This window comes from Arthrobacter sp. MW3 TE3886, from assembly GCF_041262145.1.
In the GTDB taxonomy this organism is placed as follows: domain Bacteria; phylum Actinomycetota; class Actinomycetes; order Actinomycetales; family Micrococcaceae; genus Arthrobacter.
Genome location: NZ_JBGCAN010000001.1, coordinates 2,175,406 through 2,233,076, shown reverse-complemented (window position 1 = coordinate 2,233,076; position 57,671 = coordinate 2,175,406). Strand labels below are relative to the sequence as shown.

The 57,671-nt window shown below is 62.8% G+C and carries 48 protein-coding genes and 8 pseudogenes (1 of these 56 running past the window's edge); 31 read left to right on the top strand and 25 right to left on the bottom strand.

Annotation, left to right across the window (positions count from 1 at the left end; translation table 11 throughout):
- Positions 1–326 precede the first annotated feature (326 nt).
- The 7 genes and pseudogenes from ABH915_RS10130 to ABH915_RS10100 form a co-directional block, all read right to left on the bottom strand.
- Positions 327–986, bottom strand: a pseudogene (locus ABH915_RS10130) (transposase).
- 287 nt (positions 987–1,273) lie between these two features.
- Positions 1,274–1,720, bottom strand: a pseudogene (locus tag ABH915_RS10125) (DDE-type integrase/transposase/recombinase); the annotation flags it as partial.
- 174 nt (positions 1,721–1,894) lie between these two features.
- A complete protein-coding gene (locus tag ABH915_RS10120; RefSeq protein ID WP_370124982.1) occupies positions 1,895–2,992 on the bottom strand; it encodes a glycoside hydrolase family 15 protein in 1,098 nt (365 codons plus the stop codon).
- Complete coding sequence (locus tag ABH915_RS10115; protein ID WP_370120588.1) at positions 2,886–3,707, bottom strand: trehalase-like domain-containing protein; 822 nt, start codon at positions 3,705–3,707, stop codon at positions 2,886–2,888. The genes ABH915_RS10120 and ABH915_RS10115 overlap by 107 nt, the downstream gene beginning before the upstream one ends.
- 1,278 nt (positions 3,708–4,985) lie before the next feature.
- Positions 4,986–5,786 (bottom strand): hypothetical protein, encoded by an 801-nt coding sequence (locus tag ABH915_RS10110; protein WP_370120585.1) that lies wholly within the window; start codon positions 5,784–5,786, stop codon positions 4,986–4,988.
- A gap of 186 nt (positions 5,787–5,972) precedes the next feature.
- Entirely contained in the window at positions 5,973–8,297 is a 2,325-nt protein-coding gene (locus tag ABH915_RS10105; RefSeq protein ID WP_370120582.1) for a LuxR C-terminal-related transcriptional regulator, read from the bottom strand.
- A 187-nt stretch (positions 8,298–8,484) separates the two neighbouring features.
- On the bottom strand, positions 8,485–9,159 hold the full coding sequence (locus ABH915_RS10100) for a GntR family transcriptional regulator (protein ID WP_370120579.1): 675 nt from the start codon (positions 9,157–9,159) through the stop codon (positions 8,485–8,487).
- 424 nt (positions 9,160–9,583) lie between these two features.
- Between ABH915_RS10100 and ABH915_RS10095 the strand changes: the two genes are divergently transcribed.
- The 16 genes and pseudogenes from ABH915_RS10095 to ABH915_RS10020 form a co-directional block, all read left to right on the top strand.
- Positions 9,584–9,835, top strand: coding sequence for a hypothetical protein (locus tag ABH915_RS10095; protein WP_370120576.1), 252 nt, complete (start codon positions 9,584–9,586; stop codon positions 9,833–9,835).
- Positions 9,835–10,680: a hypothetical protein gene (locus ABH915_RS10090; RefSeq protein WP_370120573.1), complete on the top strand. Its 846-nt coding sequence runs from the start codon at positions 9,835–9,837 to the stop codon at positions 10,678–10,680. The genes ABH915_RS10095 and ABH915_RS10090 overlap by 1 nt, the downstream gene beginning before the upstream one ends.
- Positions 10,681–10,743: 63 nt before the next feature.
- On the top strand, positions 10,744–11,769 hold the full coding sequence (locus tag ABH915_RS10085; RefSeq protein WP_370120570.1) for a dihydrodipicolinate synthase family protein: 1,026 nt from the start codon (positions 10,744–10,746) through the stop codon (positions 11,767–11,769).
- 40 nt (positions 11,770–11,809) lie between these two features.
- Positions 11,810–13,126 (top strand): aromatic ring-hydroxylating dioxygenase subunit alpha, encoded by a 1,317-nt coding sequence (locus ABH915_RS10080; protein WP_370120567.1) that lies wholly within the window; start codon positions 11,810–11,812, stop codon positions 13,124–13,126.
- A 2-nt stretch (positions 13,127–13,128) separates the two neighbouring features.
- Positions 13,129–13,647 (top strand): 3-phenylpropionate/cinnamic acid dioxygenase subunit beta, encoded by a 519-nt coding sequence (locus ABH915_RS10075; RefSeq protein ID WP_370120564.1) that lies wholly within the window; start codon positions 13,129–13,131, stop codon positions 13,645–13,647.
- A gap of 12 nt (positions 13,648–13,659) precedes the next feature.
- Positions 13,660–13,938, top strand: a complete 279-nt coding sequence (locus ABH915_RS10070; RefSeq protein WP_370120562.1) for a hypothetical protein — start codon at positions 13,660–13,662, stop codon at positions 13,936–13,938.
- Positions 13,935–14,717, top strand: coding sequence for an SDR family NAD(P)-dependent oxidoreductase (locus tag ABH915_RS10065; protein ID WP_370120559.1), 783 nt, complete (start codon positions 13,935–13,937; stop codon positions 14,715–14,717). The genes ABH915_RS10070 and ABH915_RS10065 overlap by 4 nt, the downstream gene beginning before the upstream one ends.
- 71 nt (positions 14,718–14,788) lie before the next feature.
- Positions 14,789–15,373 (top strand): amino acid synthesis family protein, encoded by a 585-nt coding sequence (locus ABH915_RS10060; protein ID WP_370120556.1) that lies wholly within the window; start codon positions 14,789–14,791, stop codon positions 15,371–15,373.
- Positions 15,370–16,572, top strand: coding sequence for an amidohydrolase family protein (locus ABH915_RS10055; RefSeq protein WP_370120553.1), 1,203 nt, complete (start codon positions 15,370–15,372; stop codon positions 16,570–16,572). The genes ABH915_RS10060 and ABH915_RS10055 overlap by 4 nt, the downstream gene beginning before the upstream one ends.
- A gap of 27 nt (positions 16,573–16,599) precedes the next feature.
- Complete coding sequence (locus tag ABH915_RS10050) at positions 16,600–16,806, top strand: ferredoxin (RefSeq protein ID WP_268002285.1); 207 nt, start codon at positions 16,600–16,602, stop codon at positions 16,804–16,806.
- On the top strand, positions 16,806–17,999 hold the full coding sequence (locus ABH915_RS10045) for an NAD(P)/FAD-dependent oxidoreductase (protein ID WP_370120550.1): 1,194 nt from the start codon (positions 16,806–16,808) through the stop codon (positions 17,997–17,999). The genes ABH915_RS10050 and ABH915_RS10045 overlap by 1 nt, the downstream gene beginning before the upstream one ends.
- Positions 18,000–18,037: 38 nt before the next feature.
- Positions 18,038–19,174: an alpha/beta hydrolase family protein gene (locus tag ABH915_RS10040; RefSeq protein WP_370120547.1), complete on the top strand. Its 1,137-nt coding sequence runs from the start codon at positions 18,038–18,040 to the stop codon at positions 19,172–19,174.
- A gap of 196 nt (positions 19,175–19,370) precedes the next feature.
- Positions 19,371–19,685 carry a hypothetical protein gene (locus ABH915_RS10035; protein WP_370120544.1) on the top strand — a complete coding sequence of 105 codons (315 nt, stop codon included), beginning with the start codon at positions 19,371–19,373 and terminating at the stop codon, positions 19,683–19,685.
- Positions 19,686–19,739: 54 nt separating this feature from the next.
- Positions 19,740–20,027, top strand: coding sequence for a hypothetical protein (locus ABH915_RS10030; RefSeq protein WP_370120541.1), 288 nt, complete (start codon positions 19,740–19,742; stop codon positions 20,025–20,027).
- A 507-nt stretch (positions 20,028–20,534) separates the two neighbouring features.
- Positions 20,535–22,040: an NAD-dependent succinate-semialdehyde dehydrogenase gene (locus tag ABH915_RS10025; RefSeq protein ID WP_370120538.1), complete on the top strand. Its 1,506-nt coding sequence runs from the start codon at positions 20,535–20,537 to the stop codon at positions 22,038–22,040.
- Between the two features lie 154 nt (positions 22,041–22,194).
- Positions 22,195–24,523 (top strand): annotated as a pseudogene (locus ABH915_RS10020) (FdhF/YdeP family oxidoreductase); the annotation flags it as partial.
- A gap of 574 nt (positions 24,524–25,097) precedes the next feature.
- Here the strand turns inward: ABH915_RS10020 and ABH915_RS10015 are convergent.
- The 4 genes and pseudogenes from ABH915_RS10015 to ABH915_RS10000 all read right to left on the bottom strand — a co-directional run bounded on the left by ABH915_RS10015 (position 25,098) and on the right by ABH915_RS10000 (position 29,400).
- Positions 25,098–26,444, bottom strand: coding sequence for an aspartate aminotransferase family protein (locus ABH915_RS10015; protein ID WP_370120536.1), 1,347 nt, complete (start codon positions 26,442–26,444; stop codon positions 25,098–25,100).
- A 209-nt stretch (positions 26,445–26,653) separates the two neighbouring features.
- The gene (locus ABH915_RS10010) at positions 26,654–27,700 is read right to left on the bottom strand and encodes a response regulator transcription factor (protein ID WP_370124981.1); all 1,047 of its coding nucleotides are present in this window, start codon (positions 27,698–27,700) and stop codon (positions 26,654–26,656) included.
- A gap of 748 nt (positions 27,701–28,448) precedes the next feature.
- Positions 28,449–29,078, bottom strand: a pseudogene (locus ABH915_RS10005) (plasmid pRiA4b ORF-3 family protein).
- Positions 29,023–29,400, bottom strand: a complete 378-nt coding sequence (locus ABH915_RS10000) for a PDDEXK nuclease domain-containing protein (RefSeq protein ID WP_370120533.1) — start codon at positions 29,398–29,400, stop codon at positions 29,023–29,025. The pseudogene ABH915_RS10005 and the gene ABH915_RS10000 overlap by 56 nt, the downstream one beginning before the upstream one ends.
- A gap of 228 nt (positions 29,401–29,628) precedes the next feature.
- On the opposite strand from ABH915_RS10000, the gene ABH915_RS09995 reads away from it, so the two are divergent.
- Together ABH915_RS09995 and ABH915_RS09990 are read left to right on the top strand one after the other, a co-directional pair.
- A complete protein-coding gene (locus ABH915_RS09995) occupies positions 29,629–30,009 on the top strand; it encodes a TetR/AcrR family transcriptional regulator (protein ID WP_370120530.1) in 381 nt (126 codons plus the stop codon).
- 162 nt (positions 30,010–30,171) lie between these two features.
- A pseudogene (locus tag ABH915_RS09990) lies at positions 30,172–30,350 on the top strand (aldehyde dehydrogenase family protein); the annotation flags it as partial.
- A 342-nt stretch (positions 30,351–30,692) separates the two neighbouring features.
- Here the strand turns inward: ABH915_RS09990 and ABH915_RS09985 are convergent.
- From ABH915_RS09985 to glnT, 7 genes are read right to left on the bottom strand one after another with little or no spacing between them, the layout of a single operon-like run.
- Entirely contained in the window at positions 30,693–31,313 is a 621-nt protein-coding gene (locus tag ABH915_RS09985; protein ID WP_370120527.1) for a helix-turn-helix domain-containing protein, read from the bottom strand.
- A 29-nt stretch (positions 31,314–31,342) separates the two neighbouring features.
- Complete coding sequence (locus tag ABH915_RS09980) at positions 31,343–32,599, bottom strand: allantoate amidohydrolase (protein WP_370120524.1); 1,257 nt, start codon at positions 32,597–32,599, stop codon at positions 31,343–31,345.
- Between the two features lie 51 nt (positions 32,600–32,650).
- Complete coding sequence (locus ABH915_RS09975) at positions 32,651–33,811, bottom strand: FAD-dependent oxidoreductase (RefSeq protein WP_370120521.1); 1,161 nt, start codon at positions 33,809–33,811, stop codon at positions 32,651–32,653.
- Positions 33,811–35,169, bottom strand: a complete 1,359-nt coding sequence (locus tag ABH915_RS09970) for an FMN-binding glutamate synthase family protein (protein ID WP_370120518.1) — start codon at positions 35,167–35,169, stop codon at positions 33,811–33,813. Before ABH915_RS09970 ends, ABH915_RS09975 begins: the two co-directional genes overlap by 1 nt.
- Before the next feature lie 12 nt (positions 35,170–35,181).
- Entirely contained in the window at positions 35,182–35,910 is a 729-nt protein-coding gene (locus ABH915_RS09965; protein WP_370120515.1) for a protein glxC, read from the bottom strand.
- A complete protein-coding gene (locus ABH915_RS09960; protein WP_370120513.1) occupies positions 35,898–36,806 on the bottom strand; it encodes a glutamine amidotransferase in 909 nt (302 codons plus the stop codon). The genes ABH915_RS09965 and ABH915_RS09960 overlap by 13 nt, the downstream gene beginning before the upstream one ends.
- Positions 36,807–36,833: 27 nt before the next feature.
- Entirely contained in the window at positions 36,834–38,222 is a 1,389-nt protein-coding gene (glnT, locus tag ABH915_RS09955; RefSeq protein ID WP_370120510.1) for a type III glutamate--ammonia ligase, read from the bottom strand.
- Positions 38,223–38,429: 207 nt separating this feature from the next.
- On the opposite strand from glnT, the gene ABH915_RS09950 reads away from it, so the two are divergent.
- The 6 genes from ABH915_RS09950 to ABH915_RS09925 all read left to right on the top strand — a co-directional run bounded on the left by ABH915_RS09950 (position 38,430) and on the right by ABH915_RS09925 (position 43,184).
- Complete coding sequence (locus tag ABH915_RS09950; RefSeq protein WP_370120508.1) at positions 38,430–38,807, top strand: cupin domain-containing protein; 378 nt, start codon at positions 38,430–38,432, stop codon at positions 38,805–38,807.
- A complete protein-coding gene (locus tag ABH915_RS09945) occupies positions 38,698–39,300 on the top strand; it encodes a dimethylamine monooxygenase subunit DmmA family protein (RefSeq protein WP_370120506.1) in 603 nt (200 codons plus the stop codon). Before ABH915_RS09950 ends, ABH915_RS09945 begins: the two co-directional genes overlap by 110 nt.
- On the top strand, positions 39,297–40,274 hold the full coding sequence (locus ABH915_RS09940) for a 2Fe-2S iron-sulfur cluster-binding protein (protein WP_370120505.1): 978 nt from the start codon (positions 39,297–39,299) through the stop codon (positions 40,272–40,274). Before ABH915_RS09945 ends, ABH915_RS09940 begins: the two co-directional genes overlap by 4 nt.
- Positions 40,271–41,272 (top strand): DUF3445 domain-containing protein, encoded by a 1,002-nt coding sequence (locus ABH915_RS09935; RefSeq protein WP_370120502.1) that lies wholly within the window; start codon positions 40,271–40,273, stop codon positions 41,270–41,272. The genes ABH915_RS09940 and ABH915_RS09935 overlap by 4 nt, the downstream gene beginning before the upstream one ends.
- Positions 41,273–41,347: 75 nt before the next feature.
- On the top strand, positions 41,348–42,637 hold the full coding sequence (locus ABH915_RS09930; RefSeq protein WP_370120499.1) for an ammonium transporter: 1,290 nt from the start codon (positions 41,348–41,350) through the stop codon (positions 42,635–42,637).
- Positions 42,630–43,184, top strand: coding sequence for a HutD family protein (locus ABH915_RS09925; RefSeq protein WP_370120497.1), 555 nt, complete (start codon positions 42,630–42,632; stop codon positions 43,182–43,184). Before ABH915_RS09930 ends, ABH915_RS09925 begins: the two co-directional genes overlap by 8 nt.
- A 422-nt stretch (positions 43,185–43,606) precedes the next feature.
- On the opposite strand, the gene ABH915_RS09920 is transcribed toward ABH915_RS09925, so the two are convergent.
- Both ABH915_RS09920 and ABH915_RS09915 read right to left on the bottom strand, forming a co-directional pair.
- On the bottom strand, positions 43,607–44,443 hold the full coding sequence (locus ABH915_RS09920) for an IS110 family transposase (protein ID WP_370120494.1): 837 nt from the start codon (positions 44,441–44,443) through the stop codon (positions 43,607–43,609).
- Positions 44,440–44,664, bottom strand: coding sequence for a hypothetical protein (locus ABH915_RS09915; protein ID WP_370120491.1), 225 nt, complete (start codon positions 44,662–44,664; stop codon positions 44,440–44,442). The genes ABH915_RS09920 and ABH915_RS09915 overlap by 4 nt, the downstream gene beginning before the upstream one ends.
- Positions 44,665–45,073: 409 nt before the next feature.
- Between ABH915_RS09915 and ABH915_RS09910 the strand changes: the two are divergent.
- Positions 45,074–46,089 (top strand): annotated as a pseudogene (locus tag ABH915_RS09910) (transposase).
- Positions 46,090–46,594: 505 nt separating this feature from the next.
- Here ABH915_RS09910 and ABH915_RS09905 read toward each other — a convergent pair.
- The 3 genes and pseudogenes from ABH915_RS09905 to hxlB form a co-directional block, all read right to left on the bottom strand.
- A pseudogene (locus ABH915_RS09905) lies at positions 46,595–47,098 on the bottom strand (glucose-6-phosphate dehydrogenase); the annotation flags it as partial.
- Between the two features lie 496 nt (positions 47,099–47,594).
- On the bottom strand, positions 47,595–48,218 hold the full coding sequence (gene hxlA, locus ABH915_RS09900) for a 3-hexulose-6-phosphate synthase (protein ID WP_370120488.1): 624 nt from the start codon (positions 48,216–48,218) through the stop codon (positions 47,595–47,597).
- A 55-nt stretch (positions 48,219–48,273) separates the two neighbouring features.
- Entirely contained in the window at positions 48,274–48,870 is a 597-nt protein-coding gene (hxlB, locus tag ABH915_RS09895) for a 6-phospho-3-hexuloisomerase (RefSeq protein WP_370120486.1), read from the bottom strand.
- Positions 48,871–49,036: 166 nt separating this feature from the next.
- Between hxlB and ABH915_RS09890 the strand changes: the two genes are divergently transcribed.
- Positions 49,037–50,350: a LuxR C-terminal-related transcriptional regulator gene (locus ABH915_RS09890; protein ID WP_370120483.1), complete on the top strand. Its 1,314-nt coding sequence runs from the start codon at positions 49,037–49,039 to the stop codon at positions 50,348–50,350.
- A gap of 544 nt (positions 50,351–50,894) precedes the next feature.
- Here ABH915_RS09890 and ABH915_RS09885 read toward each other — a convergent pair.
- Both ABH915_RS09885 and ABH915_RS09880 read right to left on the bottom strand, forming a co-directional pair.
- A pseudogene (locus ABH915_RS09885) lies at positions 50,895–51,450 on the bottom strand (transposase); the annotation flags it as partial.
- Between the two features lie 1,178 nt (positions 51,451–52,628).
- Positions 52,629–53,570 carry a 2-hydroxyacid dehydrogenase gene (locus ABH915_RS09880; protein WP_370120480.1) on the bottom strand — a complete coding sequence of 314 codons (942 nt, stop codon included), beginning with the start codon at positions 53,568–53,570 and terminating at the stop codon, positions 52,629–52,631.
- Positions 53,571–53,779: 209 nt separating this feature from the next.
- On the opposite strand from ABH915_RS09880, the gene ABH915_RS09875 reads away from it, so the two are divergent.
- From ABH915_RS09875 to ABH915_RS09855, 5 genes are all read left to right on the top strand, one after another.
- Positions 53,780–54,319 (top strand): gluconokinase, encoded by a 540-nt coding sequence (locus tag ABH915_RS09875; RefSeq protein ID WP_370120477.1) that lies wholly within the window; start codon positions 53,780–53,782, stop codon positions 54,317–54,319.
- Positions 54,320–54,611: 292 nt separating this feature from the next.
- Positions 54,612–55,136 carry an RraA family protein gene (locus ABH915_RS09870; protein WP_370120474.1) on the top strand — a complete coding sequence of 175 codons (525 nt, stop codon included), beginning with the start codon at positions 54,612–54,614 and terminating at the stop codon, positions 55,134–55,136.
- Between the two features lie 51 nt (positions 55,137–55,187).
- Positions 55,188–56,537, top strand: a complete 1,350-nt coding sequence (locus tag ABH915_RS09865; protein ID WP_370120471.1) for an MFS transporter — start codon at positions 55,188–55,190, stop codon at positions 56,535–56,537.
- Between the two features lie 77 nt (positions 56,538–56,614).
- Positions 56,615–57,418 carry a LamB/YcsF family protein gene (locus ABH915_RS09860; RefSeq protein ID WP_370120468.1) on the top strand — a complete coding sequence of 268 codons (804 nt, stop codon included), beginning with the start codon at positions 56,615–56,617 and terminating at the stop codon, positions 57,416–57,418.
- 55 nt (positions 57,419–57,473) lie between these two features.
- On the top strand, positions 57,474–57,671 hold the 5' end (the start) of the coding sequence (locus tag ABH915_RS09855; protein WP_370120465.1) for a carboxyltransferase domain-containing protein. It continues 588 nt past the right edge of the window; 198 of the gene's 786 nt are visible here — the first part of the coding sequence; the start codon lies at positions 57,474–57,476; the stop codon falls past the right edge of the window.

Sequence of the window (57,671 nt, the reverse complement as noted above, 5' to 3'; positions counted from 1 at the left end):
TCTACCTTTCGGGCTCACTTCGAAGCCATACCGAATTTGTTTGCCAACAATGACATGCGTCACATAGGGAGCGCGTCCGTATTTACACGGAGGTGCTTACGGATCTTTTTAGGGGAAGCCACAACGGTGCGGAGCACGTGGCTGCGGCGCCTCCGTTTCGACCTATTTGGCTTTGGGGACTGCTGCGGCTGTGCCACCGAGCTTGGCCTCAGCACGCCCCACACTGATACACCCCCTAGCTATACTGCCCGGGCAGGTTGGTTAAGCGGCTGATGGGTGGGTGGCCTCCGATTGCGGTGTGGGGCCTGTGGACTCTTCTATGTCTGTCAAACCGCCTTCATCGTTGCCGATGAGTCGTTGAGCGCCCGATAGATGCGGCGGGCCATGTAGCGTTTGATGAAGCGCCGGATTTCCTTGTCGGTGCGACCTTCCGAACGTCGTTTTTCCTCGTACTCTCGGGTTTCAGCATCGTGGGTCATCCTCGTTACCGCGACCACAGAGCGTTGAGCGCATTGACTGACCGTGTGCGGTCAGCGCTCATCGCACCGCGAGCGGTGGTCAAGATGCGCACGGCTTGGCGAATCCCGTCATTGAGCCGGGGGCGGCGCAGCTTCTCCACGGGCAGCGGCAACGTTGCGGCCGCGATCTGGTGAGCGTCCAGGGCGTCGGTTTTTCCCACGCCCCGGCGTTTCTTGGCATCCAGACGTGGTGCCTCGACGACCGGATAACCGTGGGAGGTGACCGTGCTGGCCAAGATCGCCCCGTAAGTCGCGGCGCCTTCAATAGCCCAGAGAGTGTCGGCATCCGCGCCGGTGCGGCGGGCTACCCAGTTGATGGCCCGGTTGATTCCGCCCGCGTTGGTGGGAAATTCCCGAGTTTCAAGTAGTTCACCGGTGGTGGAGGCGAGAATTGCGTAGACATGGTTGCGGTGTGTCGACACCCACGACAAATGGGTGGGCATGAGCGACGATGGACATGGCGGTCACGGCACCTTTCCGAAGAGCGATGGACATGGGGCAACGGCCGTGTACGGCCGGTATCAGTCCGGGTAGGAGTCACGTCGGAACAGCAGTGTGATGGGTCACGCCCCGCCATGTGGTGGACAATCTTCTGATCAAGCTACCGAGGTGGGCCGGAATGGTGCCGGCCACCCACCCCAAAAGATGGACAAGTCCACAGCAAGACAATCAAATGTCAATGATTGTATGAGTCACATCTTCGGGGGCCGGGCGGCCAGTAGCCATCCTGCCAGCCAGTCCCGGACCAGCCATGATCAAGACTTACAGTGATTGTAGTGGTGGAGCCAGGCCGGGAGGGCGTTTCTGCGGGCTGATTCTGTGGCGTAGAAGCGTTGGAATGCCCATCCGTCAGCCAGGGTGCGGTGGAACCGCTCGATTTTCCCGTTGGTCTGTGGCCGGTAGGGGCGGGTCTTCTTCGCCTTGACGTTCAGCTCCCGGCAGGTGTCCCGCCAGAGATGGGATTTGTAGGCCGCGCCGTTGTCGGAGAGGACGCGCTCGACGGTGACGCCGCGGGCGGCGAACCAGGACACGGCTCTCTTCAGCACGACCACCGCGGTGGCCGCTGTTTCATCGCCGTGGATCTCTGCGTAGGCAACCCGGGAATGGTCGTCGATGACCGTGTGGACGTAAGCGGTGCCGATGACCGGGTGGCTGCGGCTGCCAGTTCTGACGGGTGTCGTCGCACGGTTCCGGTCCCCTTGCGCCAACTCCAGCCACTCATGGCTTGACTCGCCACCATAGAAGGGTCGTCTAGCGGTCGGCCTCAGTGATGGGTTTCGAACTCCTGGAAAGAGCCCATGAGGCCGCGCAACGAGGCAGGGACCGCGTGCTGCTTGTTATGACCACGGGTAGTCATTTGGCATGTGCAGGACCTGTTACAGCCAGAGAGAGTTTGTCCACGCCATGCATGGCATCCGCGCGGCGCGCACAAGGGCCAAGTGCGAAAACGCTTGAGGGAAGTTACCGGCCAAGCGCTTTGTCTTAGGGTCGAATTCTTCGCTGAGAAGTCCCAAGTCATTAGCGATCCCCACAAGCTTGGACATCAGGACGCCGGCTTCCTTCCGACGTCCGCTGTGAGCATACTGCTCAACCAACCAGAAAGAACAAGCGAGGAACGGACTTTCGCCCGGTGCCAGTCCATCAACTCCGGTATCGGTCTGATACCGGAGCAGGAGACCGCTTTCTGTCAGCAATTCCGCTTCCATCTGCGCGACGGTACCGAGCATGCGTTCATCGTTATAAGGCAGAAAGCCAACTTGCGGCAAGGCCAGCAATGCAGCGTCCATGTCTGGTCGACCGTAGGTCTGAGTGAAGGAGTTCAGCTTCCGGTCGAAACCGCGATCCAGAATCTCCAGCCTCAGCCGTTCACGGAGATCAACCCAGTGCTCCCTTGGGCCGGGGAGCCCGTGGTCACGGACGGCGCGGATCCCGCAGTCGAAGGCGACCCACATCATGAGTCTGGAATGTGTGAAGTACCGAACCGGACCGCGTACTTCCCATAGGCCACAATCCTTGTCGTGGTAATGCTTCTCCACGAATTCCAGCAGCGTCCGCTGGAGTGTCCAGGAAAAGGTGTCTTCCTTGCCGCCGGCGAGCCGAAGCTTCTCGAGGGCCACCATAACCTCGCCGACCACATCGGCTTGGTACTGGGAGACTGCCGCATTGCCGATGCGCACGGGACTCGCGCCCTCATAGCCCGGGAGATGAGGAAGTACCTTCTCTGGCAGGTCCCGTTCGCCTGCTATCCCGTACATGATCTGAATGTCCTCCGGGTCCCCCGCGAGTGCGCGCAAAAGCCAGTTCCGCCATTGAAGGGCCTCTGATTCGTATCCGTGGGTCAGCATGGACTCGAGAGTCAGGGCCGCGTCACGAAGCCAGCAAAATCGGTAGTCCCAGTTGCGGGAACCGCCGAAATCCTCCGGCAGTGAGGTCGTGGGTGCCGCGACGATGCCGCCTGTTTCGAAGTTTGTCAGAGCGCGCAGGACCAGCAGCGATCGTTGGACTGAATCGCCATAAACACCATCTGAGCGGCAGTGTCCGCCCCCACTCGGCCCAGTAATCGGCGGTCTCTTGAAGGTTCCTATTGAAATCGAGGCGTGAAGGAGCGTTGCGATACGACTGGAACCACGTCAGTTCGAAATCGAGATGCTCATCCGCTGAAACCGCGAACTCCCCTATGTGACGGTCGCCTTCCGCTTCCGGAAGATTCCCGCCCCTCATCGCCCAGGCGTCCGGTCCAGCTATGGCAAGCAGCACTTCTTCGCTGCCGGCCGAGGTATTTTCACGACCACGGCTTACCCACGGTAATGCTGCACCATAGCGGGGACGGATCCTCAATTCCTGACGCACTCGAACACGGCCCCCAATGCCGCTGACTCGACGCAGAAGAGAAGACAGACCTCTTCCCACAGGCATGAAGTCAATGACGCGGATTTGCCCGGAACCAGCCTCCCAGATCGTCTCCAGGACAAAAGTTGATTCCAAATATCGTCGGCTTACGACCCGGGCGTCCGCATCAGCCGGAGCAAGTAGCCATCGGCCATGTTCCTCGGTGCCCAAGAGCGACGCAAAGACGGATTCGGAGTCAAAGCGGGGAAAACAAAGCCAATCGATACTCCCATGTCGGGAGACAAGGGCTCCGGTGGAGAGATCTGACAAGAACGCGTAGTCCTCGATCAGGGCTGACATAGGCCCACTAAATCACAACGATGGCTTCTGGGAAAGATACAGCGCGGACGAAGCGATTAAGCCCGGGGAATCCCACCTCACCGGACATCGGTAAAACTACCCATGTTCTAAATCGGGTAGGAAACCACGTAGATTCCCCCGCGCGAACAGCAGGCCCTGCGAGACAAAGTGGATGGAGAAGCAGCGGCCGGTATAGAAATCAGAAGGAGCGCCGAGATGACCCGCGAAGAAGCATATTCTCATTGCCCACCTGACTCCTATGTGGAGTACTACAGAAGCCAGTGGCTCATCGTCCCGTTCGCGCCCGTTGAACAGCCGGGATTCTTCGCATGCGCGCCCAGCACCGAACGAACTATGCGTGCCTCCGTCGGGCACTGATGCCTTCCCGAGACATTGGGCAATTTTTGAGTTCGAGATGACCGGGGGCTGTTGAACATCAACTCGAGGGACCAGCTGTTCTCGGTTTCCACTGCATGATGACTTCATCCTCGAAGTATGCGAGCATCTCCCCTGCATGGTGTTCCCGCCATTCGAACGTGATGACATTGGTCAGGGGCGGCGGAAACGCCGGTACTGATCGCGTCGGTCAGCGACTGCATGGGCTGTTTCCCTGGTGTCGTCGGGGCCGCGGTAGGCGGTGCGCTGCTAGATTCCCCGGTCGCTCGCCTTAGAGTGGTCGTCCGCGGCGGAGATCGTCTCCGGGTTACGAGGTCCGGTTGGTTGTGTAGAGCGGGTTCCCGGACCTTCCCACGCCTTCGGCAACGCGCTGGAGGCAGTGCTGGCGCACAATGCCCTCTAGTATCCAGTGCAACCGGCGGAGGGAGCCCTTCTCCGGGGCTGAGTGTTTTGGGCAGCCTTCACCAGCGGCGTCGTCGGCAGTTATTCCGGTTCGCGCGAACGGGGGACCCTGCGACCGCGCGTCAATGCCCTATGCGTCACGCACAAATGGCAACAGTCATCCGGAATCAACGTACGGCTTTCGAGCACCGCCCGGCCAGGGTGAAAGGCTGGCCGGCAGATTCGAGCCCAAGTTCATCGCGCCGGCACCATACTTTAGTCAGGAAGATTGCGTGGGCACTGAGGTCTTCCTGATGGTGGAACTGCCATCTTCGGAAGACCTCGACGTTTACCCGGGAACTGACGGCGCCCGCCCCGACGCTACACTCAAACGCGATGAACGCGGATAGATTCGCGGCGGGTCTGGTCTGGTCTGGTCTGAGTAATTCGTGCCACTTTGGCACTACGAAGCAAATGCAGCTGTTGGGTTGCCTCGTGAGGCTAGAGTCGCATCAGTACTTCCTGCGTCGAAAGCAGGCGGAACGTCTGCACATGTACTGACTCCGCCGGGCCCCTCTTGTCTCTGATGGATTGCCGGGTCTGGACTGAGGTTTCGTGCATGCGGTTCTTCAAGGTTTCCAGCCATTGCTGCAGGTCATTTTCCGTGCTCGGACCGATCTGCATCGTTTCCACAAGCTCCCTACCGGACATTGGCGCGTATCGGGCAAAGGTATCCTCCGGACTCAGCGCCCACGTCGACATGCGCTCAAGTTCGGCCGCGGAGGACTGGATTTGCAGATCGTAGGAAGCCACAGTTCCGCTACTGTCATAGGCCCAGGCAGTGGCGAGGTTTTCAAGAATGACTGACTCATCAGACCAGCCAGTTAGAGCCGCATGCAGAAAATCAGTGTTGTGAGGGGGAATATCGGGTACAGCCAAGCGGGTTATTGCGCGATCGTTGATCGCAGCAAGAAGGGAAGCAGGATCCTCTTCAACCAAGACCTCGTGCCGGGGTGGCCACACGTCGAAGCTACTGTGGTCTCCGTGCATTTGTCCTACGTGGAAAAGGTAGATTTGAGGGTATTGTGCCGACCTATCTCGTCTCTCTGGCCGCGCTTCGTAATGCAGCAGAGCACCAAGCTGCATCAGGAGGCTCGCACCGAGAGACCCCCACGGTTCACGGACAACTATTCCAAGCCGGTCCCGTAACGACCAGTCAGGGAGAATCTCATCCGTACCGACAAGATTGCCGCGGACGGAAATAGTAAACATGTCTTTGCGGATGTCGGTAGCAACGTGCATCTTTCACTCCACTTCAATCACCTAGCGGTCCTCAACTGCGGCGTGATTGCCGCGGACAGGGTCGTAAAACAGTGCCACACGATGACGACGCACGCGTCCGTATAAACACGGATCTGGCTACTGGGCTTCCGCGCGAGACCTCCGAGCCAGGAGCACGCCGTTGCCCACGGGGCGGCTACGACGGTGTCAAGATCCTGTCGAGTCGGGGTGCAGGCGCGCCCAAGCGGCAGCCATTTGCGCACGGTTTTCAAGACCAAACTTCGCCAGGATGTTCTCTACGTGTGTTTCTGCAGTCCTAGGAGAAATGGTCAGTTCCGAGGCTATTTCGCGGTTACTTAATCCGCGGCCTAGCAGGGCGGCTACTTCCTTTTCGCGGCGTGTAAGGCGGACGGCAGCGTCAGGTTCCGGGCCGACGATCCCATCCTTACCCGCCGCCTCCTGCAGAAGAAGGTCGTTGGTGTCGGTCTGAAAACCTTTCGCATAAGCCAAATCGAAGGCTTTTTGCCCGAGCACATCGCGGCATCGTCCCAAGGATTCCTCGCGTTGAGCACCGATGTTATGAAAGCCTGAGAAGTGCCCACCCACAAACTTCCAAAGTCGGTCGGCGCCTCCGAATAGAGTCGCCGCTCGGGCATTCTGTCCGGCCTGCTGGGCGCACCATGCCAGAAGTTCAATGCAGTGTGCCAACAGCAGCTGGTCGTGGCCGTACCCCGCAACCTTCAAGGCAAGTTCGCGGGCCCGGGTCGGTTCATTTTGAATCCAGTCATGGACGGCAAGGGCGTATTCGATGTACCCGCGCCACATGTAGTCATCGAAGTCATCGCAAAGATCCAATCCAGTCCTGCTCAGGTCCGCTACTCGATCGTTGTCATGGTCGAACGCGGCGAGCAGTACCGCGACGCCGATGGCATCCATCGTGAGGATCTCCGCCGTCGGCCCGGGGACGCGTTTGTAAGCATCGATAGCCTTGTCCAGGAGCTCGCGGGCTGACGAAACCCTACCGTGTCCAGCCTCTACGACTCCGGAAACCTGAAGCGAAAGAGCAAGATTCAGCGCGTCCCCTGTGGGTGCCTGACTAGCGGCCAGTTCAAGAAGTTTCTCCGCGGACCGCAATTTGCTTTGTAAAGCGCACAGATAGGCATGAATGCAGAGGGCGTACTCACGTTCTCGCGGGTATGCGTCGGTATTCGCGGAAGCCAGCACTCTCCCCAAGGTGGAACGCCCCTCAGAGAGCTGGCCTACCGCGAACCAGAAAAACCATAGTCCCGCTGCCATGCGAAGGCTCCCGGCACTGAGGTCCGGGGCCTGCAGACCATGGTTGATGGCGGCCAGGATATTGGGGTACTCCAGGCGTAAACGCTCTATGCGTTCCCGCTCACTACTTCCGGGAAAAGCAGTGGTAAGGCGATTGAACGATCCTTCGTAATAGGCGAGGTGCTTGTTGTGCAGCACCTGCCTTTCACCGAAGTCATCCAATCGGGATTCACCATAGTCGCGGGTGAGGCGCAGGAGACTGTATCTCACTTCCTCGCCGATGTTATCCGCCAGAACAACTGATTGGTCTACCAATGAGGCCAGCAGGTCCAGAAGGTCCGGAGGTGTCAGCGGCGGTTGTCCGCAGACCGCCTCTACAGCGGGAAGATCAAACGTATTTTCGAAAACCGTAAGACGGGACCACAGCAACTTCTCATCGTCGCTGCACAACTCATAGCTTCCCGCCGTCAGGGTCCGCAGCGTCCTGTGTCGAGGATCGGTCGCTCCCGCCCCCGCTCGCGGGAAGTCCGGATAGCCTTCCATACGTTCGATAATCTGCTCTATCGACAAAGCCCTCGTCCATGCCGCTGCGAGTTCTATCGCCAAAGGCAACCCGTCCAGCCTGTGGCACAGCCGCGAAAGCGCGGGTGCTTGTGACTCGGCAACAGTGAATCCGGGCCGAACCAGCCGAGCGCGCGCAAGAAAGAGCTTAGCCGACTCAGAGCCCAGAACATCGGAAAGGCGAACTTCCGGCGTCGTGTCCACAGGAAGTGAGAGTGGAGAGAGATTGACCAACTGACCGCCGTCTACGTAGAGCGCCCGCCGGCTTGTCGCCAATATCGTACTTTGAGTGCCGGATGCGACGAGATCCTGGAGCAGAAGAAGACAGTCTGAGTCCAGCGAGTCGCAACTGTCCAAAACGACCAGAGCTTCGAGATCCTGCACGAAGTCGCTTAACAGCACAGACGAAACCTGTCCACTGTTCCGCATTCCAAGAGCAGCGGCAGCCCGGGCGCAAAATTCCGCGGGTTCGCTGACTCCGGCAAGGTCAGCGAAGAACACGCCCTCGGGAAACCTCTTAGTCAGGCGCTCAACCAAGTGAGAAACAAGCCGTGTTTTTCCAACTCCGCCCGGGCCGACCAAGGCAACGAAGCGGCTGACCTCAAGCGCACTGCCCAGCGTTGACTGCTCGGCCTCTCGTCCAATGAAGGTCGTCACATACTTGGGTAGCTGTGGCATCAGGGCCTGGTCAGTCATCAAACAACGCCTCTCGTAACGCCACCCCTGCCCCTGGGAGGCTCCCTTGCCAGCCAGTGGACAGGCGTCTTTGCCCTCTTGGGAAGGGCCCGGCAGCAGGTGCGGGCGGGAAGGCCGGAGCCGTTCGGCTATTCACGACTGGGCAAGCTGCCGTCCCGGGTCGCGATCTCTTGTCAATTACAGCCAATCATGGCCCCAGCTCCTGTGCCGCCAGTACGGGTAACGTTGCCGCAGCCGAAGCGCGGACGTGGTCGATGCACGCCAGACGTGCCCCGACAGGATCAGCGGCGAGGATGGTATTAACAATTCGCTGGAGGGCTTCAATAGTGGGTTGGGCACGGTCCTTCATTGACAACGAGACCCGACGAATTTGATGGATACGCACGTGCAGACGGTTAACAGCCTCACGCAGCTCTATATTACCGGCCCCGGCCAGAAGGTAACCGTAAAAAACGTCGGTTGCCAGCAAAGTTGCGGTCGTATCGGAACCTTCAAGAGCCCTCCGTAGAGGCTCGAGGGACTCAGCAAACAACTTTTTCGCCGACGCTGATCCGCGCACTGCGAACAGCTCGCCGGCCAGGCCCTCCAGGGCCGCGCGGATGTCATAAATATCTGCAGCTTCTGCATAATCAAGCTCCCGCACGCGGGCGCCCCTGTTCTCGGTGAGAACAACGATGCGTTCCGCCGCCAGATGCCTTAGGGCATCACGCACTGCGGTACGGCCGACGCCGTATTTCACGGCGAGCTCCCGCTCGACGAGTTTTGTGCCTGGGACAAGGTCACCGTCCGCAATCGCCCGCCTCAGCACTTCTGGAAGATCCCGAACGTCTTCCGACGCCTCATTCGTCTGCACAAGCGACATGGCCTTAGTGCTCCTGGGTCGGTGAGTGGTGGTTCTTCATTGAGCATACAGATCTCACGGGAACGTGAAACAGGTTAAGTGGAATTTTGTCGACAAAAATTTAGAACAGTTGGAGCCCTTTGATGCGCCACGCTGCGACCAAACGGAACATCATCGCCGCCTTGACGGGGCGCGGAGAGCTGCAATTTAGGGGGGAAGGCAAGGGCAGGGTGTCCATTGCTTCTGGATGGGCTGCGGAAGATACGTGGAAATACGGAGTTTTTTTGTCGACATTCCGCCCTAAGCTGGCTCCATTGCTCGACGCGGCGCAGGGACTGATTCAGATCCCTGCTGGTCGGGGACGGCGCTGAGAGTCATCCGATGCACTCGGGGACGAGGTAACCGGCGCAGTACAGCACTCGAATGAGGAATGGAGGAGCACCGGTTGTACAACTTGCACAAGCTGCTGTGGGACATCCGCAAAGATCCCACTCTCGCAGAGAGTTTTCGTAACGATCCGCATCCGATTCTCGATCAGTACGGGGTGGAGGACGAGGCGCGGACGGCAATGCTGGAGCTCGATTTCAAAAAGCTCCACAAGATCGGGGCCAACCCGTATCTGATCTACTTCTGCGCCATCCAGCTGGCTGTTGATCGTGCCGCCTACTACACACAGATCCGTGAGGAGGAGAACTGATGGGCAATATCGTAGGAGCATTCGCAGCATCCCATTCGCCCGGGGTGACCGGCTGGCCGGAGCGGGCCGAGCCACGCAAACGGGAAGCCATCGAAGGAGCCTTCGCTGAGGCCCGCCGGCGGATCGATGCTTTGGAGCCCGACGCAATCATCGCCATTTCGGTGGAACATTTCACCAACTTCAACTTTGGAAACCTGCCGGCCTTCGCGATCGCCACGGCGGATTCCTACCTCGGGCCTGTTACGCCGGAGATGAGCAACTTCCTGCGGGTGGAGCAGCACCAGTACCCCGGGAATGGAAAACTCGGCCGGCACATCTATGAGTTCGCCATCTCGAATGAGTTCGATCCGTCCTTGGTGGAAGGCGGCTTTGATTTCGACGAGAACTTCTGCGTTCCGTTCAAGCACCTGGATCCCGCTTCCAAGTACCCGCTCGTCCCCATTATCATAAACGGCGTAAACCCGCCCTGGCCCACAGCAAAGCGCAGCTACGAATTTGGCGAGATGCTCCGCCGTGCCGTTGAAGCGCAGGACGCGGTCGAACGTGTCGTGGTCGTCGGAACCGGTGGCCTCTCCCACTGGGTAGGGCTGCCCGAAGCAGGCCAGGTGAACGAGGAATTCGACCGCGACTTCATTACCCGAATCGAGAGCGGCGACCCCGAGCAGCTTAAGAGCTACTCGCCGAAGGAAATCGACGCGGCAGGCAATGGGGCTCACGAAGTCCGCACATGGATTGCCGCTGCCGGCGCCATCGGCGCCCCGTTCGAGGTGCTCGCGTACGAGCCGGTTCCTGAATGGCTGACCGGGACCGCCGTCGCAGCGGCAACGCCCGATTTGAAGCTCTAAGACCCCAACCCCCAGACGGCTCCGCACCCGCGGAGCCGAGCACCATCAAGGAGAAACAAGAACATGAGCAAACTTCCCAAAGTCACCGGTCGCGATATGCGTGGCGTCATGTCCTACCCGCCCACGCCTGCTCTGCCCGGCGCGGACCAGGTGGAGGCACAGAACACCGTCGATCTCACCGAGACCGAGCGCATGGTCCGCCAGCTGATCACCGATGGCGTAGACGCCATCGCGTTGAACGGCACCCTCGGCGAAATGGCCACTCTGACTCTTGACGAATGGAAGGCCTTCGCTGAGTGCGCAGTACAGACAGCGCACTCTGTAAATCCCGACTTCCCCATCTTCGTCGGCTCAACCACCCTGAGCACCCGCGAGACCATCTCCCGTATGCGCTTCCTTTCGGAGCTCGGCGCCACCGGTACCCTCCTGGGCCGCCCGATGTGGGGCGAGATGGTGGCCCCGGTAATGGAGAAGTTCTACCGTGACGTCGCCGAGGCCGTTCCCGAAATGGCCATCGTGGTCTACGACAACACCGCAGCATTTGGCGGCATCATCCCGCGCTCGGTTTACCGCACGCTGGTCCAGCTGCCCCAGGTCGTTGCAGTGAAGTATGCCGGTGGCGCCTCGGTCGGCTTCCGGTACCACAACGACATGGCCCACACCGGGGACAAGTTTCCGCTGATGCCCATCGAGACCGACTGGTTCCCGGCTTGGGAGATGTACGGCGAGGAACTCGTTGGCATGGCCTGGTCCTCCACAACAGCCATGGGCCCGGACCCTGTCCTCCACCTGCGCGACGCACTGCAGCAGGGCCGCACCGATGACGCCCGCTGGCTCACCGAGCGGCTGCGCTGGGCACACGAACCCTTCATCGTTGGCCAGGACTTCTTCGAGTTCGCGAAGTACAACATCCCGCTCGAGAAGATCCGCGTCAACAAGGCCGGCTACATCAACGTAGGCCAGAGCCGAGTTCCTTACACCGAGGACCTCGTACCCCAGGCGCACTGGGACTCCACCGCAGAACACGTCGAGCGTTACCGCAAGATCGGCGCGGAGATCGAAGCGCGACTGGGATCCCGCAAGAAGTAGCAGACCAGGAATAGACAGAGGAATCAGCGAGGTCATCAAAATGACAACGGAGTCGGTAAACCCGGACACGGATGCTCATCTGCGCCAGATCCGGGAAGGGATCAAGCAGGGGCGGTTTCCGGCCCATGTCTTCAACGATCAGCAGATCTTCGACCTGGAGCAGGAACGGCTGTTCGGTCAGGCGTGGACCTTTTTGGCCCACGAGTCGGAGATCCCGAAGCCGGGTGACTACGTCACCCGGTATATCGGAAACAACAATATGATCGTTGCCCGGGACGAGCACGGGGAGATCCACGCAAATCTCAACATGTGCCGGCATCGCGGCAACATGATGTGCAAGTCGGAGATGGGGAACGCCTCCCACTTCCGTTGCTCTTACCACGGCTGGGTTTACAAGAACTCCGGTGAGCTCATCGGAGTTCCGTATATGGCCGAGGGTTATGAAGGCCGGCTGAAGAGGAAGGACTGGAGCCTGGTGGGGGCCCGTGTGGATAGCTACGCGGGTTTGGTATTCGGAACGTTTAACCAGGACGCTCCAACACTGGAAGAGTACCTCGGCGGGTTCCAGTTCTACCTCGACCTCTATCTCAAACAGGGCTTGGCCGGCAGTGAAGTGCATGGTCCGCCCGATCACTGGATCACCGAAACTGACTGGAAAATTGCGGCCGAGAACTTCGCGGGCGATGGATATCACACCCCGGTAGCCCACCAGTTCGGCTTCAACCTGGGGTACTTCCCCTCATCCGGCGCGACACACAGCCAGGGCTGGGCTGCGAGTATCCCCGGCAAGGGACACGGCATCGGACTCGGGCACACACCTGGACTTACCCCCTTTGCAGGCTTCCCGGATGACCTGACAGAAGAGATGCGGCGGAGCTTATCCCCTGAGCAGGTGGAAGTGTTTAGCAACACCCGTACAGCGGTTGGCACAGTGTTTCCAAACTTGTCCTTCCTGATGCAGCCCTTCAGCCTGACACCTGGTGAAACGGGTGTGCGGTTCGTGACGATGCGGTTGTACCATCCGATCGGCCCTGGAAAAACGGAGATGTACTCCTGGTGCCTGGTCCCGAAGGAGGCCTCCGAAGAATACAAGGAAGCTGCCTACCAGGCCTATACGCTCGCGTTCGCCCAGGCAGGTACGTTCGAGCAGGACGACTTGGAGAACTGGGCGCGCGTCACCCGCATGGCCAAGTCATCGGCCGTTCGCGGCATTGAATTCCCGTACATGATGGGCATCGAGAGTAAGCAGGATCCCGACTTCCCCGGTCCCGGCCATGTGGTCAAGCCCTACGTCAACGACTCCAACTTCCGGAACCTGTGGACCCGGTGGGCGGACTACCTGCTGGGTGAGGCCTGATCATGACCGTACTCAGTGCCGTTGACCGGACCGTGCAACAAGACATTCAGGAATTTATGTTCCGCGAAGCACTCGCTCTGGATGAGCGCCGCTTCCGCGACTGGCTCGAATTTCTCTCCGAAGACATTACCTACGATGTGCCCCTGCGGGTGGTTCGTGAAGGACTGGCCGAGTGGGAACTTTCCCCCAACGGCAGGATCTTCCAGGACAACAAGCAGACCCTTGAAGTCCGGGTGCGTCGCCTCGAAACCGACTTTGCCTGGGCCGAACAACCGCCCTCTCGCACACGTCACTACGTGACAAACGTGCTCATAGACGCCGGTGAGCAGAACGGCGAATACGAAGTCAGCTCTTACTGCCTCATCTACCGCAGCCGCGGAGACAGTATCGAGCCAAACTTCGTGTCGGTGTTCCGAAAGGACCTCGTTCGCAAAACTCCCCACGGTTACGAGATTGCACGCCGCTGGGCAGCCATTGACCAGGCGGTCATCAACGCTCACAACCTGTCCATCTTCATCTAAAAGGAACGAATCATGTCTGAATCGACAGCAAGGCCTCAGGCGGAGAATCCGGACACCGGTGAAGTGCTTGAGGTTCCGAAGGACGGCGGCAACAGCGGTCCGATCGTGATTGCCAACGAGTTTGCGGATGTCGTTGTCCGCAAGGTCGAAACACGAAACGGCGTCCGCCTCGAACTATGGTCCCCCCGCCGTGGCACCTGCGTGCGCTACGACGCCGTAGCCCTTGATGTTTTGAGCTACCAGGAACCAGAGTTCATCACCAAACTGCTGAGCAGGACACCAGGGGCATGAGCGGAACACTATCCGGTCAGCACATCCTGGTCACGGGTGGGGGATCAGGAATCGCCCGGGCGGCCGCCGAACGCTATCACCGTGAAGGGGCAATAGTCACCGTCCTCAACCGGTCCGCAGGTGGTGCCCAAGCAGTCGCGGAGTCCTCCGGCGGTGCCATTCAGGCCCTGGTCGGAGACGCCACGGACGTCGGTGTCCTCCGGGACGCTATCGCGGCCGCGGTCGACGCTGAGGGAAAACTGCACAACATCACGTGTGGTGTCGGAGTGTTCGACAACTACGCAAAGGTCAATGAGCTGTCTTCAGAGGAGCTCTTGACCGCTGCCGAGGAGGTGTGGCGGGTCAACGTGCGCTCAACGTTGCTCGCGGTCAATCTCGCCGTGCCGGCACTGCGCGCGGCGGGGGGATCGGTCACCCTCACCCTCTCCGAGTCAGCCTTCAACGCCATCGGAGGCGGCGTGCTTTACGGCAGCTCCAAGTGGGCTCTGCGCGGAATTGTAGATCACCTCGCTGCCGAGCTGGCACCCGAAATCAGGGTCAATGGTGTGGCACCAGGCGGCACTGGGGGAACCCGTTTCGGCGGACTGTCGACGCTCGGGCAAACTATGACAGCTGACCGGGTGGAAGGCCGCGACGAAAGAATCGCCGCACACACCCTGCTCGGCTTCACCGCCACTCCTGAAGACCACAGCGGGGCCTACCGCTTCCTGGCCGACCCGGTCGACGCCCGCGTTGTCACCGGGGTGGTCATCCGCACTGACGGCGGAAGACGCCTCTAGCAGAACCCCACACACCCAAAACCAGGAAAACGGTACGCCGTTGTACCGAAACCAGAACGAGGAACACACAAATGGTTGAAAAGTCCATCGAAATCCGTAAGACCTTTGCGCAGGTCGAAGAAATCCGTACGTCGGCCGGAAAGGGCGACGACGGCGGGCCGTTGCGTAAAGTTGCGGTCTGCGCTGTGATCAAAAACCCCTACGCAGGGGAGGGCTTTGTCGAGGACCTTTCAGCACTGGTCGAGGCATCACGCGAAATCGGGACCCTGCTGGGTAAGGAGGCACTGGGATTGCTCGGCGCCCCGGTCGAAAGCTACGGCAAGGCAGGCCTGGTGGGGAGCGCAGGCGAACAGGAACACATTAACGCCGTCCTTACATCCGTCTTCGGAGACGCCTTCCGTGAGGCCATTGGCGGGGGCGCGGCCTGGATCACATCGGTGACCAAGCCCGCCGCCGCGGGTGCAGTTATCGACGTGCCGACGGCTTTCAAGGACGAGGTCTGGGTCCGCTCGCACTACGACGCCCTGGAAGTGCGGGTGCCGGACGCTCCCCACCCCGACGAGCTGGTCGTCATCGCCGCCGTGACGAACCGTGGACGGCTGAACGCACGTGTTGGCGGCATGTCCATCGCAGAGTCGAAGGAGAAGGGGCTGTGACAGGATCGATCGCAGTCGTCGGAGCGGGCACGATTCTCTCCGGAGACTGGCAGTCACCCATCATCAAGGACGCCGATACCGTCATCACCAGGGACGGGATTATCACTGCTGTTGGCCGCAGGCAGGATCTGCTTGCCGAAATTGACGCCTCGTCCCATGTTGTCGACGCCAAGGGCACCACGCTCGCACCGGGGCTCATCGACTCTCACTGCCACGTGGTCATCGGCGACTACACACCCCGGCAGAAGACCGTGGACTTCCTCGCAAGCTATGTGCACGGCGGTATCACTAGTGTCGTATCCCCGGGCGAAATCCACGCACCCGGCAGGCCAAGCACCGCCATAGGAGTCAAGGCTCTCGCCATTGCCGCGAAAGAGTGCTTCGATAACTTCCACCCTAACGGCATGACCGTCCACGCCGGTGCCGTTGTGCTCGAACCTACACTGCAGGAAAAGGACTTTGTTGACCTGCAGGAGGCCGGGGTTCACCTGGCCAAGTTCGGGTTCGGCCGCTACATGGATCCCGCTGACGGCGTGGACCAGGTCCGGTGGGCGAAAGAGCACGGGATCACCGTGATGTGCCACTCGGGAGGGGCGAGCATCCCGGGAAGTAAGCCGATCACCCCGAAGCACCTCCTCTTGCTGGCCCCGCACGTATGCGGCCATGTCAACGGTGGACCAACCTCACTTGATGAGGCCGGCGTGGACCTCATCATGGACGAGACGGACATGGCTTTGCAGCTCGTGCAGGCCGGTAATCTGCGCTCAGCAGTGCGGATTATTAACCGTGCCGCTGACAAGGGCATGTTCGAGCGTGTGGTGATCGGTTCGGACACCCCAACCGGTACCGGGGTCATGCCCCTCGGTGTGATGAAGACCGTAGCCGAGCTGTCATCGCTCTCCAACGTCGACCCGGCCATCGTCTGGGCAGCGGCCACCGGCAACAACGCCCGGGTATGGGACCTGCCGGCTGGTTTCATCGCCCCCGGACGTGCCGCTGACCTCGTGGTTCTCGACGCACCTTGGGGCTCCACCCGCGACGACGCCCTCGGCGCGCTGTCCGTGGGCGATATCCCCGGCATTTCAGCTGTTATTACCGGAGGCGTGGTCCGCACGCTGCGCAGCCGGAACACACCCCAGGCTGCACGCGCGGCCGAGGTCACGCCCCGCATCGAGCACCTCGAAGCCTCAGGCCACTGACCCATCAGCACCAAAGGAGACAAAGACATGGCATTCAAGATCACGGTGGATCTTCCGGCTTGCCAGGGTTACGCAAACTGCCTCATCGAAGGTCCTGCACTTTTCGACATCGATGATGACACCAACAAAGCGGTAGTGATCGGCTCTGACGAACACGACGAAGCTTTGCGGGCCCAGGCAGAAGCCGCCAGGCGCGGGTGCCCGGCACACGCCATCTTCATCGAGGACATCTGATGCAGCGAATCGTCGTGGTCGGCGGATCGCTCGCCGGAGTGCACGCGGCCGAAGCGCTCCGCGAGCGTGGGTTTGACGGCGAATTGACGCTCGTGTCGGCCGAATCAGGGCTGCCGTATGACCGCCCACCCCTGTCCAAGGAACTCCTGCTTGACGGCATGACGCCCGAACAGCTTCTACTCCGCCCGGCCCCCTGGTACGAGGCACAAGGCATCGAGCTGCGGCTCAACACCGCCGCCCGTGGCATTGATGCCGACAAAGGGCTGCTCGCGCTCACGGATGGATCCGACCTTCCTTACGACGGCATGGTCATAGCCACTGGCTCCGCCGCCCGCCGCTTCCCCAGTGTCACCACCCAGGCCCGTGTGCACGTGCTCCGGACCCTCGACGATGCCCTCGAACTCCGTCCCGAACTCATACCGGGCAGGCACCTCGTCATGATCGGTGGTGGATTCGTTGGCCTCGAAGTCGCGGCCGTAGCCCGGGGGCTCGGACTGGACGTCACCTTGATCGAAGGATCCCCGATGCCCCTGGCACGGGCCTTCGGAACCGAGATTGCTTCATGGTACCGGGAGCTTCACGAAGGCAACGGTGTCCGCCTGATCTGCGGCTCATCCGTGCAAAGCCTGCAGGACTCTCCCGGCGGGGTCACGGTCACCCTCAGCAGTGGTGAAAGCCTCAGCGCTGACGTCGTAGCGGCAGGCATCGGTGCCACACCCGCTGTCGAGTGGCTCGCCGGAAGCGCCGTCGAGGTTGCTAACGGTGTCACCTGCACACCGGAACTGCTGACCTCGGTTCCGAACATCGTCGCTGCCGGAGACGTTGCCGCATGGCGCAACCCGGTCTTTGACGAGGAAATGCGCATCGAACACTGGTCGAACGCGGTGGACCAAGGCCGGCATGCAGCAGCAACACTGCTTGGCGAGAGGGACCCGTTTGCGTCAGTGCCGTACTTCTGGACAGACCAGCATGACAAAAAGATGCGGTTTGTGGGGCGCACGGTCGGTGCCACCGACATCCGGATTGAAGAGATGTCGGACGACAAACTGGTTGCCACTCTGGGCCGTGACGGCCTGCTGATCGGCGCGCTCACCGTCTGCGCTCCTCGGCAACTCGCCAAATACAAAGTCGCGATCCAAAACCGCACACCTTGGGAAGCCACCGAGGCAACGCGGCTGGCCCCGGCCACCTAAATCTTCCTTTCCCACCCGAATCCAACAAGGAGACACACATGAACACCGTCAAAACGGGCGACGCACTCTCGCTCATCGAACTCTTCCCCCAGGACGAAGACTGGTCCCTGCAGACCATGAGGCTGCTTTCCCAGGTCGCAGTCGGCGGTTCCGACCTGTTTGAATGCGCACGTACCGCAGCCCGCATCGGGCGGGAAACCACCGACGGCGAAACCTGGCACCGCGAGTGGAGCCGCACGGCCAAAGACATCGCAGCCGCCGGTTACGATGCCGTGGAACGCGGTGACACCACCACCGCCCGGCGGGCGCTGTTCCGCTCCATGAGCTACTGGCGCCACTCCGAATTCTTCCTCGACTCCTTCGACGAGCGACGCACCGAAGCCTACGTCGAGGGCACCAAAAACTTCCAGAAGGCTGCCGAGCTGTCCGAGGGACTCATCGAGCGGATCGCCGTACCGTTCGAGGGCAAGGAGATGGAGGGCTACATCGTCCGCCCCGACAACTCCGGCCAGGCCCGCCCCACGGTTCTGTTCCTTGGCGGCGCCGACTCTTGGGCCGAAGAACTCTACTTCCTGGGCGGAACCGAGTTCCCGGCCCGCGGCATGAACATCGTCATGGTCGACACCCCCGGACGCGGCAGCTCGCTGCGCTTCAAGGAAATGTACAGCAGGCCCGACTATGAAGTACCCGTCGCCGCCATCTTCGACTTCCTTGAGAAGCGCAGTGACGTTGACTCTGACCGGTTCGGTCTCGCCGGCGTGAGCTTCGGTGGCTACTACGCCCCGCGTGCTGCTGCATTTGAACCCCGCGTGAAGGCAGTAGCCGCCTGGTGTGGAACGTGGAGTATCCTCACGGACTTCTACGAGTTCTACCCGCCGCTGCAGAAGCAGCTCCAGTGGCTCAGCGGTTCAAAAGACGATGCAGAAGCCCGGGAGAAGCTGGCCAAATTCACCCTGGACGGTATCGCAGACAAGCTCAAGATCCCCGTCTACGTCATGCACGGCACCGCCGACATCATCATGGACATCAAGGGCGCCGACCGCTTCGTTGAGGCGCTTACCTCCGACGACGTCACCGTCGACATCTACGACGGCGCCGGATCGCTGCACTGCAGCTACGACTACATGTCAGTAGCAGGTGCACGACTGAGCGACTGGTTCCTCCACCGCATCTAAATGCATCCCGGCTGGATCCCCGCAGCCATTTTCCCGAGGATACATCTCGCCTCCCCTGCCACTCCAACGTTCCGCGTCGGGGTGGCAGGGGAAAACGAGAACCGCAGCTGCGTAGGTGATGAGGAACCGCGCACCACTCGCGCCCGGACCGGAGCGCTGAGGTAAATGACAGTTTTCAAGGAAGAAGGATTTTCACGTGGCCGATCTATTGATCCAGCGCGAAATCGCCGAGATATTGCCCTCCCTCCTGAACTACCCGCCGCTGAAAACGAAGGACTGGGCTGGTCTTACTCCTGGGGACAGGATGTACGTTCACAGGGAAACTCAGGTGCTCGTGCGTGGCACGGTAGACGACATGGTCGCGGACGGATCGATCTTCTGGATCTGGATCGACGGCGGTGGTGGCCGGATCGCCGTCCACAAGGACGATGACGTCCGTGTGTGGCTTGCGGTAGAACCTTCCGGTTCTCGAATCAAAAAACGCTTCAACGGTGCCGCAGTCACACCCTAGGCGGAGGTTCGGTAAGAACCGGATCCCGTCCCTTCGGCCAGCAAGGAATTCCAGATGTACGCCGAGCCTGTAATTCTCTTCCTGATGCGTCTGCTGACGCAGCCGGGAGAACCCTGGAGCAGTATCTTCGGCGAAGGTACTGATCCCGTTGCCGGTATCACCCTTGCCGCTGTCACTGTAGTTGCCTTGGCGGTCCAGCTATGGCTGATCTATAGGACTGCCCGCAGAGGAGGGCAGACCCTGGAGGACTCTGAGGCAGCGGTACATGTATACCTTCCTGTCTGCCTGCACGGCGACCCGCTTTTCTATCATCGGTTCCCTTCCGATGATGAACCTGGGTGAGCGGTTCTAGAACTTCGTTACCAGAACCACCGCCCCTAACCGGACTCCAAGAACATGACTATTCGAAATGGTGAGCCAATGATGCCGACACAAACATCGATTACCGTCGTCGCCCAGAACCGCGCCTCACGCGATCGCCAACTGGACGAAGCAACTCGTCTGCTGGGTGATGAGCAGCCCCGTTGCGGCATCCTAGTAACACGGCACACATACACAACATTTACCGTTGCTCTGCACCCCGAAATCGGGCACGGAACGATTCAAGAAAAGGACTTAGTGAGGTTGTAGGCGATCGGCCTTCGCGCCCATCCAACGCAACTACGTTCCCCTGTGCACGAAACGCCCACATCGCCGCATGAATGCCTACCCGGTGGAAGCAGCATAATCTCCATCACGCCCGACGTGGGATCGTCGCGCCGTTCCTAGGGACTGTGTCCCATAACTTCATTCTCGCGGGACCGTGGCACCCCAAACCCTGCCCGCGCACTTATTGAGGAGACCTCCCGTATGACCGCTTCCCCCGTAATCTCCCCTGCCATCAGGTCCGAACGCGAACGAAGCCTCCTTGCATCTGTGCCGACCGGGCTGCTCATCAACGGTGAGTGGCGGGACGCATCCGACGGTGGCACGTTCGACGTACACGACCCCGCTACTGGAGAAGTGCTCGCCACTTTGGCCTCGGCAACGAGCGCTGACGCGATCGCCGCGCTGGACGCGGCCGACGCCGCCCAGGCCTCCTGGGCACGGACCGCACCCAGAGTACGGGCGGAGATCCTGCGCCGCGCCTTTGACCTGGTGACAGAACGGATCGAGGACTTCGCGCTGCTGATGACCCTGGAGATGGGCAAGCCGCTGGCCGAGGCCCGCGGCGAAGTGACCTACGGGGCCGAATTCCTGCGCTGGTTCTCCGAAGAAACCGTCCGCGACTACGGCCGCTACCTCACCACCCCCGAGGGCAAGAACAAGATCCTCGTCCAGCACAAACCCGTCGGCCCCTGCCTGCTGATCACACCCTGGAACTTCCCCCTCGCCATGGCCACCCGCAAGGTCGCCCCCGCAGTCGCCGCCGGCTGCACCATGGTCCTCAAACCCGCCAAGCTCACACCTCTCACGGCACAGCTGTTCGCCCAGATGATGAGGGAAGCCGGCTTGCCCGCCGGAGTCCTGAACGTCGTCGCTTCCTCCTCCGCATCGGGGATTTCCGGGCCGCTACTGAAGGACTCCCGGCTGCGCAAGGTCTCCTTCACCGGATCCACCCCGGTCGGCAAACGCCTGATGGCCGACGCCGCCCGGAACGTCCTGCGGACCTCCATGGAGCTGGGCGGAAACGCCCCGTTCATCGTGTTCGAGGACGCCGACATCGACGCCGCGGTCGAGGGCGCGATGGCTGCAAAGATGCGCAACATGGGTGAAGCCTGCACCGCGGCCAACCGCTTCCTCGTCCACGAAGCCATCGCGCAGGAATTCACCCGGAAATTCGCCTCGGCGATGGGCGCCTTGGTCATCGGCGGCGGCACCGACCCCAGTGCCCAGGTAGGACCGCTCATCGACGCCGGCGCCCGCGACGACGCCCACAACCTCGTCACCGCCGCTGTCGACGCCGGAGCAGTGGTCCTCACCGGCGGCAACCGTGTGGCCGGGCCCGGGTACTTCTACCAGCCCACGGTCTTGGCGGACGTGCCCAACAACGCGGTCATCCTGAGCCAGGAAATCTTCGGCCCCGTTGCCCCTGTCACTACATTCACGACGGAGCAAGGAGCCATCAAGCTAGCCAATGCCTCCGAGTACGGCCTCGCGGCCTACCTCTACAGCAAAGACTTCAATCGCCTCCTGCGCGTGGCAGAACAGATCGAATTCGGCATGGTCGGCTTCAACGCCGGCGTCATATCCAACGCCGCAGCACCCTTCGGCGGCGTCAAGCAATCCGGCCTCGGGCGTGAAGGCGGCTCCGAAGGCATCGCCGAATACACCACCACCCAATACATCGGCATGACCGATCCGTACGCCCGCTAACAACTAGCGTGCGGGAGCGGCCTCGCAGGGCTCCCACGTTGTTGGAATGGCTTGGAGGGCTCGGCAGATGGCCGTCCGATAGCGAAACCATGCCCATTGACGCAGCGAGCAGGATAACCCAACACACAAATCACATGCGTGTAGAAAGGCAACTGTGAAGTTCGGGAAACAGCCCGCCCCGGTGGCGGACATCAACGAGGACAACCTCGAAGTCCATAAGCCAAAGACCGAAGCCGCCGGCGTCAAGGCCGTGATCGTGGCGCTGGAACGTGCGGTGGCGCAGGCCGGGGTGACGCGTACCGCCCAGTCGCTGCTGCGGTTGAACCAGCGCGGCGGTTTCGACTGCCCGGGCTGTGCCTGGCCGGACTCGGACAAGAAGCGCAAGGCCGCCGAGTTCTGCGAGAACGGCGCCAAGGCCGTGGCCGAGGAAAACACCCTGCGGACCGTGGGGGCGGAGTTCTGGGCGCAGCATTCCATTGCTGATCTTTCCACCAGGACCGAGTACTGGCTGGGCAACCAGGGCCGGCTCTCCGAGCCCGTGGTGATCCGGGAGGGCGAGACGCACTACTCACCCATTTCCTGGGCTGACGCGTTCGAGCTGATCGGCGAACATATTCGCGCCACCACGGCTGATCGCTGCGTTTTCTACACCTCCGGCCGCACCGCCAACGAGACCGCGTTCCTATACCAGCTGTTCGCGCGGGCCATCGGTACGAACAACCTGCCGGACTGCTCCAACATGTGCCACGAGTCCTCAGGCTCGGCGCTGAATCCGACCATCGGCATCGGCAAGGGCACCGTGTCCCTGGACGACATCCACGGCGCCGAACTGATCTTCGTGGTGGGCCAGAACCCGGGCACCAACCACCCACGCATGCTGTCCGCGCTCAAGGAGTGCAAGGACAAGGGCGGCAAGGTGGTGGCCGTGAACCCGCTGCCCGAGGCCGGCCTGTTCAACTTCAAGGACCCGCAGACCGTCTCCGGCGTCGTCGGCGGCGGCACGCCGCTGGCCGATGAATACCTGCAGATCAAGGTCGGCGGTGATTTGGCGCTGTTCCAGGCCCTGGGCCACCTGCTCCTGGAAGCCGAGGAGAAGAACCCGGGGACCGTCGTCGACCAGGACTTCATCGCCGCACAGACGGACGGCTTCGACGCCTACCGCCAGGCCCGCCGCGCCTTGGACTGGGCCGAAACCGAGAAAGCCACCGGCCTGGCCCGGAAGCAGATCGAAAAGGTCGCCGGAATGCTCATCCGGTCCAAGGCCAGCATCTTCTGCTGGGCCCTCGGCGTCACGCAGCAGCCGCACTCCGTGGACACGATCAAGGAAATGGTCAACGTCCTGCTCCTGCAGGGCAACTTCGGCAAGCCCGGCGCCGGTGCCTGCCCCGTCCGCGGCCACTCCAACGTCCAGGGCGACCGGACGATGGGCATCTGGGAAAAGCCGAAGGAATGGCTCCTGGAGGCCCTCGACACCGAGTTCGGCATCACCTCACCGCGGCACCACGGGTACGACGCCGTCGAGGCCATGGAAGCGTTCGAACGCGACGAGGTGGACGTGTTCGTCTCCATGGGCGGGAACTTCTCGCTCGCCTGCTCGGACACCGAGACCCTGGAAGCGGGGATGCAGCGGATCGGCCTCACCGTGCACATCAGCACCAAGCCCAATCGCTCGCATGTTGTGCACGGCCGCACGTCACTGATCCTGCCCACCCTGGGCCGGACGGACAAGGACGACAAGCACCCCAAGGGTGCCCAGTTCCTGTCCGTGGAGGACTCCATGTCAGTGGTCCACTCCACCCAGGGCCGCCTGACTCCGGTCTCCGAACACCTGCTGGCCGAGCCCGTGATCGTGGCTAGGATGGCGGAGGCCATGTTCGGCCCGGACCACCCTGTGGACTGGAAGGGCATGGCGGAGGACTACGACGTGATCCGCGACCACATCGAGCGCGTGCTGCCCGGCTTCGAGGACTTCAACGCCCGGGTCCGGACCAGGAACGGGTTCGTGCTGCCCAACCCCGCCGCGCGACACCCGTTCCTTCGCCACGGACATTGGCCGGGGCCGGTTCACCGTCAGCCCGCTAGAATACCTCACCCCGCCGCCGGGCCACCTGGTGCTGCAGACCATCCGCAGCCACGATCAGTACAACACCACGTTCTACGGCCTGGACGACCGCTACCGCGGCATCTCCGGCGGCCGCCGCGTCATCCTGATCCACCCGGATGACCTCGCCGAGTCCGGCTTCCAGGACCGCGAACTCGTGGACGTCGTCAGCACCTTCCAGGGCATGGACCGCCGCGCGGACAAGTTCCGGCTGGTCGCCTACCCCACCGCCAAGGGCTGCGCCGCCGCGTACTTCCCCGAAGCCAACGCCTTGGTCCACAAGGAAAACGTCGCCCGCGAATCCAACACCCCCGGATTCAAAGCCATGTTCGTCCGCTTCGAACCACACACGGGGAACCCAGCTGCAGCCGAAGAGGCTGCGGGTGGTTGGGCCGGCCACGGCGGGCTAGCTAGCTCCGCAACAGCAGTTACTAACCAGATGATCTCTGCCTTTGTTAAGAGAGACGCCTGACTGTTGCGGAGCCGGGCAAATTTCGAGGATATTTTGCCCTCAGAGGGTCTCAAACAATTCGGATTGGAGCGGGTTCAAGCATGGGGAGGTTATCTAGGTGGTGGATAACGGCTTTTATAATCCCTTGCGCGGTGCCCAGCGGCGCAGAACTTGGTGAGGGAGCCAGCATGTGCAGTGATGCAATAGAGCGGAGGCCATGGACGGAGTTCGCATGGTGTTCGCGTATTCCAGCCGGTATCAGGTCGCTTTGCTGGATGTAGCGGAAGGGTTTCGGATCGTCTATTGGTCGCCATCAACCACTTACTGGAGCGTGGGTGCCGGTGCCCCCACGGACACCGGCTGCTGAAGCCACCGTTGATACCTGCATCATCGGAAGTTGCCTTTCGGCCAGTTGCCTTTCTTGGCCCGGCCGCAAGAGTCGAGCCAACCAGTGCTGGATTTTCGACACTCGGAAGGTGCCCACGATCACCTGCACCCCGTCCTGTCAGCTTTCGATGCCGCACACAATCTCCTTGGTGGTTTCGATAAAGGCCGTGATGTCGTCGTCGGTCATTGGCAGCGACAATGAGAAGTCACCACGAGCGACCGGGAAGAAGCCGCGATTAGCAAGTTCCAGCGAGCAAATTTGCGTTCCGGTACCGTCGAAGTTCCGCCAGTAATCGCGATGAGTTCGAATGCTCAAGCCAGGTTCACGCATGAATCCATAGGCGAGGTGGGAGATGCCCTTGCCGTACACTGCGAAGCTGCTTCCCCGCTGGTTGCTCCAGTCGTTGAGCTCCTCCATCACGCGCGTGGCCATTCCATTGAGCCGGTCGAAGGCCCCCTGGGTGAGCTCCCTCATCGTGGAAATACCGGCGGCCAAGGCGACCTTATGGCCGTGGTGAGTGCCGGAGATGGAGACAAGCCCGGACTCCAGGACGCTCATGATCTCGGCAGAGCCGCCTACTGCACCGAGGGGGAATCCTCCACCGATGATTTTGCCCATTACCGTCAGGTCAGGTGCCACACCGTAATCACCCTGCATCCCCTGATAGCCGGCACGAAGGGTTACAGTCTCATCGAAGATCAGGACAATTCCCAGCTCCGAGGTCAGTTCACGAAGGCTCTCGACATAGTCCTGCTCAAGGGTAACAACGCCGCCGGAAGCACTTTCGAGCTCGAGGATAACGCAGGCGATCTCGCTCGCATGAGCTCGCAGGATTCGCTCCGTCCCCTCGCGATCGTTTTGGGTTAACACGACCACGTTGGCAACGTCCTCGGCAGGGATGCCTCCGCTGTCAGGGATGGCCTTTGGGGCGTCATCGGGACCGCAGTCTCCATCGTGGTCGGGGTGCCACGAGACCTGAAGCGGATCAGTGAAACCATGGTATCCGCCTTCGAACTTTGCGATCTTCGTGCGGCCCGTGAAGGCGCGGGCCACACGGACCGCAGACATGCAAGATTCTGATGCGGAGCAGGAGAATTGTACGCGTTCAATGGAGGGAATCCTATCGACAAGCAGCTGCGCGAGTTCCGTCTCCAAAGCCACGGGGTTACCAAACGAAACCCCGGTTTTGATGGACTCGCGCAAGTTTTTCTGCACCGCCGGATGGTTGTGCCCGAGCACATTCACCGTGAAGTTGTTGTTCAGGTCCAGGAGTCGATGCCCTTCGACCGTAGAAATGTAAGCACCGTCGCCGCCCTCGACATAGATCGCGTGCGGGCCGAAATTGAAGGAATTGCGGCTGTAGCCGCCGGGGACAACTTCCTTCCCACGGGCTGTCAGCTTCGCCGAAACGTCAAAACGACGGGAGAAGGTCGCGAGGGAAGATTCGAGGGTGATGGCGCCCATGTCCATGCTCCTTGGTACGTTGCGGGTACCCGCCCTGCCGAGATGTCAGGGCGGCGCCGGACTGCCATACACCACGTATCGAGTCGTCATACCTCGACCCCCGTAGCTGATAGGGCTTTCCGCCGCTATGAGATTAGTGCCGGACGCTAATTGAAGGTCAGACCCCGTTCGGCTACAGTTTGGTCCCCCCTCGTTCGAGGGGGTCGCTATTATTCGACGTCGGCGGCGACAGCCATCCGAACAAGCTCGACTCTGGAACGTGCACCAGTTTTCTTGAAGATCTCCCGAAGGTGGCCCTTGATAGTGTGCACGCTGAGATTTAGATGCTGCGCGATCTCGGAGTCACGGAGCCCCTTGCTCGCCAGCATCATCACCTCCGTCTCGCGCGACGTCAGGGACTGCCGAAGCCATTCCGGCGGTCCCTCTGCTCGTGAGCCGGTGCGAAGGAAGGCAACAATGCCTTCACCGCTTTGCAGCGGCACGACGCGCCTAACCAATCCATCGTCCGAGACCTGTCGATGTTCACGGTTTTGGAACTTGATGACAGCTTGGTCAAAGGACGGCGCGTCGCCGTGCTGTCCCTCCAGCACGCGCTGGGCAGCACGGTTCACATAGCGGGTGGCTCGCCTCACATCACTGATTACGACTGCCTCGTTCCCCAGGTCAAATGCATCGCGGAAAATCTCGATTTCATGTTTAAGGGACTCCTGTCGTTGCAGCGACTCAATCAGTGAACTCAGGAGTGCGGCGATTTCCTTCGCGTCCTGCAATTCCGTCGTTGAGAACCGGGGGCTCCCGGCGCGCCCTAGGTTGAGCGTGGCGACCACTTTGCCAGCGACAACGACCGGAACGTACACGAGGTTCGTCATCCGATGTAGCGAGAAAGCCTCGCGGTATACCGGTAGCTGCCGCCATTCCACTTCGGACATCATTGCAAGGTTGTATGCGATGTCCCGGCTGAAAATGGCGTGGTTCAACACTGGGTCGGAAGCGCGGCCGACACTGTCGTATCGAGCGAGAAAGAACTCGCTCACGCCGTGGGCTGAGGTGGACAGTAAGCGATGGGTATCCGGGTCGAGTAGATCAAAGCCCACGACAACCGAGTCAAAGACTTCATCAATCCCCGAGTAGAGGCTTTGAACGAGATCCTCGATTGAACGGGCTCGCGAAAGTTTCACCGCAAACTGCAGTCTGCTAGTTCTGCGGTGTTGCATCTCACGTTTATAGGGGAGCGCGCCGCCCCAGTCAAGCAACATGTTCACCTCTAGGACATGAGTATAAAAAGTCCTCCGGGCGGCATTTAGTCGATGCCGAGGTGCACCGAGGGGGCAACTAGTACAGCTAGACCACACCCCACCCTGACGTCAGGCTGGGGGGAGAGCTCGTCAGATTTGGCTCGGTTTCGTTCTTTTCTGACACAGCCGCAAGGAACTCCGAGGTCCTAACATGACACCGGACGCGGCCCCTGCCACCCTCAATAAAGCAGATATAAGTGTGGACAATGTCCACACCCTCTTTGGCTGGACAAATACAGGCACACATGGCTTCTCGACTACGTGGGCAAGCAAGCTGAAGTTTTACCGTCACCGTGGCCCGGTGCCTCCGGGCTCCTCCAACGTATGGGCAGTCAGTAGTCAACGTCCGCGTCGGGAACGGGGGTGCGAAGCGGAACGGTTGACACCCGCGAAGGCCCGGTGCCCCGAGAGGAGGTCAATAGGTGGCCGGGCCCGAAGGGAGCTATGCCTGCGATGCTGCACAAACTCCCGCCCGACCGCCCGGCGGCGTGTCCAGGGCGCCATCGAACTACATACGGAGTTTTCGCGCCCGCCGGGGGCAAAGCAGCTCTTCGGAGGCAGGGGCGACAGGCACGTCCGCGCCGGTGATCACCGGACGGAATCCGGAATGCGCAGCTGATCGTCCTGGCAGCCGTCCTGGGCCACCATCGGGACATCTGCCACAATCAGCCAGCAATGGTTACAGACGAACCAGATACGGCAGGTGCTATCAGTCTGTCTTGGAACCGCCTGCGAGGGCACGGTTCACGGCATCAACGTCCAGAAAATCGGGATCGTAGGGGTCGTCGGTGCCCGTGATGTCGGCGACCCATTCCAACACTCCGGCGTGATCCGGGTGGGCAGGGTCGGCAAGAACGTTCAGAATCTCCGCATATCCCGGGAAGCCCCCGGCATCTTCCAGCGGGCCGCGGCGGGCGCCGGCGATCAGCCGCGCCGGCGGATCGGTTTCGTTCCGGGGACGGCGGGTGACCACTTCAATCCTGTGAAGCCAGCTGTCGCCGAAGTCGTACTCGTAGAACGCGCTTCCTCATCCTGCGGCGACAGGCTGCTCCAGCGAGCGGTCCTCTTCGGCCAGGTCGGTGGGTTCCTCGCACCACTCGGCAGGGAGCCACTGCGGGGGCTCGATGATTTCTCCGTCAACCGGGCGCAGACGCGCGAACGGATCGGCGGCGGTAAACCGGTGCAGGTGTGTATCCTCCCACCCGAAGGCGACCTGCAGGACCTCGTGGACTTGCCCCAGTGACAACGAACCCGCCAGCTCCAGCAGGCGCCATATCTCGGGATCACACTCCGGCAGGCACACACGGACCCTCACAATCGAGTCCGCACCGTCCGTCATCTCGGCTACAGAGTCTTCCATAGAGGCATTCGTCGAGAGGACTCGCTGGGTCGTGCTCGAGTGCTGCGGTGATGGCCGCCGGGGACGGCAGGGTAGCCTGTTCATCGACCGGGAGCGCCTCGTACGTGTAGGACGTCACGGTCAGGGGTTGGGCGGAACCATCGAGGGCATAGCGCACAGTCCGATCGTTCCTGGATCCGCACACCAGGATGCCGACAGTCGGGGCCTGCCGGGACAGCCGGAGCATGTCGTTGACGGCTGCGACGTAGAAGTTTAGCTGCCCACGGTGCTCGGGCTTGAACTTGCCGGCCTTCAGTTCCACGACAACTTAGCCCGGTAACCGCACTAACGACTCTTCTTGCGGTTGATGCCAGGCGCCTCTCCCCCGCCGCGAACGTCCCCCTCCACCCTTGTCCTGGGTTTGCCGCTGCTGGGCAACCAAGTCGTGCACCCTCTCGGCCGAATCTGGGCCAAGGGACCTGAAGTCGCGGTCTGTTTGGGCGAGACGAGCTGCGGCACCATCCTCGGAATCTTGTGACTACCGAAGTCCGTGCGGTGGCTGCTGAAGACTATGAGGCTTTGCTGGCCCCATCATTTCGGCTCCCGCGACGCCCTTATTGCAGCGGCGATGGAGTGGGCATCAGAGCGCTCCATCGGAGCCTCCCAGCTTCGGGAAGCAGCCGCTCTCGGACACTCCTTCACCGACTCGCTGCTCGACTTAGTGCTGGACGACCCGGAGCTGCAGGTGTTTCAGTACGAAATGATTCTCGAATCACGCCGCCGCCCCGAACTCGCCGACGGCGTGCGCGCACTGTACGAGAACTACGTATCCGCCTTGGAAGATGGCTTAAAGGCATTTGGCTTGGAGGGCAATGTCCGCGTGGTCGCTCGCACACTCTTTGCCGCCCTGGACGGACTCGTACTTCAGTAACTCGCTGGAGTTGACAGGGCCGTGATCGCCGCCGCCCTTGAAGAGGTCCATGAAGTCCTGCTGCTCCGCCGCGATACCGGCGCGCCCACGCAGGCGACGAACTTGGTTGCCGGTCCGAAGTAACCGCCACGTCGGCCATGGCAGCCGACACGCCCTCGAGACGCTTCCGTCTGGTCCTCCGACCCGCCGAAGCCCGCACGGCCCTGGCCCGACTCGAGTCCAACACCGTGTGGATCAACATGCACGGCGTGGACCCCCGCATATCCTTCGGTGGAGCCAGGCAATCCGGCTACGGCCTGGAATTCGGCGTCGAGGACCTCAAAGCCCTCGACATCTGCCAATCATCAACGGCTGACATGAGTTGCGTCGGCGCCACAATCGCCTCCGGAGGAGTCAGGACGGGGATGCATCAGGTTCCTTTGAGGGCCTGGGGTGGTTCCGGGATCCTCCGCTCTGTGGAAACCTATTCGAGAAACTTGACGTAGGCTCCCGAACCGGGGCCATAGCTGTGGCCTACAGTGAAGGCCTCCGATGAATAGCCCCAGAGTACGCCCTCTTAGGGGAGGCGTTCCGGGTTGGAACGACGGTTCCACTTCTGCCGGGATGGGGTAGCAATCGGAGACCCTTTGACCGGTTGCGACCGCCGCGGATGCGTCAGGAATCAGAGAGGTCAACCACCGCTTCTAGGCTGCGGAGATGGCCAGGAACCGGATGGGCAGGTCCAGCAGCTCTAACGGGCCGTGGGGTCCTTCGCCGTCGAGGAGCAGCGAGTCCCCGGCCTCCATGGTGTATTCGTAGGCGCCGTGGCCGTAGATCATTTTCCCGGTGAGCATGTAGATGAATTCGGTGCCGGGGTGCTGGAAGAGGGGGAAGACGTCGGAGGCGTTGGTCAGCGTGACGAGTGTCGGTTCGAGTGCGTCGGTGCGTCCTTTCAGGGTGCCGAGCACCCGGTATTCGTGGCCGTGTTGGGTTCCGCTGCGTATGGTAAGGCTGCCCTGGCCGTTTTTGGTGAAGGTGGCATCGCGGTCGGTGTCGGCGCCGCGGAACAGGGCCGTGACGGGGATTTTTAGGCCGTCGGCCAGGCGCTGCAGGGTGGTCAGCGAGCACGAGGTGCTGGCCGATTCGATCTTGGAGATCATCGCCTTGGACAATCCCGTCCGGGCTGCAAGTTCGGCGGCCGACAGCCCGTGGGCTGTCCGGTAGCGTCGGAGCTGCCCGGCAATGATGCGCTCCAGTTTGCCTGCCACATCGTCTGCGGCTGCCTCTGCCGGCGCGCCCGTCTCTTCGCCAGTCTGATTGGTCACCCAGCCATCATAGGCTTCAGCCACGGCGTCTAGCCGATCACCCGGGACTCTCCCAAGAGCCCTGCGAGAACGTCGGCCAGGGCGCCGGCCCCGGCCTCGGCGTCCTGGTCCTCCACCAGTTCCTCCGGTGAATGCGATATTCCGGTGGGGTTCCTGACGAACAGCATGGCGGTGGGGATGTGGCCGGCGAGCACTCCCGCGTCATGGCCCGCGCCGGTGTCCAGGACGGGCGCGCCGGGAAGCAGTGCCTGCAGCCGGTCGCGCAGGCCGGTGTCGAAGTGCACTGTGGGGCTCAGTGATTCGGTGCCGAAGCTGACGGTGCACCCTTCCTCGGCGGCGATGACCTGGGCGTTGAGGTGGATGGATTCGACCAGGGCAGCGGTGACCTCGTCCTGCGGGTGCCGGAGGTCGATCCACAGGTCCACGCGGGAGGCGATGACGTTGGTCCCGCCGGGGACGGGCTGCAGCCTGCCGACGGTGGCGCGTGCGTCCCGGTACTTGCTGGCCGTGTCGCGGATGCCGATCATGATCTTGGCCGCGGCGATCATGGGGTCTTTCCGGTCGTTCATGAGGGTGGTTCCGGCGTGGTTGCCCTGCCCGTGCACTGAGAGCTTCCACCGGCCGTGGCCCAGGATGGAGGATCCGATGGCCACCGGCTGGCCCAGGTCGACCAGTCCCCTGCCCTGTTCGACGTGGAGTTCAACGAATACGCCGAGCTGCTGGAGGGTCCTGCGGTCGGCGCCGATGAACCGGGGGTCCTGTCCGTTGGCCGCGGCCACGTCGGCGTAGGTGTTGCCGTCCGCATCCTTGAGGTTGCGGGCCTTGTCCGGGTCCAGGGCGCCGGTGAGCAGGCGCGACCCGAGGCACGCGACGCCAAAGCGGGAGCCTTCCTCTTCGGGGAAGACGGCGATGGCCAGGGGCCTGCGGGGCCGGACGCCCCGTTGTTTGAGGATGTCGACGGCCACCAGGGCAGAGGCAACACCGAGGGGGCCGTCATATTCGCCTCCGCCTGGGACCGAGTCGAGATGGCTTCCCGTGACGACGGCGTCGCTGCGGACGCCCGTGGCGGTGTCCCACCAGGCCCAGATGATGCCGTTGGCGTCGGTAGTGACATCCAGCCCGCGCCTGCCGGCCTGTTCGATGAACCAGCCTCGCAGCTCGGTTTCGGCGTTCGAGAAGACCGGGCGGGAGTATCCGCCGCGATGCCTGTCGGTCCCGGTCCCGGAGATGTCCCGCATGAGGCCGGTGACGGTGTCGGTTGCCGGTTTGGTCGCTGGGGAGGTCACTGGCTGCTCCGTTTCTGTAGGTGGGTTCGTGGGTGTGCGGGCGCTGACCGGTTAGTTGGCGCTGATTCGGGCGGTTGCCTGGCGGAACCGGGCCGGGACCTCGCCGGTGCCGGTGGCGAGGTCGGCCGCCCATTGCCCGATCAGCGGCGCGAACTTCGCGCCGTGGCCCGAGCACGGGGAGAGGACGGTCAGCCCCTCGGCCCGGTCGATGAGGAAGTCCTCCGTCGGGGTGTTGGTGAACAGGCACGTGGTCTCGGCGTACGGTTCAGGGTCAAGTCCGGGGAGGTACTTTTGGACGTAGTCCACCACACGGCGCCGGTTGTCCGGGTCCACGGCGCCGGTTTGGGCGGCGGCGGAGGGGATGAGCTTTCCGCCGTTGTATTCGGCGACCTTCTGCCCGGCGAAGCTGGCATCCCGTCCTCCGGGCAGCCCGTAGGTCTGGATGGCCGCGCTCTTGTGGATGAAGGTGGGCCATTCCGGCTGGCTGCCGGAAAGCTCACGGTAGCGGAAGTGGTAGGCCTGCTCCTGCCGGACGGTGATCTCGGGCAGTCCTGCAAGGAACCCGTCGGGAAGGCCGAGCCGTCCCAGCAGCCCGGGCAGCCAGCCGCCGGCGCTGACGATGACGTTCCCGGCGTCGATCTGCCCCCCTGCCGCGGAACGCACACGGTAGCCGGATCCCCGTTTCTCCACGCCGGCGACGTCCCAGCCGGTCAGCAGCCTGGCGCCATGCTTCACAGCCTGGTCGATCATGGCGTTGACCGAGCCTTCGGCGTCGATGACGCCGGCGCCGGGGTGCCACAGCACGGAGGTGTCAAAGGCGATGTGGGGCCAGCGTGCCCTCGCTTCGACGACGCTGAGGAGTTCGTGATCCACGCCGGCGCCGGCGAGGACCCGGGCCAAGTGCTCCGGCTGCCGTTCGGGCCCGTAGTCCACCGCTCCGAACGGGGTGATCAGTTCCAGCCCGCTGGCCGCCTCGAGTTCGTCCCACAGAACTTTGGACTCGATCACGGCCCGGGTATAGAACTCGTCCGGGTAGGCGTAGCGGAAGATCCGGGCGGACCCGTGCGAACTGCCGTCATGGCTGGCCGGGACTGTGCGTTCCAGGATGGTCACGTCGTGGCCGCCGGCGGCGAGCTGCCAGGCGGTGGCGGCGCCTGCGAGCCCGGCGCCGACCACAACAAAGTCCGACGCGTCGGAAAAAGACCCCGTCATCACTTGGCTCCCGGGATCCAGCTCGTGCCGGCCAGCGGCACGCGGGCCATGGCGGAGGCTTCGATGGTGAGGGCCACGAGATCTTCGGGCTCGAGGTTGTGCAGGTGGGACTTTCCGCAGGCCCGGGCGATGGTCTGGGCCTCCATGGTCAGGACGCGGAGGTAGTTGGCCAGGCGGCGGCCGCCCGCGACCGGGTCCAGGCGGGAGGAGAGTTCGGGGTCCTGGGTGGTGATGCCGGCGGGGTCGCGGCCGTCCTGGAAGTCGTCGTAGAAGCCCGCAGCAGAGCCGAGCGCAGCGTATTCGGCGGCGTAGCGGGGATCGTTGTCGCCCAACGCGATCAGGGCCGCGGTGCCGATGGCGACGGCGTCGGCCCCCAGGGCCATGGCTTTGGCGACGTCGGCGCCGGTCCGGATGCCGCCGGAGACGATCAGCTGAACCTTCCGGTGCAGACCTAGTTCCTGGAGCGCCTGGACGGCCTGCGGGATGGCGGCCAGGGTGGGGATGCCCACGTTTTCGATGAAGACCTGCTGGGTCGCAGCGGTGCCGCCCTGCATGCCGTCGACCACCACGACGTCGGCTCCGGCCTTTACGGCCAGGGCGGTGTCGTAGTACGGGCGGGAGGCGCCGATCTTGACATAGATGGGGGTCTTCCAGTCCGTGATTTCACGCAGTTCACCGATCTTGATCTCCAGGTCGTCCGGTCCGGTCCAGTCCGGGTGGCGGCTGGCGGAGCGCTGGTCGATCCCGACCGGCAAGGTGCGCATGCCGGCGACGCGGTCGGTGATCTTCTGGCCCAGCAGCATGCCGCCGCCGCCGGGCTTGGCGCCCTGGCCGAGCACGATTTCGATCGCGTCGGCCTTGCGCAGGTCATCCGGGTTCATGCCGTAGCGGGAGGGCAGGTACTGGTAGACCAGGTGCTTGGACTGACCGCGCTCCTCGGGGGTCATGCCGCCGTCGCCGGTGGTGGTGGAGGTTCCCACCTCGCTCGCGCCGCGGCCCAGTGCCTCTTTGGCGTTGGCGGACAGGGCGCCGAAACTCATGCCGGCGATGGTCACCGGGGTCTGCAGGTGCAGCGGCCGGCTCGCGTGGCGGTCGCCGAGGATGACGTCGGTGTCGCACTTTTCGCGGTAGCCCTCCAGCGGGTAGCGGGACATGGACGCGCCGAGGAACAGCAGGTCATCAAAGTGCGGGACCTTGCGCTTGGCGCCCCAGCCGCGGATGTCATAGACGCCGGTGGCGGCGGCACGCTGGATGTCCGCGATGGTCGCACGGTCGAAGGTCGCCGATTCGCGCAGGCCAAGCTCTTCGGTGTGCTGGGCGGGGAGAACCGTGTCCTGGGGCAGTGAGGTGATAGTCATGGGAGTGTCCTTCTAGTACGACGTCGAGTTGTGGACGCTGAAGTGGTAAAGGTTCCGGGCAGATCCGTAGCGCTTGAAGTCCGTAGGGTCTTCGGCGCGGCCCGCCGCGGTGAGCAGCCCTTCGAGTTCCTCTAGGTGCTCGGCCTTCATCGGTTTTTCGATGCAGTCCGCACCGAGGGACGCGACGGATCCCTTGACGTAGATCCGGGCTTCGTAGATCGAGTCGCCGAGGGCCTCCCCGGCGTCCCCGCAGACCACGAGCCGGCCGGCCTGGGCCATGAAGGCCGACATGTGGCCGATGTTGCCGCCGACCACGATGTCCACGCCTTTCATGGAGATCCCGCAGCGGGCGCCGGCGTTTCCGTCGATGACCACGAGTCCGCCGTGGCCGGTGGCCGCGGCCGACTGGGACGCATCGCCCTTGACCTGGACCCTGCCGGACATAATGTTCTCCGCGAGACCCACGCCGGCGTTGCCGGTGATGGTGACCTGGCCCTTTTGGTGCATGCCGGCCGCGTAGTAGCCGGCATGGCCTTCAACGGTGACGCTGACGTCGGCGTTGATTCCGACGGCAAGGCTGTGCTTGCCGCCCGGGTTGGTGACGGTCCAGGCCTGGCCGTCGGTGGCGTGGTGAAGGGCCTGGTTCAAGTCCCGGACCGGGCTGTCGGCAAGGTCAACGCTGAAGGTGTCCGGCGTTGTTGCGTTGGGGCTGTGCGTTTCGGGGGCTGTCAGAGTGACCATGTGTAGACCTTTCCGGGTTCCGGTTCAAAGATGCGGGCGGTTTCGATGCCGGGCAGGGCTGCCAGGGCACGGTATTCGGAGGCCATGGCCACGTAGTCGTCTGTTTCGGCGATGATGGCCGGCTTGCAGGCGATGGGGTCCCGGACCACGGCCATGCTGTCGGCGGTGGTGACGACGAGGGTGTAGAAACCGTCGAAGACCTTGCCCAGGTTGACGAGCGCGGTTTCCAGGTCGTCGCCCTGCTGCAGGCGGGAGGCGATGTAGCGGGCGCCGACCTCGGTGTCGTTGTCGGAGTCGAAGACCACGCCTTCACGAAGCAGGTCCCGGCGGATGGTGGCGTGGTTGGAGAACGATCCGTTGTGGACCAGGCAGAGGTCGTCCGCGACGGAGAAGGGGTGGGAACCGCCGGCGGTCACAGCGGATTCGGTGGCCATGCGGGTGTGGGACAGGCCCTGGCTTCCGGCCATGGCCTCCAAGCCGTGCTCGGCGGCGATGTCCATCGGGTGGCCCACGCTCTTCATGACGGCGACGTGCTCGCCGCGGCCGATGATGGTGGAGCCCGGGAGGGTTTCGCTGACGGCCTTGACCAGCAGGTCGGTCTCGACGCCGGCGTTCACCAGGGTGGTGTCCCCCACCACCCTGACGGCGGTGGCGGCGGAGGCGGGCAGCAGGGTTTCCAGCGCCGCGGTGATGGCGTCGAGGGGCATGCCCTGGTCTTTGCCCAGGAGGCTAAGCGTGGAGGTGCCCTGGGCGACGAGGCCCGGGGTGTCGTAGACGGCCAGGCCGGCGGAGTCCGGTCCGCGGTCCACGATCTGGCACATCATGGAGGACAGGAGGCTGCCCATCTGGGGATGCAGCGAAGGGTTGCGCAGCTGCAGCGCGGCGATTCCGCACATTGTGTGTCCTTTACTTGGTGGGTTTGGTCAGATTGAGGTCAGGTAGGTGCGGATTTCCCAGTCGCTGACCTGGTTGTGCCAGCTCAGGAACTCTTCTTCCTTGGCGTTCGCGTAGTACTTGCCGATTTCCGCGTCGCCGCTGAGACTGGCCAGGATCACCGGGTCTCGGCGGAGCGCCTCGACGGCGTGCAGCAATGTCGCGGGCAGGAAATGGGCCTCCGGCCGGGCTTCGCCCGGGCCGGACGGGGATCCGGGATCGGTTCCGCTGGCGACGCCGTCCAGCCCGGCCTCGATCGCCGTGGCGATGGCGAGGTAGGGGTTGGCGGAGCCGTCCCCGGACCGGAGTTCGATCCGTTTGTCGTCGGGGACGCGGATCATGTGGGTGCGGTCGTTGCCTCCGAACGAGGCCCTCCGCGGGGACCAGGTGGCGCCGGAGGAGCTCGTGGTCGCCCCGGAGCGTTTGTAGGAATTGACGGTGGGAGCGAGGAACGCCTGGAGGGCCGGGGCGTGGTTGAGGATGCCGCCGATGAACGAGTAGGCGAGTTCCGAGAGCCCCAGGCCGCGTCCGCCGTCGTCCCCCGGGAACAGCGCCTCGGCGCCGGACCACAGGGACAAGTGGAAATGCAGGCCGGTGCCCGTCCGGTCCGTGAAGGGCTTGGGCATGAACGTGGCGGTCATGCCGCGCTGTTCGGCGAGAATGTTCAGGATGTAGCGCAGGGTGACGACGCGGTCGGCCGTGGTGAGGGCGTCGGCGTAGTTGAAGTTCTGCTCGAACTGCCCGGCGGCGTCCTCGTGGTCATTGGCGTAATTGCCCCAGCCCAGCCCGTTCATCGCCTCAGAGATGGAGGTGAGGTGGTCGTACATGCGGGTGACGCCGCGGGCGTCGTAGCAGGGGTGGGGTGAATCGTCCTTGGCATCGGCGGTGCTCAGGGAGCCGTCGGGGTTCTTGTTGACCAGGAAGTACTCAACTTCGGCGCCCACTTTGGCCTGCATGCCCTGCCCGGCCAGCCGGGCCAGCGTGTTTTTGAGGATGACCCTTGGGGCGAAGGGCCAGGGCCTGCCGTCCACGTGCGGGTCGCAGTGGATGATCGCCAGGCCCTCCTTGATGAACGGCACGGGCGTGAAGGAGGTGAGGTCGGGGACGGCGATGAGGTCCGAATCCTGCGGCTTCTGGCCGATCAGTCCTGCCGCGTAGCCGGCGAAGCCCATGGCACCGGCCTCGAGCTCATCCGCGGCTTCAACGGGAACAAGCTTCGCGCACGGTTTGCCGGTCATGTCCACGAACGTCGCCAGCAGGAACCGCACGTCATGGGCCTTGGCGATGTCCGCCAGGGAGATGTCTCCGGCGTCCGAGGGCACCGCGGGGGTTGATACGGCAGAAGTGCTTGGTAATGCAGGGGTTGCGAGACTTGTCATCGGAACTGTCCTGTTCAATCGGTGTTACCTGTTATGAAACATTGTTGAATCACAGTAGTCAAAGTGATGTTTCCTGCGAGCACCCTCCGTGTTAAATCTGCGTGACCGGGTTCGGAGCTGACTGCAACGCGAAATTAACGTCAACGAAACCCAGCATCGTTCACTGTCGTGAATCATGGTTTCACCCCACTAGTCAAAGGAGTAAGCATGGAAACCACTACAGGCACGCTCAGCAAAGCCGGATCCATCCACAAAGTAGAAGGCGGCTACATCGGGCTGCCGTCGATGAACGAGCCCGGATGCGACGCCGCCATCGGCGACTCCCTCTCCAACCCGGGCGGCGCAGCTATCAGCGCCGGATTCTTCGAATTGAAGGCCTCCGAGCCTTTGGTCTACGAGTACACCTATGACGAAATGAAGGTCGTAGTGCAGGGGGAATTCGTCCTTACCGACCAATCGACGGGGGAAGTGATGCATGCGAAGGAGCGCGATGTGCTGTTTTTCCCCAAGGGCACAACGGTCAAATTTGAGACTCCGGACTACGCGCTGGGTTTCTACACCGGTCACCGTTTCTTCGCTCCCTAGGATATTAATGCGATCCGCATCCATGACTCCGGCGGCAGGAACAGACCTCGGGCCAGGATTCAGTGGGCTCATCTGTGCATCGTTCGGAAAGATAGTTGCCCTCCCGGCGGAATACTCGGGCGGTCGGCCCAGATTTGACTTCCTCTTCGAATCCGCAAACTCGGAATCCCTCTCGCGGCTCAGGGCCGTGCTCGAAATGGCATGTGTTGGGGTTCGTCTCGTGCTTGCCGGCCCTCCAGCAGACATCCAGGCAGCTGCGGCGGCAGCCGCAGAATGCGGACTCGTGGAGGAAGAAGTGACTCTCCTGAGCGGCGGAGATGGACCCCGTGTCGTCTTTTGCGCCCATTGCCGCACCACGATGGAAACCGTTGAGGCAGTAGGCTCTCAGGCCGACTGTCCAGGATGCTCTACCCCCTTGGCGATCTCTGGCCACTTTTCCCGGCGTATCGCCGGTTACCTCGGATTCGCAGCCAATGCCGAGGAGGCAGCATGAGCGCGACAGCATTCCGGGCCAACATCCACCCCGCGGTGGAGGGGGGCCTCCAGCTAGAGGTGACGAGAGTCAGTGTTCAGACCAGCTCCGTTACCACTATCACGCTCGGTGATCCGTCAGGGACGCCGCTGCCTCGCTATGTCCCGGGGAGCCACATTGTGGTCCAGTACGGCGACGGCGCGAACGCGTATTCGCTCACGGGTTCGGGCAGTGCCCCGTTCGAATACGCCATCTCTGTCCTGCGGGTTGAGGACGGTGTCGGCGGGTCGCTGGCCATGCACCGGCTCGCGCCGGGTGACCGTGTTCGAGTTTCGCGTCCCCGCAGTGCCTTCGCCCCGGTGGCAACCGCCAGGCATCACCTGCTGATTGCCGCAGGAATCGGAATTACGCCGATGCTCTCGCACGCTCGGGCAGCCGCAGAATGGGATGCTGCTGCATCGATGATCTACGTATACCGGCCGGAGGCGGGAGCGCACGTGCCGGAAGCGAGGGAACTGCTCGGAGCCGCCCTGACTGAATGCACGGATCGTGGCAGCTTCCAAAAGGAACTGACGGAAAAGCTCACGACCCAGAAACTTGGAACACATCTCTACGTCTGCGGTCCGGCTGCATTCATGGACACCGTGCTGGGGCACGCCCAAGAGCTTGGGTGGCCGAAGACACGGTTGCATTCGGAGCCGTTTGGCACCCCCGCGCTGGACGAAGGCCAGCCATTCACAGTCAACCTGGTCCGCAGCGCCACCACCTTGGAAGTACCGGCGGGCGTTTCGTTGCTGGAGACCCTCGAAAAGGCAGGAAAGAGTATTCCCAACATGTGCCGGAAGGGCGTCTGTGGTGAATGTTCTGTTTCGGTTCTGCGCGGAACGCCCCAGCACCGTGACCTCTACCTAGGCGAGGAGGAAAAGGTCGCGAATACCACCATGATGTGCTGCGTTTCACGCAGTCTAGACCAGGAATTGGAGCTGGACCTTTGAGTACAAACGTCATCGACAAAGACCGCGGCACGGCCGTGCTGCCGGAACGCATCAGGCGCTTTCCCTTCCCCTTCCGCAGTGACAGCTACCGTTACAGCACCAACGTCGAGCCCGCCCTTAAAGCAGTGGAGACAGAAGCCGGGGAATGGGGGTCCCGACTTCTGGACATCGACGAACACTACCTTCAGGAACTGAAGGAACGCGATGGGGTGCTGAACAGGGATCCCACACGTATGCAGGTCCTCCCCCACATGCGACCTGCCGTGTGGGATGCAATCGCCACTCTGTTGCCGGCGATGGCGGAGGAACACCCGGAGGCGATGTCCTTCCACCGTGAAGGGAATGTCTGCCGCTGGGGGAACACCCTGCAGAACTTAGCAATTCAGTTCACCATCGGCGACGACGATTCCCTGCCTATGAGCCCCTTGCGGTTCCTGGGCAGCCAAATCCAGGACGACATTGCACTCCTCGACCATCGTGAGGATGCCCTCTGGCTTGACGCCGGTCTCGTTACCTTTGCCGCCGACTGGTCCTTTGGATTCGACGTGGGCATGAAATTCCTCGAAGTCCACGGCCCCGTTCCCCGAGTCCACGAAGAGCACATCATCACACGGGCTCATCAATTCCTTTTGCGGCTCCAGCCGGGGGAAAAATACCGCAGAACCAACTGGACGATGACCGTGGACCGGCGTCTGGACACCTCCACCGAAACCTACCCCGAATGGGCACAAGACCGCGCAACCGTCGCCGAGGATCCCGCGTTGCCGGACAGGCTCCACCTGCGGGTCGAGGTTCAGCATCTCATCCGACTCCCCCACTCCGGGGCAGTGCTGTTCCTCGTCCGGACCCACCTTCTGTCCCTCTCAGACATTGCCGAGGTACCGGCCTGGCGAGAACGTCTGGGCCGTGTCCTGGCCGAACTCCCGGAAGACATGGCCGAGTACAAGGGCATCAGCCGCTACCGCGAGGCCGCCTCGGCCTGGTTGCTCGCCCTCTAAGCAAGCGCTTGGCCACGATTCAACTATTTCTGGCCGACTCGGCCCCCAAACCCATTCCCCCTGATTGGAGCTCCCATGAATTCTGGAGATGTCGCCTGGATACTCGCAGCCAGCGCGCTGGTTTGCATGATGATCCCTGCCCTTGCCCTCTTCTATGGTGGCATGGTCGGATCCCGCCGGATCCTGAACATGATGATGATGTGCTTCGGCGGCGTGAGCATCGTCGCAGTCCTATGGGCCGTATTCGGATACTCGATGGTCTTCGGCAACTCTATAGGCGGCGCCGGACTCATCGGCGACGTCACTGAATACTTCGGCATGGAACAGCTGCTGGCAGAGGACCCGAACGCACCCATACCCGCAGCCCTGTTCGCGGCCTTCCAACTGTTCTTCGCAGGCATCACGACTGCCATCATCGCCGGAGCCGCAGCCGGACGCATGAAATTCGGCGCATGGATGACCTTTGCCGCCCTCTGGGCAACTCTCGTCTACTTTCCCGTTGCCCACTGGGTGTTCGCCTTCACATCGGCGGACGGCTCCGTGACCGGCGGCTGGATCGTCAACAGTCTCAAAGCTATCGATTTCGCCGGCGGAACCGCCGTGCACATGAACGCCGGAATCGCCGCCCTGGCTCTCGCCCTGGTTCTGGGGCGCAGCGCCGGCTGGCCCAAGAGCGAACACACCAAACCCCACAGCCGTCCTCTCGTCCTGGTCGGCGCCGGCCTCCTCTGGGCCGGCTGGTTCGGCTTCAACGCCGGCTCGGCACTCACCGCCGGGCACTCCGCATCCGTGGTTTTTCTCAACACTGCGGTAGCTGGCGCGGCCGGCCTGCTCGCGTGGGCCCTGGTCGAACGCATCAGACTGGGCAGCGCCAGCAGCATGGGTGCCGCCTCCGGCTTGATCTCAGCACTCGTCGCCATCACACCCGCCTGCGGAGCCGTCAGCCCGCTCGGTGCCCTAGCCATCGGCCTCATCGCCGGAGCAATCTGCTCCCTAGCCATCGAGCTGAAATTCCGGCTCGGCTTTGACGACTCCCTCGACGTCGTCGGCGTTCACCTGATCGGCGGCATCATCGGAACCCTGCTGATCGGCTTCTTCGCCACCGACGCCGCCCCCAACAAAGTCAACGGACTGTTCTACGGCGGAGGCTTCGATCTGCTGGGCGTTCAAACGCTGGCGACAGTCGCCGTGCTCGCATACTCCTTTGCCGTGACCTGGATCATCGCAAAAATCCTCCACATCACCATGGGCCTGCGCATCCATGAGGCCGATGAGCTCCTCGGCATCGACATCGCCGCACACTCCGAGGCCGCATACCTCATCGACGAAGAACCCGTAGAACTCGGCTCCCCGCACCGTGCCTAGATCTGCCCGGACCATTTCGCCGCTGCACCACCCTGTACGTTCAATTATTCGAGCGGAAGGCTTGCCCCGAATCCCATGGGCAAACGGGGCAGGCACGACCCGTGAAATCGCAATTTCTACACCTTCACCGGTTGCCACCGATTTCTCGTGGAGGATCAGCGTGGCCGACATTGTCGAGGAGGCCGATTTCTCAACATTTGAGGGTGCCGACAGGCATTTCTTGCTTGTATCCTCAGGGTTCCTAGTCCTGGACGTCGAAGGATCACGCCGGGACGTGATCCAGGGTCGACCCGAGACATTCACGGGCGAGGACCTCGTTAGGGTCAAAGAGATCAGCGAGCCCGTATCTGTCATTAACCTGATCGCCAAGAGATCCGTTTGTTCAAGCAGGCTCGACGTGAGGCATTTGGATGGGCCTTACCACCCTCGACCCCACAACTGTGGCCATGGTCCTTCATACGGGGGCCGCCCAGACAAGGGATGGTCGAAACTTGGAACCAATGGAATTTCTCGTGCAGGGACAGGAACCCGAAACACTTCATTTTGACTCCGCAGTTGCGACCACTATCCATGCCTGGCCTCACTCCAGCCTCTGAAGCGATACAACACGGAGGATCCTGGCCACAAGACAAGGATCCAAACGTTCCTCTTCACCTGAGTAGGACATAGCACCTGATATGTAGGGTTTCTTTGTCAAGAGGGCAAGGGTGAGCGGTCCAGGGCTGGTTTGTCTTGGACCGCTCCTTTGTGTCCGTTCCCTGCTTGGTCCAGTGGGCTGGCGCGTCTTGATCGACGGCGCTGTCAGACTGATATGCGCGGGTTGGTTACCGCAGGACGAGGTGTTCGGCTGGAGGGGTGCCGCTGGTCTAGCGATGTCGGGCGTCGCCGGTGCTTGCCGGTTGTCCATAGGTGTTTCGCGGGTCTCCTCCACGCTGCCGAGCCATCAGGACAGGGCCGGGAACGGCACGTCTATTCATCCGTCCACGGCTGCTCCCGTTGGACCGCGGCGGCGAGGGACCAGCACCAGCCGGCCAATGCCCGGGCGACGGCGACATTGGCGATGACCCGGCGTTTGTGCCGTGCTTCGAACTGCTCCCACTTGTGGTGCAACCGGTGGTTCCCCTGGTGTCCGCGGACCCGGGAGGCCTCGTCGGCTGCATCCCAGCGGGCACGCATGTCCCGGCTGGCATTGTTGTAGGGGCGCCGGTGGTGCCACGCGGCCTCGACCAGCAGCCGGCGGGCGTGGGCGTTCCCGGTCTTCGTGATCGGTCCCTGGGACCGGGACGCCCCCGAGGAATGCACGGAGGGGACCAAACCGAGATACGGGCCGATGGTGGAGCCGGTGAAGCGGGTCCAGTCGCCAATTTCCACCGCAAGGCCGAAGGCGGTCAGCACCGAGATGCCGCGCAGACACATCAGCGCCCGCACAACCGGGGCATACGGCTCGGTCGCCGCCATCGCCGTGATCTTCGCATCCAAACGGTCGCGGCGGTCCAGCGTCAGCTCTGCCATTTCCAGTCCGGCCTCGTACGCAGCCTTCAGGGCAGGATCGTCGAAACGCTGGCGGTGCAGCCAGGTGTGGTGGGCAGCGGTCCAGGCATGGCCGCCGGAGTAGACCAGACCGTGGCGCAGCAGTAGCTTCGAGATCCGGTGCCTGGCCCGCATCAGATCCGAACGGACGTCCTCGCGGGCACGTACCAGATCACGGGCCGCCTCCTGAGCCGGACCCGGGACCCGCACCGGGGTGATTTGCCCGAGCAGCGCCAACCTGGCCAGATGCTCTGCATCGCGGGCATCGGTCTTCACTCGATCCCCGAAGCAGCCAGACACCGTGCCAGCCAGAATCCGGTCGGACCTGCCTCATAGACAACCATGACCGTGCCCGGCAGCCCGGATACCCATTCGGCGATCCCGGCATCGTTGGCGGCCAGTCTCTGGTGCAAAATCTCGCCGGTGCCGCGGTCGATCGCGCAGCCCTTCACGCTGCGTGCGTGGACATCCAAACCGACATAGGTACGCTTATTCATGACTGGAACCTCCGGACGGTCAAATGTGGCTCTACCAGTCCACACCCGCAGCAAACTGCGGGCCAGACCACCGGGCGGGCAACCCACGAATCTCTTTGAACCCGGGGTTCCAGTCCTACGTCAGGCGCTCACCACACTTCATATCTCTAATGGGTAGTGACCAGCCAGGGGTTGGTTGGCAGACTGCTTTCCGGACCGCCGTGCGTGACTCCATTCATATCTGACCCGCCTGCGGTGTCTTATAGACGACCTGTCCGCCCGGCGGGCCCGGGAGCAGCCGGCCCACTCCGATGGCTTGATAGAAGGCTGTCCGCTTCGCCTCGGTGGTGCTGCGTGACTCGTTAGAGATTTGCCTCAGGGTGATCCTTCCGGCTGGTTCCGATCAGACCTCTTCGGGCAGGAGCAGCATATGGTCATCGTCGCAGAGCAGTACGCTCACGTCGTCGGCGTGGACACACACGCCAAAACCCACACGTTTTCGGTCCCGGCCGCCTCGACGGGCGCGGTGGTCGGGACCGGCACATTTCCCGCCACCGGGGCAGGCATGAGCCGGGCAGTGGAATGGATTCGCCGCCGAACCCAGACCGGAAACGCCTTGGTGGCGATCGAGGGGACGAGCTCCTAAGGGGCACGGTTGACCCGCCTGCTCGAGATTGAGCGCTTCGCCGTTTGCGAGGCCAGACCTCCGCGGCGGCAATCCCGGCACGCCCAAGGCAAATCCGATGCGATCGATGCCGTCGCCGCAGCCCGAACCGTCCTGGGAACGGCCACGGCCGAACTCATCAGTCCCCGGGCCGAGGGCCTCAGGGAAGCGCTTCGGATCCTGCTGGCAGCCCGGCGTTCGATGGACACCCAACGGACCGGCGCACGCAACGCACTGACCGCCCTGTTGCGGACTCTCGATCTGGGAATCGACGCCCGCTCGCCACTGACTCCTGCCCAAATCGCGACCGTCTAGGGCTGGCGGCCCAGACACAGCGACGGTCCCGCCGCCGTTGTCGCACGGGCCGAGGCGCGGAACTCGAAGCCAACCAGAAGGCCTTGGCCGAGCACGTCGGCCGCATGGCCCCCGGCGTCCTGGCCATCCACGGGGTGGGCCCGGTGACGGCCGCGATCATCCTCGCCGCATATTCACATCACGGCCGGGTTCGTTCCGAAGCGGCCTTCGCCGCTCTCGCCGGTGCGAGTCCCATTCCGGCATCCTCCGGCACCACGAGCCGGCATCGGCTCAACCGCTACGGTGACCGGCAGCTTAACCGCGCACTGGACGTCATCGCCCGGACCCGCAGCCTCACAGACCCCGCCACCCGCGCCTACATCGAGCGGCGCACCGTCGAAGGCAAGAGCCCACGGGAAATCCGCCGGTGCCTCAAACGCTTCATCGCCAGAAAGCTCTTCCGCCAACTCCAGCCACTCATGGCTTGACGCGCCACCATAGAAGGGTCGTCGTCTAGGCCCACAGACGCGACATACACCAAGCGGCGAGTCCACCGGACTTCCATGTCTGCGCTCGTGCTCGGAGATGACGGTCCGGCTGTGGGGCCCTTCTGGTCGACTGCGGCCAGAAGGGCCCCGCGGACGAACGGTTTGCCGGTTTCCACGCCCACGGGGACGAGGACTTCGGCGGAATTTTCGGTCAGGAAGCAAGCAGCGTCCTTGTTCCACACTTCGAAAATCCTGGAATGCTCGGCCAGTTCGATCCCAGCGCCGGAGCGCAGCCGCTCGAACGCTTCGCCGATGACGGATTCTCCAGTGAGCCGGCTAGCTCCCGCCGGGTCCCGTTCGGACAAAATTGTCGTCTTGGCCCTGCTTCGCCAGCAGGGCGTCGGTCTTCCCGGCGGATCGCCTGTGCAGGCAACCGTGGAGCCGTCCCTGGCTAGGTTGCGGGCGAGGCGGGCCTCCATCATCGCAGCGCCGGGACACCGACGTGGCCCAGGCGCTTGCTGGCGCTCAGGTAGAAGGGCACGCCGGACCAGCGCCGGGTGTTGATGTCCACCCGGATCGCGGCGAACGTCTCGGTCTTGGAATCGGCCGGGATGCCCTCCTCCTCCCGGTACCCGAGGACTTCCTCGCCGCCCTGCCAGCCGCCAGTGAACTGCCCGCGGGCGGAGTGGGAGGAGAGGTCCTCGGGGAGCCGGACGGCGGCGAGGACCTTTTCCTTCTCGGCGAGCAGGTCATCGGCGTTGAAGGGGATCGGCTCCTCCATGGCCGTCAGCGCCAGCAGCTGGTGCAGGTGGTTCTGGATGACGTCGCGGGCCGCGCCCACGCCGTCGTAGTAGCCTGCCCGGCCGCCGGTGCCGATGTCCTCGGCCATGGTGATCTGGACGTGGTCCACATAGTTGGCGTTCCAGAGCGGCTCGAAGAGCTGGTTGGCGAAGCGCAGCGCCAGGATGTTCTGCACCGTCTCCTTGCCCAGGTAGTGGTCGATCCGGACAGAAGTTGATGTCGGCGACGACACACGGCACTGGGACTTTCTGCCGGTGCTGTGGCCGGGAGGTCTGTACCGGATGAGCCGGGCCAGCTTGGCCCGCGATTGATAGAGCGTGACCCTGTCCCCGCGAGAAACAAGCGTCGGCTTCCTGTGCACATTCAACAAGCCAGACTATTTCTCCGTCCTCGGGCACCTCATCAACGCATGCGGCGTAGAGGCCCGACTCCATTGATCCGACTTCGACGAGGTCCCCAGAACCGGGAGTTTCCCACTGCATTCCCGGCGGCCAATATGGGAGCGGACGGGTATCGCCGGGCGAAGCCGTGGTTGACGATTCATATCTGCTCCTAACTCTCCCCAGTCGTTGCGGATCGAATGCTGGAGCCGGTGACGACAGCTGAGGTGAGCTGCTTATGGCAGCTAGGATGACGAGACAGCCCCACCGACTCGAACGCGATTAGGCGGCGGGCTGCCCCGGGGACGGCCCGCCGCCCGGGGGCTAGATGATGGCGGCGCGGAGTTCCTTGGCGGCCAGTGCGGGGTCGGCCGCACTGTAGATGGCGCCGCCGGCGACGGCGACGTCGGCGCCTGCGCGCTGGACGGCTTCGATGCTGCGCAAGTTCACGCCTCCGGCCACGGAGAACGGAACGCGGGCTTCTTCCCCGGCGCTGAGCAGACCGTTCAGGTCGTAGCCGGGCCGGGCCTGCTCGTCTAGGCCGGCGTGGAATTCGACGAATTTGGCGCCCAGGGCGCGGGCTTCCTTGGCGCGGGTGACCTTGTCGGTCACGCCGATGAGGTCGACGACGATGCCCTTGTTGTGTGCCTGGCCGGCCTTGACGGCGCCGGCGATGGTGGAGTCGTCGGCGCTGCCGAGCACCGAGACCAGATCGGCGCCGGCTTTGAAGGCGATGTCCGCTTCGAGTTCTCCGGCGTCCATGGTCTTCATGTCGGCGAAGACGATCTTGTCCGGGTGCGCTGCCTTGACGGCGGTGACGGCGGAGAGCCCGGCGGCCTTGATCAGCGGGGTGCCGAGTTCGATGATGTCCACGTACTCGGCGACCTTGCCGGCCAGTTCGAGGGCGTCTTGGACGGTGAGGAGGTCCATGGCTACCTGGAGTTTCATGATGTTGCTTCTTTCTGTAGGGGTTTTGAGAATGTGAAAATTTGCGGGGCCCCCGCTATTCGAGGTTGGCGTGCCTGAGCCAGAGCTGTTCGGCCGATTCGTCGGTGTTGTCCCACAGTGTCTGGAAGACTGCTTCAACCGCCAGGAATAGGACCTGCTCGAAGAGGCTTCCGGAGTACTGGCGCGAAACGCTGGAACCGTGGTCAGTCTTCTGGGCCGCCGGGACGATCACCAGTGCATCCGCGAGAGCGGCCAGGGGCGACCCCGCGTTTGTTGTAACCGCGACAATCCGGGCTCCGGTCCTGGCGGCGGTTTCCGCTGCCCTGACCACACCAGAGGTCGTGCCCGACCCGGAAGCCACCAGAAGAAGGTCGCCGGAACTGATCGCGGGAGTCGTGATGTCGCCGGCGATATGTACCGTCATGCCCAGGTGCATCAGCCTCATGGCTGCCATGCGCAGGACCAGGCCGCTCCTGCCCGCTCCGGCGACGAACACTCGGGGCGCCAAGCCAAGGTGGCCTGCCAGGACGGCCAGTTGCTGTTCGTCAATTAATGCCACGGTGTCGGCGATCTCGTTTATCACAAGGGACAGATTGAGGGCAATGGCTACGGCTTCGTCCACGGCACTCGCCGCGGTTGCTGTCGGATTCACGATTTGTCCCCTTAGATTCGATCATCGGCCTGTCACAGCCGAACGGATGCTTTCTGGCTTATATTCATCGTCTCGAAACGAACGGACAGGGGTAACGCTGTTTTCTGACGGTTTTTACTACACTTTGGAATAGGACCGGCTCGGTCCAGCCCGATAGGCTGTCCGGATGAGCGCAACTACCGACCGGCCCCCGACGGCATTGGCCTCGTCCCTTCCAGGCGTGCAGTGGCCGCTTCTGCAGACCGTGGCAGCATTGGCCGATGCACCCCTGACCCAGATTGCTGAGCGACTGCGTGATGCCTCAGTCCCATATCTGGGAGGCAGTGCGCTGGTCATCTTCACTGAAGACTGCACGGGCCGACCGCAGAAGAAGGCGGGTGCGGAAGATATCATTTCCCGTGTCTCGATCTCCGAACTGGACCGTCTGCGCGCTGCCCTTTCGGAGGAGACGCCATGGTTGGGGGAAGCAGAGATTGCAGGTCAAACCCGTCCCGTGCTCGCCATGAAGTATGCATCCAGCAATGCGCTCCTCGTCCTCACGGATCCGGACCCGGGACTAGCGCACCCGGCGCACAACGACGAACTGGAACTGGTGAAGTATCTATGGCACGTCGCCGCGCGGCGGATCCAGGAGAAGGTAGCCGATGCGCCGCCGTCGTACCTTCTGGAATCCCGTGCGGCCTCCGCTGAACGCGTCCGCGTGACCGGTGAACTCGTCGACTTGCACTCCACGACGCTGGAGACCCTCCTGGCCGCCCTACGCACATCGGCCCTGGACGATTCCGCAGCGCGGTCAACCGCCACGGATCTGACGGCCAAGGCCCTCGTTGCGCTCCGCACGCTCAGCGACCGTACGACAGACCTGGTCGAAGAGCCCGTCGCCACGGCCTTCGAACGCCTGCGGGAGGACATGCGGCCCCTCATGCGCTTCAGCGGCATCGACGTCCAGTTCATCGAGCCGCCGCAAAATGGAAGGGCACTCCCAGGCGAAGTTGCACACGCGGCCCGGGCCATCGTTCGCGGGCTGATACTGGCCATGATGGAACAACCCGAAGTCCGGCGAGTCCGGGCGCAGTGGGACTGCGACGGCGAAAACCTGCTGATCAACGTGCGCGACGATGGTGGCGGTGCCCTCGCGGCCGACGCCCCAAGCATGGGCCGGCTGGACCGCCGCGTGCAAGCCCTCGCCGGACACATGCGGATTGAGGTGATGCCAGGCTGGGGTGCGGACGTCTCCGTCGTCCTGCCGCTGGACGCCCCGGCACGCGCGGCAGGGGATGTTGCCGGCTGGAACCTGGCCGCCAGGGAACTAGAAGTGCTCCAGCATCTTGCCGCCGGCCAACGCAACCGAACAATAGCCTCAGCGCTCAGCATCAGCGAGAATACGGTCAAGTTCCATGTACGGAATCTCTTCAGAAAGCTCGACGTCGCCTCACGGACCGAGGCCATCGCCCTGGCACACAGCCAGGGACTCCGATGAAGGATTAGGACCCGGCGGCACCAGGAAGAGTTTTGCCCTGCCGAGGCAGGACGACACAATTGCCAGCCCACCCGGACGAACAGCCGGACAGCCGGACAGCTTAATCTGGCCCCGAACCGTCGGCGCAAGGGAGCAACGGGCAACGGGCAACGGGCAACGGGCAACGGGCAACGGGCAACGAAACAGCATAGAAGGCGGCCGTCCGCTAAGTAGCGATATCCAGTCGACACTATTCAGCCGCTAGGCAGCGCGAGCGTGTAGAACGCGACCTGATCGACAGACAAGCTGGGCGATTCTCAGCCAGACCCAATGCAGGTGTGAGCATCGTCCTGCGGGGCGTCTTCAGCCAGGGTTGATTTCACGCTCGGGCGGTGCTCACACCCGGAAACTAGCCGGCAGGCGCCTTCCTGGACTCCAGGCGTTCTGGTTCTCGGTGGCCGGAATTGTCGCAGTTGAAGAACGGGCCGTGGGGGTCCAGGACGACGCGCATGTGGGGGACGTAGGTGGGCAGCAGCTGTTCGTGCACGAATTCCTCGGCCGAGCCGAAGAACGGGGTGTTGCGCACCTGCCCGTCACGGACCTTCACTACGATCGCGTCCATGAAGAGCACCGGATAGACTGGATCCAGTGGACGGGCAGACCACTCCGCGAGTTCGCCAACCACCTTCTCCGTGATGCGGCTGATGGTGTCTTTGGAGACCTTGGCCCCGTAGACCTCCTCGAAGTGCGCAGCGATTTCCCCGGTGGTCAATCCCCGGGGCGGACAGCGAGAGGACGATCTGGTCGATCCCGTCCAAACGTCGTTTTCGCTTGGGCACAATCACCGGCTCGAAAGACCCGTCCCGATCCCGGGGCACCTCAATCTCGACCGGGCCGATCTCGGTCAGCACGGTCTTCGACCTGGTGCCGTTGCGCATGTTGGCTGCGATCGGCGTCTGGCCATGCTCGTGGCCCAGGTACTCGGTCAGTTCCGCTTCCAGCGCGGTCTCCAGCACATTCCTCGTAAGCTGGCTCAGCAGCCCGCCCGGGCCTACCAGGCTCACGCCCTGCTCCTTGGCCTGCGTGAGCAACCGTTCCGCAAGCTCCTTCTGATCGATAATCTCTCCGTCACAGGATCGATCATTACCCTTGTCATCCCGGTCGTGGACTCTGACACGACCGTCTCCTTTCGGATCAAGCCGGACCCTCCCACACCGTTCTTCCTACAGTCCCATCTGCCAGGGTGTGAGGACTGCGGTTATGACATATGGCTCGGAAGTCTGTAACTACCGCAGTCCGTGAGTCCGTTTCTGGACAGGACAGCGATGATTCCGTCCGCCTTCGCTTGACCAAAGGTCCAATATCGGCGTGATGTAATCAGCTGAAGCGGCTCCCCCAGCGATGGCACAGATGGCGAAAAGGGGGCGTTGACTTCGACCCTGCGGGCTCGACCGCTTCTGTTTGATGAAATGTTTCTACGGAGCCCCTGTAGGTCCTTGGCAACCTGGGCCAAGGCTTTTCGCCTGAGTACCGTTTCACGTTGGGTGCTCGCGGGGCTCACTGGGGGCGGCATTTTGGAAGCCTGCGCCGGAATCGATGGCGCCTCTGCAGTCGGGCACCTGATGAGGGCGAACGGATCGTGAAAAATCCCGGTGTCTGTCTTACCCAGTTTCACAGGCTGAACACACTCTTTCCGTCGTCAATGTATTGGCCTGTCGGCTGTCTTCTCTATTGGAGGTATCTAAATGCTCCATGCGGCTGTGAACAGGGGCATTCATCCTTGTGTGTCGCCCCGAAATTGGGGGCCCGGCGGGCGCCGCAGGCCAGACACTCCAGCCCGTGGCGCCGCGACAGTTGCCACGCTGGGTCCCGCCTGCCGAACTCGACTGCGTCCCAGTCGCGGCCATCGACGGTGCTCAGTGCTCACTTCACGACGAGGCGACCTTCCCGCAATGTTCCCGCGCCGGCCGTCAAGGCCTCGAAGCTGCCGCCCGGAGCTGACTTGAGCAGGCTTGCGAGCAGTCCCGGGCCGGCGGTCAGCAGGTCATCGGCGTCTCGGTTGTCGGAGAGGAGATTCCGGTACCGATTCCTGGTCCGCGGATGCGCCGGGACCGGTCGTCAAAGGTTGACGCTGCACAGGCCCGGGCGCCATGGAGGTGTCGAGCTCCCGGTCTTCTTTGCGACCGGGCCGGGACTGTGGTGGTCGAGGGATCCTGCGGGTTTGATCCGCTGTCGGTCAGTTCATCCGTTGACAGGTGGTGTTCCCTTGGTGCATTGGTGGCCGTTGATTTCACGGGCTTCAGAAGGGCCCTGTCTGGACGAGGTTGGCAGGTGTTCGGCCCTCGGCCAGGGCGACCAGCTGCCGTGTCAGCAGCTTGCGGATCCGAGGCTCGAAGGCGGAAGCGTTGCCGCCAATATGGGGTGTGATGAGGGCATTTGGTGCTTGCCAGAGGGGGTGTTCCTTCGGCAGCGGTTCGGGGTCTACGACGTCTAGTGCGCAATGCAGGCGGCCGGAGGCCACTTCTGCCGTCAGAGCGTCCGTGTCCACGACGGGTCCGCGCCCGACGTTGACCACAAGGGCGCCGTCAGGCAAGGCTGCCAGGACTTCAGCATTCACGAGGTGATGTGTGATGTCGTTCAGCGGGGTAACGGTGACCAGGACGTCGTGACTGGAGGCCAGTCGGGCGAGGTCCTGCACGGAGTGGACAGGGCCGTGCTCGTCGGTCCGTGCCGAACTGCCTACCCGCGTCAGCTCGACTTCGAAGGGTTCCAGCCGCCGGGCTATTTCGTGGCCGATTCCTCCCACGCCCACCAGCAGGACGCGACGGTCTGCCAGAGACAGTCTGCGTTCCGGTCGCCAGCGCCGATCCAGTTGGTTCCGCGCCGCGACGTCAATGCCCCGCAGTTTAGCCAGGATGAGCCCGACGGCAAGCTCTGCCGTGGCGGCCGCGTGGACCCCTGCGGCGTTGGAAACTCCTGCGGCCGGACCGGCCGCTTCGACGATGCCGTCATACCCCGTGGACTGGGCTTGCACGAACACGAGGCCGGGCACCTTCCGGAGCTTCCCCAGCACCTCGCCCGCGTTCAGATAGGGGAGGATCACGGCGTCGATGTCATCCACCCCTGCCCCCTGCGGAGAAGAGCGAAGGTCCCACACCACGGGGTGCAGCGACGGTGGCAACGGCTGGAGGCGTGACAGCAGCTCGGCGTCCGGAAAGCTGACGGTGTGAACCAGTTGCATGGGGGCCTTTCGTGGTGCCGGGATAGTGAGGGCCCAGTTGAACCCGAGGAGATATGAGAATCTTTTCTCAAATTCGGCCCGCAGTCAAGAGTCCAGAGTGACAAGTTCCCCGACATTGACTTGCGCAGAAAATTTGAGAAACTGTTCGCAAGTGTGAATTGAATCTCATAACCTCCGGGCGATGACGCCCGGAGCGAAAGGAGCCCGCAATGGGTAGCAAGCCACTCCCGCCCCTGATGGTCATGGGCGTCTCCGGTTCAGGAAAATCCACCCTCGGCTCACTGCTCGGCGAAAGGCTCGGTCTGCCCTTCGTGGACGGCGACGACCTGCACCCGGCAGCCAACAAAGAGAAAATGGGCTCGGGAATCCCCCTAGGCGACGAGGACAGGCGGCCATGGCTGGAGGAGATCGGCCGGACACTCCGGGAAGCCCGCGGGACCGGGGCCGCCCCGATCATCGCCTGCTCGGCATTGAAGCGCTCCTATCGCGACCTGCTCAGGCTGCAAGTGCCGGACCTGGTCTTCATCCATCTCACGGGCGGCCGCGACGTGCTTCTGCAGCGAATGAATGCCCGCCGTCACGAGTTCATGCCGGCAAGCCTGCTGGACTCACAACTGGCAGCCCTGGAACCCCCCGCCGCGGATGAACGGCACATACGCGCCGACTTCCAGCTCCCGCCGGAAAGCCTTCTCGGGCAAATCTGCACCGACCTCGATACCCTTTCCACACACCCACAGGCCGCGCACTGACAGCCGCCGCCGTTCAGGGCGGCCGCGGCTGAACCAGCGTCGGACCAACGCGAACCTTTTACATTCCGGAAACAGAAAACCCTTGACGGATGGAAAATAAAACGCGAAACTTTTCTCATATGTGATTGACGTCTCAAGGCGTTGGACTCATCCCAGACCCTTCCAAGCCCAAGGTGGAACACAATGGCAACAACGCTCGAACTCACAGTCCGCGCCGCATCCTGGACCCGGCCGCCCCCGCGAGCTGGTCAAGGCATTCGAGAAGTTTCCCGTCGCCAACATCGGGGACGCCATGGAGCGCCTCGGTCTGGTCGATGGAAACATCAATCCCGTCTGGTCCGGCGCGCACTGCGTCGGATCGGCAGTGACGGTCCTGGGCGCTGCCGGGGACAACGCCGCCGTCATCGAGGCGCTGAACTACATTCAGCCCGGTGATGTCGTGGTCATCAACGGGTTCGGGCACGAGCACCGGGCACTGGTGGGCGAACAACTGTCCCAGCGTTTCGAGGCGGCGGGCGCAACGGGCGCCGTCATTGACGGGTATATCCGGGACCGCGCCACTATCACCGAGATCAAATTCCCGGTCTTTGCCCGGGGCACGACGCCGGCCGGACCGTTCAAGAACGGCCCCGGCGTGATCGGCGAACCCGTCGCCATCGGCGGCATCGTCTGCTCTGCAGGTGACATCGTGGCCGCCGACGACGACGGAGTCGTCATCATCCCGCAGGCCCGCGCGGCCGAAATCCTGGAACGTGTCATCGCAGTCGCAGCACACGAGGCCGAAATGACGGCCGAAATTACCCGCGCATACAGCTAGAACAAGCTTCTCCCGTCCCCGGGACCCCGCCTAGACTGAGAGACATTCACCATGACTAATTCATCGACGGAATCAGTGGACCTGAACACCGCGCAAATCCGGGTAGTCACCGCGGACGGCAAGATGGTGCGCAAAGCCACCTTCGCCGGCACCATGGGCTCCTTCGTGGAGTGGTACGACTACGGCATCTATGGTCTCTTGACCACGTACCTCGCCATCAACATCATGGGGTCCAAGGACGTCGGATCACTGTTGCTGACCAACGTCGGTTTCCTGGTCAGCTTCCTCGCCCGGCCGTTCGGCAGCGTCATCTGCGGCTTCCTCGGCGACAAGCTGGGACGCAAAAATCTCCTCGCCGTTCTGCTTCTCCTGATCTCGGCCGCCACGGCATGCATCGGCCTGATCCCCTCCTACTCCGTGATCGGCTGGGTCGCCCCGGCCCTGCTGATCCTCTTCCGGATCCTGCAGGGCTTCTCCGCCGGCGGCGAGGTCGCCGGCGCCATGGCCTTCGTGGGTGAATACGCCCACAACCGGCACCGCAACTACTCCATGAGCTTCATTGCCGTCGGCTCCTTCTGCGCCCTGCTCTTCGGCAGCGCCCTCTCCGCCACCTTGATCACCACGCTCGGCGACGCCACCATGGAAGCTTGGGCTTGGCGCGTTCCGTTCCTCTTTGCCCTCCCCTTGGGCTACGTCGGGTACTACATCCGTTCCAAGATGGAAGACACACCGCATTTCGCAGCCCTCCGTGAGCGCAATGAGGTCGAACGCAACCCGCTGCGCACCGCCTTGACCTCCAAGCGCCACCTGAAGGCGATCGCCCTGACGATCTTCCTGCCGGCGCTCAACGGCCCCGGCTACTACCTGCTCTTCGCCTACATGCCCACCTACCTGAAGACTCAGTTGGGCGCCGGTAATAACTTCACCATGGTTCAGGCACTGACCGTCACGGCGTTCAGCCTGGTGGCGATCATCATCTCCATTCCGCTCATGGCACGCCTGTCCGACCGCATCGGCCGCAAACCCGTCCTTGCGGCGTCCGCCGTCCTGATGGCCCTGGTGTCGTACCCGATGTTCGCGATGATTACCACCGGCAACATGGTCCTGGCCTGCATCGCCACCGTGGTCATGGCCATCGCCTTCTCCGGCCACGCCGCCGTCGTCCACACCGTACTGACCGAAATGTTCCCCACCACTGTCCGCTACAGCGCCTACAGCATCGGATTCAGCATCAGCACCATCATCTTCGGCGGCAGCGCCCCGCTGGTGATGACCGAGCTCATCAAATCAACCGGCAACAGCATGGTCCCGGCCTACGCCGCCATCGGCACCGCCATCATCACCCTGGCCTCCGTGTTCTTCCTAAAGGAAACCAAGGGCCAGCCTCTCCAAGACAACTAAACCGGATGCCCGCCGCCGGACCGGCGGCGGGCGACCGTATCCAGCCCAACTAACCCAAGAAGCACCGGGAGCCAACCTTGAGCATCAATTCAGTCGCCGTCGTCGCAGACCTCGGCGAAAGCTACGGCAACTACACGATCGGCGACGACGACGCCCTCCTGGGCCTGGTCACCGCCTCCAACATCGCCTGCGGCTTCCATGCAGGCGATCCCCGCGTCATGGACGCGACCGTCAAGTCCTGCGTGGACCGCGGCATCGAACTCGGCGCCCATCCGGGATACCCCGATCTCGTCGGCTTCGGCCGCCGGCTGATCGAAGCGAGCGAGGAAGAAATCCGTACCGACGTGCTCTACCAGATCGGTGCCCTCGACGCGTTCGCCCGCATCCACGGCGGCAAGATCAGCCACGTCGCACCGCACGGGCGCATGGGCAGCATCGCCCAAACCGATGCCAAGCATGCCCGCGCCATCACCGACGCCGTCAAAGCCTACGACCCCTCATACATCGTGATCTGCCAGAACGGGCTGCTGGCCGATGAATCCCGCAAGCGCGGACTCGAAGTCGGCTACGTGTTCCTGGCCGACCGCGGCTACGGGGAGGACGGCATGCCGGTTTCCCGCAACACCGATGGCGCGCTCCTGCACGACCCCGAGGAGATCGGCCGCCGCGTGGTCCAGGTCGTCACCGAGGGCACTGTCCGGGCAGTCACCGGCAAGGTCGTCCCGCTCGGCCACGACGCCGACGTCGTCCTCCTCCACGGCGACCACCCGCAAGTCCTCGAAAACGGCACAGCCCTCCGCGCCGCACTCGACAAGGCTGGCATCAAGGCCACCGGGCTGAAGGACGTGCTCGCCGAAAAGGCCCGTCTGGCTGCTGCCTGACGCGGCAGTCCCCCACCCCGCGACCCCAGAGCCTCCAGCGACGATCCAAGGACACATGAGCACGTACCCAGCGCCAGGACAACCGCTCCGACGGCCCCCCGAGATCGAGGCCATCCCCTTTGGCGACTCGGCCCTGATGCTGAAACTGGCCACCGCTGACGCCAGAGAGCGCGAGGCCGGCAGCCGAAGGCTCCGCGAGATTCTGCTCGACGTGCGTCCGCACGGGCTGACCGACGTCGTGGCCGGTGTCGAT

Excerpts from the sequence above, each read along its gene's own strand:
- hxlA (WP_370120488.1), bottom strand. The coding sequence starts at position 48,218 with ATGAAACTCCAGGTAGCCATGGACCTCCTCACCGTCCAAGACGCCCTC.
- ABH915_RS10090 (WP_370120573.1), top strand. The coding sequence starts at position 9,835 with ATGGGCAATATCGTAGGAGCATTCGCAGCATCCCATTCGCCCGGGGTG.
- ABH915_RS10105 (WP_370120582.1), bottom strand. The coding sequence starts at position 8,297 with ATGACTGACCAGGCCCTGATGCCACAGCTACCCAAGTATGTGACGACC.
- ABH915_RS10010 (WP_370124981.1), bottom strand. The coding sequence starts at position 27,700 with ATGTTGCTTGACTGGGGCGGCGCGCTCCCCTATAAACGTGAGATGCAA.
- ABH915_RS10060 (WP_370120556.1), top strand. The coding sequence starts at position 14,789 with ATGGTTGAAAAGTCCATCGAAATCCGTAAGACCTTTGCGCAGGTCGAA.
- ABH915_RS09875 (WP_370120477.1), top strand. The coding sequence starts at position 53,780 with ATGGGTAGCAAGCCACTCCCGCCCCTGATGGTCATGGGCGTCTCCGGT.
- ABH915_RS10050 (WP_268002285.1), top strand. The coding sequence starts at position 16,600 with ATGGCATTCAAGATCACGGTGGATCTTCCGGCTTGCCAGGGTTACGCA.
- ABH915_RS09960 (WP_370120513.1), bottom strand. The coding sequence starts at position 36,806 with ATGTGCGGAATCGCCGCGCTGCAGCTGCGCAACCCTTCGCTGCATCCC.
- ABH915_RS09965 (WP_370120515.1), bottom strand. The coding sequence starts at position 35,910 with ATGGTCACTCTGACAGCCCCCGAAACGCACAGCCCCAACGCAACAACG.
- ABH915_RS09945 (WP_370120506.1), top strand. The coding sequence starts at position 38,698 with ATGCGAAGGAGCGCGATGTGCTGTTTTTCCCCAAGGGCACAACGGTCA.
- ABH915_RS09975 (WP_370120521.1), bottom strand. The coding sequence starts at position 33,811 with ATGACGGGGTCTTTTTCCGACGCGTCGGACTTTGTTGTGGTCGGCGCC.
- ABH915_RS09940 (WP_370120505.1), top strand. The coding sequence starts at position 39,297 with ATGAGCGCGACAGCATTCCGGGCCAACATCCACCCCGCGGTGGAGGGG.
- ABH915_RS10100 (WP_370120579.1), bottom strand. The coding sequence starts at position 9,159 with ATGTCGCTTGTGCAGACGAATGAGGCGTCGGAAGACGTTCGGGATCTT.
- ABH915_RS09970 (WP_370120518.1), bottom strand. The coding sequence starts at position 35,169 with ATGACTATCACCTCACTGCCCCAGGACACGGTTCTCCCCGCCCAGCAC.
- ABH915_RS10045 (WP_370120550.1), top strand. The coding sequence starts at position 16,806 with ATGCAGCGAATCGTCGTGGTCGGCGGATCGCTCGCCGGAGTGCACGCG.
- ABH915_RS09890 (WP_370120483.1), top strand. The coding sequence starts at position 49,037 with ATGAGCGCAACTACCGACCGGCCCCCGACGGCATTGGCCTCGTCCCTT.
- ABH915_RS09865 (WP_370120471.1), top strand. The coding sequence starts at position 55,188 with ATGACTAATTCATCGACGGAATCAGTGGACCTGAACACCGCGCAAATC.
- ABH915_RS09880 (WP_370120480.1), bottom strand. The coding sequence starts at position 53,570 with ATGCAACTGGTTCACACCGTCAGCTTTCCGGACGCCGAGCTGCTGTCA.
- ABH915_RS09950 (WP_370120508.1), top strand. The coding sequence starts at position 38,430 with ATGGAAACCACTACAGGCACGCTCAGCAAAGCCGGATCCATCCACAAA.
- ABH915_RS09915 (WP_370120491.1), bottom strand. The coding sequence starts at position 44,664 with ATGAATAAGCGTACCTATGTCGGTTTGGATGTCCACGCACGCAGCGTG.
- ABH915_RS10085 (WP_370120570.1), top strand. The coding sequence starts at position 10,744 with ATGAGCAAACTTCCCAAAGTCACCGGTCGCGATATGCGTGGCGTCATG.
- ABH915_RS10075 (WP_370120564.1), top strand. The coding sequence starts at position 13,129 with ATGACCGTACTCAGTGCCGTTGACCGGACCGTGCAACAAGACATTCAG.
- ABH915_RS10030 (WP_370120541.1), top strand. The coding sequence starts at position 19,740 with ATGTACGCCGAGCCTGTAATTCTCTTCCTGATGCGTCTGCTGACGCAG.
- ABH915_RS10115 (WP_370120588.1), bottom strand. The coding sequence starts at position 3,707 with ATGTCAGCCCTGATCGAGGACTACGCGTTCTTGTCAGATCTCTCCACC.
- ABH915_RS10025 (WP_370120538.1), top strand. The coding sequence starts at position 20,535 with ATGACCGCTTCCCCCGTAATCTCCCCTGCCATCAGGTCCGAACGCGAA.
- ABH915_RS10110 (WP_370120585.1), bottom strand. The coding sequence starts at position 5,786 with ATGCACGTTGCTACCGACATCCGCAAAGACATGTTTACTATTTCCGTC.
- ABH915_RS10015 (WP_370120536.1), bottom strand. The coding sequence starts at position 26,444 with ATGGGCGCCATCACCCTCGAATCTTCCCTCGCGACCTTCTCCCGTCGT.
- ABH915_RS09870 (WP_370120474.1), top strand. The coding sequence starts at position 54,612 with ATGGAGCGCCTCGGTCTGGTCGATGGAAACATCAATCCCGTCTGGTCC.
- ABH915_RS10065 (WP_370120559.1), top strand. The coding sequence starts at position 13,935 with ATGAGCGGAACACTATCCGGTCAGCACATCCTGGTCACGGGTGGGGGA.
- ABH915_RS09930 (WP_370120499.1), top strand. The coding sequence starts at position 41,348 with ATGAATTCTGGAGATGTCGCCTGGATACTCGCAGCCAGCGCGCTGGTT.
- ABH915_RS10040 (WP_370120547.1), top strand. The coding sequence starts at position 18,038 with ATGAACACCGTCAAAACGGGCGACGCACTCTCGCTCATCGAACTCTTC.
- glnT (WP_370120510.1), bottom strand. The coding sequence starts at position 38,222 with ATGACAAGTCTCGCAACCCCTGCATTACCAAGCACTTCTGCCGTATCA.
- ABH915_RS10070 (WP_370120562.1), top strand. The coding sequence starts at position 13,660 with ATGTCTGAATCGACAGCAAGGCCTCAGGCGGAGAATCCGGACACCGGT.
- ABH915_RS10080 (WP_370120567.1), top strand. The coding sequence starts at position 11,810 with ATGACAACGGAGTCGGTAAACCCGGACACGGATGCTCATCTGCGCCAG.